The following is a 57671-nucleotide window of genomic DNA, read 5'->3' as shown; positions in this document are numbered from 1 at the left end:
CATTCTCCGGCCCGGCAGCTGATTCGGAGTTGTTGCAAAACCCCAACGGCAACATTGCACTGGGCACGGTTAACAACTGCGGTTCAGGCGCAACCCCCTGGGGCACCTACCTGACCTGCGAGGAAAACTTCAACGGTTACTTCGGTGCGAACAACGCCTTCAACCCGACCGAAGAACAGGATCGTTACGGTTTCAGCAGTTCTGGTTTTGGCTACGGCTGGCACCTGTTCGACAAGCGCTTCGACTTGACCGATGAAGACTACATCAACGAACAGAACCGTTTTGGCTGGATTGTCGAAATCGATCCGTTCGACGGCACACAACAACCCGTCAAACGCACTGCGCTGGGTCGTTTCAAACACGAAGCCATTGCCATAGCCGAGAGCCAAAATGGTCGAATTGCCGCCTATATGGGTGACGACCAGCGCTTCGACTACTGCTACAAATACGTCTCTGACAAAGCCTGGAAAAGCGCCATTGCCGATGGCGAAAGTCCGCTGGATGACGGCCGTTTATTCGTTGCCAAATTCAATGATGACGGCACTGGCGAATGGCTGGAATTGACCGTCAACAACCCTGTGCTTTCCGCACGCTTCCAATCGCAGGCTGAAGTCCTGATCTACGCCCGCATTGCTGCAGACTTGTTGGGTGCCACCCCCATGGATCGTCCGGAATGGACCACCATTGGCACCAACGGTGAAGTCTTCTGGACCTGTACCAACAACAGCAACCGCACCGAAGCCACTGCCGCCAATCCTGAAGCCCCCAACAACGATGGTCACATTATCCGCACCCTCGACAATGACGACCACATGGGCAACACCTTCGTTTGGGATATCTACCTGATTGCCTCAACCACCCGCGGCACAGAAGGTGTCTTCACCGATCCCGACGCCGCCTGGGCGGACCCATACGGTCGCCTGTTTATCGGCACCGACGGTGGACAACCCGACGGTCTGCAAGATCAACTGGTGGTCTTTGACACCACCAAAGACACTCCAGAACCCAAGCGTCTGCTGGTTGGTGTCAAAAGTGATGAAATCACCGGTTTTACCGTCACCCCGGATCAGCGTACCGCCTTCGTCAACATTCAACACCCCGGCGACGGCAATCCATCGGCAACCAACTTCCCGGCTCCGTACGATGGCACAACCATCCCACGGGACTGCACACTGGTCATCACCCGCAAGGATGGTGGCATTATCGGCTCCTAAAAGCCGGTATTGGGCTGGGCGGCCTGCGGGTCGCCTTGCCCACGATCAAAACGAATCAGCCAACTATTCACTTTGTTTCCGTCATTAATTTTCTATGGAATCCCTCGTCCTGAGCTTGTCAGTGGATTGGGAAGTAAAGGAATCGGAAATGGTCTAAATCCGAGTTTTGCAGGATGCCAGAATAAACTTTGATACAGTTCGCTTTCTGAAACAGTGTTCAGGGCTATATTGCTGTTGTAATAAAAATTACCGAGCCCATGATCTCACTTACCCCCGAGAGCCCTGAATGTTATGCCTGCAAGCCTAGCCACACCGGGGATTACCTCCCCTTCGACTGATAATACCCATGCCCCTTCACAGGTAATGGAATTGATGGCGGTTAAAAAAGGGCTCCAAAGAGTCGGTAACAGTCCACGGGCCTATCGCAGCAAAGCCTTTGCCGAATGGCACAGACAAGCCAAGGCCTTCTATCAAACCGCTGAAGTGTTTGGTGTGTCACAGGAAATCAATGAACAGTTTTTGCAACGCCGTTTCGGCCAGGCCAGAGCCATTCTAAATGATGTCCAGATTTTTGAGTTATTCAAACAGGACGTGCAAGCCACGTTAACCGAGCTTGATTATCTTATGAGTTGCTATCAGGAGATGGGGGAGCCGCCCCAGCCATCTGAGGATTCACGTAGCTGGTGGGGGCACATCTCCAATAAGGGAGTAAGGCTAAAGTGGTTGTTCTTGGGGTTGATACTGGTGTCCTCGGCCATTGTACTATGGGCCTTGTGACGAAAACATAAGGCTTAAAGGACTGCTGTAAGGGCAATGCCGAATATCAAAGAGACCTGACCAGTAGAACCTACAGCACAAAGCCGATTTATTAACCTATTCAGCGAAAACAGTCTCATCGACATCACCCAGCAATTACATCTCACATGGACTTAATGTGGACTTAACTGACAGACACAAAAAAAGCCCGCACATTGCTGTGCGGGCTTTTAAATTTGGTGGAGCCTAGCGGGATCGAACCGCTGACCTCAACACTGCCAGTGTTGCGCTCTCCCAGCTGAGCTAAGGCCCCATATCGGGTGCTTTCCTTCGAAAGCGGAGCGCATTCTATCACCCCGTTCTCGATAGTCAACTGTTTATTTATCAGTGGGTTAGATTGACCTACCCTGGCCCATTGGCAGCGTGCATCAAGATCAAGGGTTCAACCATGTGCCACTCGCCCGGCGGCTTCACCTCCAGATACCTTCACAACTCCTTGTGCCGGTGATTTTGCCGAATTTATCAAGCGCATACAGCCTTTTTCACAGGGGACGTCCTGCTTGTCCATATTTGGAAACTGTTCCAACCACAGTTTGACCATCTTTTTCTCATCGGGTCGCTGATAATCATCAATCAGCACCTCACCGTCAGAGGCCAGTTTGGGCAATAATTTGGGCCCTGCGGGGTATCTGGCCAGTGGATTCACCCCGGCAAAAGGCCCGTCAATAACCATTAAATCTACATTATTCAACTCATTAAGAGCAGAGGCGTCGTACCATTGATAACTAACCCCGTTAATTTCTGTGGGTATAAGCGGCGCATGAATCACGGTAGCCCAATCTGATACCTTGTGTTTATCCAGCAATGCCCGAGTTTGATCGCAATAGTATTGATCCGATTCAAGGCTGTATACATGACCTGCGCCGAGCTGCTGCAAGGTTTTGGCGGCGATCAGTGTGGAGAGGCCACTGCTGCATTCAACTACTGTTTTGGGTGACTGTTGTTTGATTGTTTCGTGTACTACTGCGAGGAAGTCGGGAGAAGCGGCAAAACCACGGGTATGAGGTAAGGCGAGCTCAAAGTCGAGATTTTTATATAACCCTAGCAGCGCTTCAGTCTGGCGGAATGAAGAGTCATTGATTTTGATAATGTGGTCTTTCAGCGTGTAGAGCATCGTGTGCATTCTATAGAGCTTGATCAAACACCAAGCAATCAGGGCAATCAACACCCCACCCAATATTGTACTCAGAATAAACCCAGCCAGGTACATACGTGTATTACCTTATGATGTGTGATCTTCCAGCCAGTGATTCTTTACTGGTGCAGGTTTAATGGATACGCAAAAGATAGGGTTTGCTTCGATGAACTTGTCAACAACGTCCCTTTTTATGCGGCAAAGCCTAACTGTATCAACGCAGGTAACTAAGTATAGAAAGCCAAGAACATTCAACAAGTTACAGAGCCGGCTTATATGTCATTCTGAGCCAAAGGGAGAGGCCAGGTGGATGCAGCAGCCGGGGCGATAAGAAGTGATAGTGGTAAAGAGGGAAATAGGATAAGGAGCCCACGGATACAGACTCCCCGATAAAACCATACCTTAGTGGCCGTTCAGACGAATGGGGTTGAACACACTTTAGCGGGCAGCCCCGGCATCCATGTGTTCAGCCCATCAGATCAGCGACCCAACGCCTCGTAGGCCTTTTCCAGTTTCTTCATCTGCTTTTTGCCCAGTTCGCCAATGCGGACGTTGAGGGCGTGGCGCAGGCGGGCGCGGCTCATGTCGGGACCGAGCAGTACCATGGAGTCCATCACGGAGAAGGACGAGGTGGTGCCTGCAATGGCGATAAACAGCGGCGCCAGGAAGTCTTTGAGCTTGATATCCAGCTCGCCGGCGAGGGTTTTCAGGGTGTTGAAGATCTCGTCACGATCCCAGTGACGCAGGGCTTCGAGGCGCCAGAGGGCGAATTGCAGCACTTGCTTGAGCTGTTCTTCGTCCAGTTTGGACTCGTCGAAGCTGGACGGGGTCAGAGGCAGTTGGCCAGAAGCGAGGAACGCCGCCAGCGGCGCGAAGTCGCTGAGGGTGTGCATGCGAGTCTGGGCGTGCGGCAGGATGGCCATGAGATTTTCACGGTTGAACATCCACTCGTGCAGGCGATCAGCCAGCTGCTCCTGAGTCAGATCTTCACGGATCCACAGGCTGTTGAGCCAGGACAGTTTTTCCACGTCGAAGATGGGGCCGCCCAGTGACACGCGCTGAACGTCGAAATTGTCCATCATCTGCTGAAGGGAGAATTTCTCGCTCTCGTCCGGCATGGACCAGCCCATGCGGCCCAGGTAGTTGAGCAGCGCTTCCGGCAGGTAGCCCATCTTCTTGTAATACAGGATGGAAGTGGGATTTTTACGCTTACTGAGCTTGGATTTGTCCGGGTTGCGCAGCAGTGGCAGGTGACACAACTGTGGCATGTCCCAGCCGAAGTATTCGTACAGCAGCTTGTGCTTGGGTGCGGAGTTGATCCACTCTTCGCCGCGCAGTACGTGGGTGATGCCCATCAGGTGGTCATCCACCACGTTGGCCAGATGATAGGTGGGCATGCCGTCGGATTTCAGCAGGATCTGGGCGTCAACCTGCCCCCAATCCAGCTCGATGGTGCCGCGCAGCATGTCGTCGACGGGGCACGGGCCCTCACCTTCCGGCACGTTCATGCGGATCACGTAAGGCATACCGGCGGCTTTGCGCTTGGCGACTTCGTCATCGGTGAGTTTCAGTTCGCTGGGCTTGAGGGCGGCAAAGCCACCGGCCTCGCGGCGGGCTGCACGCAGTTCGTCGAGCTCTACACCGGTGCGGTAGCAGTGGAACGCGTGACCGCTTTCGACCAGTTGCTCGGCGTATTTGACGTAAATGTCTTTGCGCTCGCTCTGGCGATAAGGGCCGCAATCCCCGCCCTTGTCCGGACCTTCGTCCCAGTCCAGTCCCAACCAGCGCAGGCTGTCGAGGATGGCCTGCTCGGACTCCGGCGTGGAGCGAGCCTGATCGGTATCTTCGATACGCAGGATGAATTGACCGCCATGTTGACGGGCAAAACAGAGGTTGAACAGGGCAATATAAGCGGTGCCTACGTGGGGATCACCGGTAGGCGAAGGAGCGATACGGGTACGAACGGTCATCGACGTTGAATTCTCACAGCTGTTTGAAGGGGATCAAAAGCGGTGATTATACGCACATCAGCCGGTGACAGATAGGTGGGCAGGGGTTGGATCCCCTGCCCGATTCAGTCTGCGTGGTGGTCAGGCACCGTAATAGGATGCGGGACCGGCGACAGCCGCAGCACTCAGCGGGTCGGTACGGTAGGACTGCCACTCTTCATCGCGATAATGGGGGTTCATCCAGCAACGCGGCAGGCTTTCGCCGGATAAAAACGCCAGATCGGATTTGCTGAAACTTTCGGGTTCCTGCATTTCTTCTCCCGCCAGACGGCAACCGCGGACGTGGGTGATGTAGGGATCCCAGAGCCCTTCGGGCGACATCAGTTCCAACATGGCTTCGGAGTCTTTCAGCATCATCAGCATGGGGCACCTCGCGTTTGGTTGGTGGTCTTTCAGTGGCTGTTATTTAAAGTATAGAAGCCAGATTAAGGTTTGCTTGAGGTATATCAAACCGGCATCAATAAGCACCCGCTATGAATAAGTTAATTTCCCATAGAATCTAACTATACACCGTATACAAAGTATCAATTTACGTTTTGTGCGGCGATTCCCTATTCTGATCACATTGAAAGCCGAGGCGTTTTCAATCGTTTCATCAACGACATTTCACAACGAAAAGGAGTGATGCATGAAAATCGATATTGGTATTAACGAACAGGACAGAATTGAGGTCGCCGACGGTTTGAAAAGCCTGCTGGCCGACTCGTATACGTTATACCTGCAAACGCACAACTTTCACTGGAATGTCACCGGTCCCCAGTTTCGCGAGCTGCACCTGATGTTCGAAGAACACTACACCGAGCTGGCAACCGCAGTGGATGACATTGCCGAGCGCATCCGGACCCTGGGTGTAGCCGCCCCCGGTACTTACAGAGCGTTTGCCGAGCTAAGCTCGATTGAGGAAGTGGAAGACATCCCCACGGCCACCGAGATGGTGAAGCTTCTGACCCAGGGCCACGAACAGGTAGTGAAAACCTGCCGCGATGTGCTGAAAAAAGCTCAGCAGGCTGATGATGAGTCTTCCGCAGCATTGGTCTCTGACCGCATGCGCATACACGAGAAAACCGCCTGGATGCTGCGGGCGATACTGTAATTTTCACGCCAAGTCTCATCCCCACGATTTCCAGAAGTTACAAGAGCCCTTTTTAGGGCTCTTTTGCTGACATTCCCATCGATCTTCAATCGCGTCATTGCGAACGCAGTGAAGCAATCCATTATTAGCACGCTGTAGGTCAATCCTGCCAAACATAGATTGCCGCGTCGCTTCGCTCCTCGCAATGACGAGGTTGGGGGACTGGTTGGCCGGGCTCTTTTGCTGACATTCCCACCGATCTTCAATCTCGTCATTGCGAACGCAGTGAAGCAATCCATTATTAGCACGCTGTATGTAACCCCTGCCAAACATGGATTGCTGCGTCGCTTCGCTCCTCGCAATGACGGAGTGACGGGCTCTTTTGCTACATCTTTACCACATCCAGCCCTCTCCCCCCTGCTGTTCCTGCTTCCAACTTAACGCGCGCCGCTGTAGGATTGACCATACTGTTATCTCAACCACAGGAAGTGAGTGATGTCAGTCTTACTCCATCAGCTGATCCATCAGCAACAGCGTTCCAACCCCGACAATATTGCCCTGCTACACGGTAACCATCAGTGGACTTACGCTGAACTGTGGAAGCTGGTTGAGCAGACGGCTGAGGGATTTGTCGCCGCCGGGCTGTGTCCCGGTCAACGCATAGCGATCTACCTGCCCAAGCAAATTGAAGCGGTGGTCAGTTTTTTTGCGGCTTCAGCCTGTGGTGCGGTGTTTGTGCCGATAAACCCTTTGCTGAAGCCCGCGCAAATCACTCACATCATTAACGATTGTCAGGCCCAGTTGCTGGTGACCAGCGCCGAGCGATGGCAGCAGGTTGAGGAAGCCGTCAGCGATTGTGAGAGCCTTAAAGCTGCCTACCTGACGACAGAGTCGAAAACTCCAGCTCATTCCATTGCGACCCATGCCTGGAAAACCCTGCAGCAATCCGGCAGCAACCCAGCGGCCCTGGTGCAACACGGGCTGGATTCAGCCCTGGCGTCGATTCTCTACACGTCTGGCAGTACCGGACAACCCAAGGGCGTGGTGCTGACGCACCGCAATATGATGGCCGGTGCCGAGAGTGTGTCCACCTATCTGAACAACACCTCGCAGGATCGCCTGCTGGCGGTACTGCCGTTCAGTTTTGATTACGGCCTGAGCCAAATGACCACGGCTTTTCGGGTGGGCGCCTCAGTGGCATTAATGGATTACCTGTTACCGCGGGATGTGATCAAGGCGTTGTCCCGCTTTGAGATTACCGGTCTGGCTGCAGTGCCTCCGCTGTGGAATCAACTGGCGGCACTGGAATGGCCGGACGATATCCGTCAGCGTCTGCGCTACATCACCAACAGCGGCGGTGCCATGCCGCAGTCCACCACAGAAAAGTTGCAGGCCGCGCTGCCGAACACGGATATTTTTCTGATGTACGGCCTGACCGAGGCTTTTCGGTCTACTTATTTACCCCCCGACCAAGTAGCTGTGCGCCCGACCTCTATGGGCAAAGCCATTCCCAACGCTGAAATTTTAGTGGTGCGTGACGACGGCAGCCTGTGCGACGCCAACGAGGTGGGCGAGCTGGTGCATCGCGGGCCACTGGTGTCGCAGGGGTACTGGAACGATCCCGCCAAAACCGCCGAGCGCTTTAAGCCGGCACCGGGACAGCTCGCCGAGCTGCCATTGACAGAAATCGCTGTCTGGTCTGGTGATCAGGTGTATCGAGACGAAGAAGGTTATCTGTATTTTGTCAGCCGTAAAGACGAGATGATCAAAACGTCCGGCTATCGGGTCAGTCCGACAGAAGTTGAAGAAGTGCTTTACCAGTCGCCGCTGATTCGTGAAACGGCAGCCATTGGCGTGCCACACCCAACTCTGGGGCAGGCAATTGTTTTGGTGGCCTGCAGCAAGGAAGGTGAAGAAGACAACAAAGATGCGGTACTGCAATATTGTCGCCAGCAGCTGCCGAACTTCATGATCCCTCAGGAAGTGATTTTCAAAACCACACTGCCGCGCAATCCCAATGGCAAGATCGATCGCAAGCTACTGTCCCAGGAGTTTAACGATCTGTTCAGCCCAAATTGATCAGCCAGATTATGGCTTTCACCGAACTATGACTGTCACCCAATTATGACGACCAACAACTCTGCTCCAAACATCAAGTCCTCACCGCAACACGCGGCCATGGATCAGTTTCTAATTGTAGATAACGAACTGCAGATCGGTGGACTGCCGTTAACAGAGGTTGCCGCCCGCGCCGGACAAACCCCGTTTTACGCGTACGATCGAGCGCTGATGAGTGAGCGGGTCAGCAGCTTGCGCCAGCAACTGCCTGACGCCATCCATTTGCACTACGCCATCAAAGCCAACCCCATGCCGGCGGTGGTGCAGCATCTGGCACAGCAGACGGACGGTCTTGACGTGGCTTCGCTGGGTGAACTGCGGGTTGCGCTGGACACTGGTATTGAACCACAGAACATCAGTTTTGCCGGACCGGGCAAATCCAACGACGATCTGACTGCCGCTATCGCTGCCGGCGTGATCATCAATATGGAATCCGCCGGAGAGCTGGATCGCATTACCCGTATCGCCAACGAGACCGGACACCGCCCTCGCGTCGCCATTCGTGTGAATCCGGATTTCGAGCTGAAAACCTCTGGCATGAAAATGGGGGGCGGCCCCAAACCCTTTGGCGTGGACGCCGAAAAAGTGCCAGCGATGATGCAAGACGTGTTTGCCAGAGATCTGGATTTTCAGGGTTTTCATATTTTCTGCGGTTCACAAAACCTCAAAGCCGAAGCCATTATTGAAGCGCAAACCAACACCTTTGAGTTGGCTCAGCGACTGGCAGAATCCGCTGCCGCCCCTATTCAGTGGCTGAATATCGGCGGCGGTCTGGGCGTGCCCTATTTCCCCGGAGAAGAACGTCTGGAACTGGCGCCCATTGCAGATAACCTCGACAAGCTACTGAGTGAATACCACAACAGCTTTGGTGACAGTGAAATCGTGATGGAGCTGGGTCGTCATCTCGTCGCCGAAGCCGGGCTGTACGTCTGCGAAGTGGTGGATCGCAAAGAATCCCGCGGTGAAGTGTTTATCGTCACCAACGGTGGCCTGCATCACCATTTGGCTGCGTCGGGGAATTTCGGGCAGGTGATTCGCAAAAACTACCCTGTGTGCGTCGGCAATAAAGTTCACCCGACATCCGAAGAGGATCAGGAGCTGGTATCGATTGTCGGACCACTGTGTACCCCGCTGGATATTCTGGCCAACAAAGTCACCCTGCCCAAAATGCAGGAAGGTGATCTGGTAGTGATTTATCAGTCCGGCGCCTACGGCATGACGGCCAGCCCGCAGGGCTTTTTGAGTCACCCTGCGGCGGTGGAAGTGTTTTGCTGAGATCCGCCGCGCGCCAAAAGATCCCGCCTCCCTCTCAATCCTGAGAAGATGACGATATCGATACGGAATGCCCGGGCTCTCCAATGCATTCCTGAAAGATTGCTGCCAGTATTTCTGAACCGTATTGCCGTGAGGATTTACGCACGGCTTCAGAAGTGGCAATGGCCGCGGAACCTTGTTGCAGCTGCTCAATAAACACCTGCAGCTGTTGCTCCAATGCCTCTTTATCGTCCAGCGGTGCAATGTTCTCAATACCCGCGGACAGCAGCGTTTGCCCCGTGTCACCCTCGCGATCCGTCAAGGCGAAAATCGGTTTCCCGGCTCGGAAGTACTCATACAATTTGGCTGGTATCTGATGATTGCAATTACTGGCCTGAAAGATGAGCAAGCCATCCGCATCCAGCATTTCCTGAAGTGCCTGACGATATTCCACACCGTCTTCAAGACAAATGATGTCGTCGATTTGGTGCTCTTGCAGCATCGACGCGTACAAGCCATCGTGTCCGGTTGCCCGCAGAACAATCTGCACAGATTCAGCCGATAGCTTGCCCTGCTGTTTCAGCGATGCCACGGCGGCAAAGAAGGCTCTGGGATCACGCTCGGAGGGATAAAGCACACCGCTGTGCACCAATGTTAAAGGCTGTTCCCCGGGCAGGTGGGTTTTGACTGCTGCAGGATCAGCCGATTGCTGAAGAGATTCTACCTCGGTAAAAATCGCTTCGTTATAGCCATTGGGGATCAGCGTCCAGCGATCTTCCGGCAACTCGGGGTAGCGTTCACGGTACATTTTTACTGCCCCCGGGGTGGTAAATATTGCCTTGCAACAGTTTTTAACCACTTGCCGCTCGAGCCAGAGAAAGAACTTCCTACGTCGCGCCTCTCTGGGATAAGTGTCTTCCGTCATGGAATCGCGGAAGTCCGCGACCCAGGGTATTCCGGTGAGCTTGTGAAGCGCCAGTGCAATCAAGTGCGCGGTGGCGATGGGATAGGTGGAGAATATGACCTGAGGCTTGTACTTGCGAACCATATTAAGTCCGGCAACGACGGCCGCGGGACACCAGCTAACCCAGCGATCAGGCAACGCCATGGCATCCAGATACCGGCCTTTCACCGCGAGATGTCTTGCGGTGTCCCAGGCCCAGGCTCGCTGTACCACGGTATCGCTTGGAATATCTTTCAGCTGTCCTTCACTGATTTTTTCATAGGCCCGCGGATGGGCACTCAGTACCAGCGGCTCCCAGCCGTGATCTGGCAGATCCCGGGAAAACGCCAGTGTACGCTGCACCCCGCTGCTGATTTGCACCGGCGGGTAGTGATAGGCAATAAGCAAAGCCCGCTTTACCATGACTGCATCCATTGTGTGGTCAGACTGGAAACACGGTCTTTCCAGACTTTTCGGGAGAATGTATGGTCAGAATCCGGCAGGTGCTCAATCTGATATTGAGGCTGAGCGACCACCCGTTTTAACAGCCGGGATGAACGCATGGCATCTTTAAATTCCGCCGCAGTCAAATCTGCACCACTGAGTATGATCAGTACTTTGCCACTGAAATGGTTTAAGCCCTGTGCTATTTGAGCCACCAGATCGGGCGTGTTCTGTGTGCCTTTCTCATCAGACAACTGCCCCCCTGCAGCAGAACGTCTTAACGCACCAAATAACGAACCCAGGGAATCTCTGAACTTAAAGCGCCCATGGCCGATCTTTTTCCACAAATCCGGCTGCATCAACCGCTGCCAATAATAGTGCCGCAAAAAGGCTTTGGCCTCGCCAGCTTCGCTTCGCACCCAGGGGTTCAGCAACACCAGACCGTTTATCCTGGAATCTTTCGCAGCATAACAGGCCGCTGCTGTAGCACCATCACACAAGCCCCACAACACGGTCTCTTGCAACTGAGGCAAACGCCGTTCAAACGCATCTACCGCCGCCGCAACGTCCGCCTCAATATCCGTAAAGCCTTCAAAGCCACCTTCACTGTCCCCCATGCCACGATAATCAAAGCGCAGCACCGCTATCCCGGCCTGTGCCAGGTTGCGAGCCAACTGCACAAACTGTCGATGGCTGCCAACACGATACTGAGGGCCGCCAACGATCAACACAACACCCTGTCTGGGGTCGCCATCGGGAAGATGTAGGACACCGTACAGATGACTGCCTTCGCAAAAGAACTGCAGGGCTTCTTCGCTGGTTCCAGACACAGCAGAGTCAGACGGTAACGCCTCCCTGTAGGTCGTCAGTCGCTTCTCGACATAGGGTTGCAACGCCTGATTGGCGGTATCTGCTGAGCGCTTTTCCCGATAGGGCATCATCGGCTGCTCTCTAAAGGGAGAAGCTGAAGGATCTTGAGTGATGGTGTGCGAATCGGTTAGCTGGGGGGTTGAAAGAGGTGTGCTACTGGGCGGTGTGAGTGACGCCAGCAACAAGTTACAGGTAACCTTAATCAACTCAGGGGCGTGAGCGAGCTCCTGTGTGGCCCAGAAGGGTTCACCCGCCACGGAGCGCGCTTCCACTTCAACATTCTGTTGTTGCCAGGTATCAATGGTTCGCTGGGAAACCATCGACAATGGACTGTCACTTTGGCTTTTTACTTCCAACCAGCAAACCGGAGCGTGAGGCAATAGCGTCTCGACCGACAGCTGATCCAACTGTGAAACCAAATTCGGGGACAAGGTATAACCCGCCACCTCGATGTATTCACCGCGGGCAAAACGTTCGCGGATGTCTTTAACCGTTTCTGTCTTGACCGTTTTTGCTGACACCACGCCTTGCAGTTCAGAACCCGCCGGTGAGGCTGAAACGCCCGAAGCGGCTGCCGTCTCCAGAGCAGCGTTAGATGCCACAAGACCGGAAGCTAACCGTAACCTCAAAAATTGTGTCAGTGCTTGTTGTGCATTCAATACCGGCTGCCAAAAGACCAGTTGTTTCAGTCTGGGCCAACCTGCATGCCAGTTCTGTTGAAGATCCAACGCCAGCAGACACCCCAAACGCAACCCCCACAAGGTGACGGAACGACACCCCTGTAGCTTGAGCCAAAAGAGAATGCATTCGAGGTTTTCGTGCCAGCCTTGCCAATTGGCTTCAGAGAAATCACCTGGACTGTCACCAGTCCCCCAAAGATCGGGAACCAGCACACCCACACCCTGCTGGGCGAAAGCACGCGCTTCATCCATCACCATCTTGCGGCTTTTATTCATTTCTTCTGCGAATGCCGGACAATGAAGCACCCAGCGAGAGGGCCATCCACCTTTCGTCGGCACGAGCATAACCACGAACAGCGGATGATCCGGAAGCGGTAAAAATCCGGTATTAACTTTAAAAGGCATCAGTCAGCTATTTTTTGCGCTCAGAAAAGTGTGAAGATCACCCAGCGTCAGAAAAATATCAGCACTTATTTCATCATCTTCCATGGCGATACCAAAGTCTTCTTCTATTGCAGTGATGACCGACACTACGGCCATGGAATCAAATTCGGGGACACTACCCAACAGCGGTGTATGCTGATCAAAAGAGTCGATTCGATCACCTAATTGTAATACGTTACCAACAATTTGTTTCACTTGGTCTAAACTAATTTCCATGTAAGTTCCTAAAGCCTGTGTGAAGTTGGCACTACAGTCCTACTCCGATTGTGAACTGGCGCAGTATTTTTCTCCTCCGCTAAGGTTAGCGTCAGACTAAAATCATGTATAGAGAAATCCTTATATCAATATATAAAGTCACCAGAGGTTTTTCAGAACATTTTTGAAGATAGTGATTTTTTAAAAGCACGTTTAGAAATAAAAGTAGGTTTTTGAAGAATAGCAACGCTATAGCATGAGACGGACACCCACCCTAATAATGACATGAGCTCAAGCGTGCAATGATTGACAGCCAAAGTAACTTGCTACTTTTGTTCGGGATGCCAAGATCTGGAACCACCTGGATAGGGAAGCTGTTCGACTCCCACAAAGATACCTTATATCTGCATGAACCGGACAGTGTGAAAAGATCCTTTGATCTCCCGTTACTGATGTCGAACGATAACGATCAAAGCCAGGTATTAAAGAGACAAATCGACCTCTGGCTCAATACCGATAATGAAAAAGTCATCGCTTCACTGCCTTTATTTAAAAAATCCTATATGAATGAGCCCCAGTGGCTGACATTTTATTGGTCCTGCTATGCTTCTAAAGCAATTTCCCGCTCTGGACTTCCCATTGACATAAAACCGATTCATCACCACAACCCGGCCAAACTGGTCGTCTGGAAGTCAATCGAATCCCTGGGACGTATGTGCGAGATAAAAAAGGTGACCGGCGCCCGTTCTATTCATATTCTCCGTCACCCTTGCGGCCATATCGCCTCTACGATCAACGGGGAAATGCAGCACAACTTTTTTGAGAGGTCACCAATTTGGGAAGACTGGGACCTGTTTGATAAATTAATTACCCAAAGCCGGGATTCACGTTTCCGCCTGAAAGACATACAGCGCATGGATCAGGTCGAATCACTGACCGTTCGATGGGGCCTTATTAACGATTTTGCCTTGGCCAACAATCCCGATGAAGACAACATGGTGGTGTTATACGAAGATATGTGTACGGCTCCAGAACAGACATTCAAGCAACTTCTGAGTTTCGCAGGTCTTGAATACACTCAGGAAAATCGTGACTATATTTCCTCATCCACCTCGACCAATAACAAAGCGTATTACGCCACGGATAAACACCCATTGGAAGCGGCTAATAAATGGCGCCACACATTATCCGATGATGATATCGCCATTATTGAATCCGTCTCCATGATGTTTAAATGTGGAGAGTATTATCAGGGTACTTTTCGTCTCGATGATTCGCCTGTGGAGTCATCGTCAGACTTGCAATCCGGTGCCGCCTAGACCGATCTTTTCATATCAGACAGAATTTTTCTTATAAAATACTTTCCGCGCCAAACAAAGAAGACTATAAGCAATTCTCCGTCTACACTCCTAATGTCACATTAAACAACGTAATATGTGCATCAGAAAATTCAAATGTACATCGGCCTTCGGCTATGGAATCATAGCTGCCTTCAGGACGAATGATGTTTCAATTAATCCATTTGTGTATTCAGGGATGTAAACCACAATGAACCAGAGCCTCAAGACAGCTTCAGGACTCTTGTCGGAGTGCTTATACGGAGTTGTGCTCAAGGAATCTCATTCTGGCAGCATCCGACATGCTTCACCCCGTGAGGGCATTCCTTCCTGCGCAGTCTTACAGGACAGTTTCAACATCCAAAAGCCCCTGTGTGGTGATAGCACTGAAAGCTGGGCAATGTATTCAACGGTCAAACCCAGATCGAATGAATCCTTTAGTGTGGCCATTATTGGTCAACCACGCTGGAAAAATAGCGAGCTAGCCACCAGGGCAGAAACAAATGGCCACGCGAGCGCCCTGCTTCACGCATACCAGACAATGGGTGAAAGGCTATCAGAAGCACTGTATGGTAATTTCAGCTTTCTGATCATAAACCACAAGGATAAATCTTTACTTGCGTCTGTAGATCGTTTGGGGAAGTATCCCCTGTACTATACAGAAACCGAACACGCTTTTATCGTTGCCAGCCAGGCAGGCATCATCGCCCGGCAGGAAAAAAATGAAAAGGTTATAAGCAGTCAAGGAATTTATAACTACATATACTTTCATATGATCCCAGCCCCACAGACCGCCTACCCGGATGTTAAAAAATTACAGGCCGCTCACAGGATCTGTCTGTCCCAACAAAAAAGCCAATTAACACGCTATTGGACACCCACCTTTTCTGAACAACCCACACATAAGATGTCGGGCTATGCCAGTGAACTGAAACGCAGTCTGGGCAATGCCGTCCAACGCGCGCTGCAACTCAACACCAAGACTGGAGCCTTTCTCAGTGGCGGTCTTGACAGCTCAACAGTTGCCGGAGTGCTGGCTGAACAAGGTGGTGGTCCGGTTTTTTCCATCGGATTTTCTGCCAAAGGCTACGACGAAATGGCCTTCGCCCGGATTACCGCGAAACACTTTGGACTAGAACTGAATGAATATTATGTCACCCCGGAAGATGTGGTAGATGCACTGCCTAGAATTGCTGGCAGTTATGATGAGCCCTTTGGTAACTCTTCTGCACTGCCTGCGTATTTTTGTGCAAAAATGGCCGCCGAATACGGTATAGAAACCCTGCTGGCGGGTGACGGGGGAGACGAGCTGTTTGCCGGTAACGAGCGTTATTCCAAGCAGTCTCTTTTTGAACCCTATCTGAAAATTCCCGGGGCTATCCGAAACTCTGCCATTGAGCCTGTCCTGTCTTGCTTCCCCGACTCGACTCCGGTTCTATCAAAAGTAAAAAGCTATATCCGGCAGGCCAACACGCCACTGCCTGGAAGGTTACATACCTACAATTTTTTGCATCAGTTTGATCCGGCGGATCTCTTTACCCCGGAGGTCTTGATCGACGTTGACACAGACCAGCCAGGCAAAAACCAGGAATCAGTCTATCATGCCGTCGATGAGGCCTCACACCTGAACCGGATGCTGTATCTCGACTGGCAGTTTACTTTAGCAGACAACGATTTGCGCAAAGTCAGCCATATGTGCGCCCTTGCCGGTGTCAATGTGCAATACCCTATGCTGGATGATGAGGTTGTGGCACTCTCTTGTCGTATTCCCAGCCATTGGAAGCTCAAGAATTCCATCCTCGATCGCAACAGCGGACTTCGTCATTTCTACAAACAGGCACTGAGCGGCTGGCTTCCGCAAGAGACCATCAACAAACGCAAGCAAGGATTTGGCTTGCCATTTGGCGTCTGGATGCGAACTCACAAGCCGCTACAAGATCTCGCCTATGACTCCCTGAACAACCTTAAACGTCATCATATTTTCCGCCCGTCGTTTATTGACAATGCCATCAAGCTCCACCGTGAAGGTCATGCTGCCTACTACGGCGAACTGGTTTGGGTATTGATGGTACTGGAGTTGTGGCTATCTCAACACCAGCAAGCATCCGCCATGGAGCAGGTTGCATGAACTTGCCATCAGAAGTTACTGAGGCATTCCCGGCTCCAGCAATCCCGCTGTCTCCGGTGCTCTCAAATCGCTCATTAAAAACGAAACCGAAGAATTCGACGCCCTCGTTGCTGGACCTTCCTAATCAGCTTTTTGTAACGAGTGGCCGAGCGGCCATTTCACTCGCACTTGAGCATGCTGGAGTCACCTCAGGCGATGAAGTTCTGGTACCGGCATTCCACTGCGAGTCCATGATTTCCCCGGTTCACTGGCGTAAGGCAGATCCCGTTTTTTATCAGATTCATTCGGATACCACGATTGACCTGGATGACATCAAAAAACGGTATACCCAGCGTTGTAAGGCCATTATTGCTACCCACTATTTCGGCTTTATGCAAAACTTTCAACCTCTGCGACAATGGTGCGATGAAAAGGGAATCATTTTTATTGAAGATTGCGCCCACGCATTTTTCGGTAAAAACGACGTGGCCAGTGTGGGTGGTTTTGGGGATTATGCTATTGCCAGTAGCATGAAATTCTTTCCCATTTACGACGGGGGCATTCTGGCCTCCAGGAGCCGCTCACTTGATACCATCCCCTTGAAGAAGACTTCCTGGGGGACCGAAGCTAAAGTCTCTCTGAATACTTTAGAACGCTCTATTTCCTACAAACGGCTGGGCATGCTCGGCTGGCTTCTGGGTAAAGGGATGGCTGCCAAAAACATACTTTGGCAATACCTGAAATCCACAACCAAAATAGAAACCAAAGGCCCCTCTTCATCCGAAGGCGCCTATGGACTGGACGAACAGTGGATTCATATCGCAACAACCCGAATATCACACAAATTATTAAGGCACAGCGACAACGAGCGGATCGCTCACTATCGTCGGCGCAATTATCAAATTCTCGATGCCGCACTGGGAAAGCTTCCGGGTGTTCGTCCATTATTTCCGTCGTTACCCGAACACTGTATCCCCCTGGTTTATCCGCTTTATATAGATCAACCGGAACGTCATTTTCGTACACTCAAAGAACTGGGGGTACCCATTTGGCGATTTGGAGAATTTCTTGATCCTCTGGTCACTGAAAGAGAGTTTCACCACAGTCAGGAACTGTCAAAACATGTATTTCAGTTTCCTTGCCATCAGGAACTTTCAAACCGCGAACTTGACTGGATGATTCAACACATACAAGCCTCGTTAACTTACGCACCTCAGGGAGAACCCCATGGACTGGAGCCTGTACCCCGTCAGCGAGTTTGCTGACTGGTCTGATCACTGGGCATTACTGAACCGTCAAGCGGGTAATAGTCAGTTACTCAGCATCCCTTTTGTCCAGCCCCTGATTACCTGCTTCGCCCCTGTTGACGCAAGGCTTGCCGTATGTAAAAACCATAAGACCATTGTCGCAATGGCAATTATCACACCGGAAAAATCCACAGGCTGGAGCTCATTCCAGCCATCTCAGGCCCCTATCGGGCTGTGGTTACAACAACCGGAACTTCCCTGCGAGCAACTGATCGAGACATTACTGCCCAAGCTGCCCGGTTTGAAATGGGTATTTAGCTTAACACAGCAGGATCCGGAGTTATTACCCCGTCCAACGGACTGTCAAAGCCTGACATCCATGGATTACATCGAGACAGCGCGTCTTGAAACGCAAGGTGGTTTTGACGAGTATTTCAGCCAACGCAGCAAGAATCATCGACAGAACCTTCGCCGACAAAGAAACCGTCTGGAACGCGAGGGAATCACTACCCGCCTGGAAACCATTATCGATCCAGATCACGTGGTCAGCTGTATTAAAGATTACGGGAAACTGGAAAGCTCCGGCTGGAAAAATCAGCTGGACACCGCGATTCATATCGACAACGCTCAGGGAAAGTTCTACACATCAATGATTAAGAACTTTATGAGTGAGGGAAAAGCAAAAATCTATCGCTACTGGTACAACGATGATCTGGTTGCCATGGATCTGGCGATTCACGACGGTAGCACCATGGTGATTTTAAAGACCACCTATGACGAAAACATCAAAACCTCTTCGCCCGGGGTACTTATGCATCAGGAAATCTTTAGGGCATTGTTTGAATCGGAGGACATAAGAAAGGTTGAGTTTTACGGAAAACTCATGGATTGGCATAAAAAGTGGACGACTGACATACGCACCATGTATCACTTGACGCATTATTCATGGCAAGCCAACTTGGCCAGAAAGACAATGAATATCGCCCGGCCTGTCCGTAAACTCATACGGCTGTAACCCCTTTATAATTAGGCAAACCCATTCCGTATGACCTTACCCAACCTGACAGATCTAAAAGTTGTTGTTTTTGAATGGACCGAGCGGCTGATTGAAAGGCTTCGTTCTCAAGATATAAAGCCGGCTCACATCCTTCACGATGGAAGTCCCTCAAAAAATCCGGATAAAAAAAACGGCAATCTATGGGTATATGTGTCCACTATTGGGGAGCTGAATGCCACTTCAAACTTAATCGATGAATTATTAAACGTTTATTCAGGTTCACAGCTTGTGCTGTTAACGGACCACCCTCACTATTTGGACGCTTACCTTAAAAAATACCCTGATGCCACAGTCATAAATCATGGCGAGTCCGGAAGGTTAATTCACGAACAAATACAGAAATATCCACCGTTTCTGTTTCTTATAGCTGAAATTCCCCTGGCTCTATTTGATGCCCCCTGTAGACTTTCCTTCAAAACTCTCTACTACGTAAAACAGACGGGAAGCAAGATCATTGCGGTTAATGGATGGCTTTACGGTGAAAAACCAGCCTGCACCATGGATACCCTTGAAAGTGCTCTGTTTGCAAAGCCATACACAGAGATAATAGATCAGTTTTTAATTCAGCAATCCAGCGACATTCAAAAACTCGTGGATCTTGGCGTTAGTAAAAACAAGATACATACGACTGGAAACTTGAAATTTGATAACCTTGTTTCAGGATCACCCGCCCCACTCAAAAAATCAGAAATTATTGAGTTTGAGCGTATGGTAATGGTTTCTGGATGCGTTACAAACATCAGCGAACAAGAGCTGATCCTAGAAACATTCAAACTGCTCAAGCGTGAAATACCTGACCTATTATTGATTATGGCTCCTCGCCATCCTGAAAATAAAGACCGCATGAAGATTCTTGGCTCCATGCTTAAAAACTCAGGGTGGAAATACTTGGTAAGGACAGAACAAATCAAGCCCGTAGAGCCTCAGATTGATATCCTTGTGTTAAATACAATTGGTGAGCTTCATGATTTTTACAGTATTGGTGACTTTTGTTACGTAGGACTCAACCACAATCTTCTTGAGCCCCTATCCTTTGCCAAACCCACATTCCTTACTCCAGGCTGGGAACCCCAATATCCCAGCTTTCCCGTTTACTCGATATTGAAAGAAAAAGGCGTTATTCAGGAGTGTTCTGAGAGTTCACCTAAGGAATTATCGAATATCATTATTGACAATTTACACAAGAAAAACGCTGCCAGAGAAGCCCAGATTGCTACAGCAATAAATACCTTATCTGGATCAGTTGAGCAATCAAAATACCTCATATCTAAAGTCATGTGAAAATATAATGATTTCTTACATTGAAAAATTGAATATCGTAGTCATAGGTTATTATGGAAAATTAAATTACGGAGATGATCTTCTCCAGCACTCAATAACCGAATTATTCAAAGAGCACAATCTGCTTTTCACCTCGTGGTTTCCTGGAATTGATCTTCTGAACCAGGCGGACCTAGTCGTCGTGGGTGGTGGAAGCATTTGGCCAGGAAACACCATATTCCAGCATGGAAAAGAAATTTCCAAGCGGTTAAGAACTCCTATTATTTTTCTTGGAATTTCAGCAAAAAATGAGGACACCAGAATTCAGGAAAACACCAAATATCTAGTGGATAAATCACTGTATTTTCATGTCAGGGATGAAGAATCTAAAGAAATTATTAATCAAGAAAAAATTGTAAAGGGTACAGATCTCTATTGGTGGTCAAACCATCAACTTCCAAAAATAGATCTAGACAACGCAAAAAACATCCTTATCAACTTTAGATCCTGGGATGCAGAGAGCTGGAATGCCAAGGTACTATTCAGTGAAATTGCAAACAATCATGATAACTTAACAGCATTTCCACTTTTCTTTGGATCCGCTAGACATGAATCTTCCGGCTCTATAGACGATGCAGAATTACTTTCATTACTAGGAATGAACAATGTACCAAAATCAATGGATCTATACAGCCTTACAGAAAGCAAGTTAGTTATCTCAATGAGATTTCATGGATTATTAATTGGCATGAGAGCCGGAATACCTACAATTGGATTTGATTATCATAAAAAGACAAAAAATTTATTTATCGACAATGGAATAGAAGAATTATGCTGCTCACTAAGCAATCCCCAATCCATAAAAAATGCTATTGCAAACACTGAAGAGAACTTGAGCATCTACAGGGAAAAGTTCAAGGTAATTAAAAACAACTATCTTACCGAAGGTAATAGTGACAAATTACGCTTTATGGATCACATGAAAAATGTTGAAATTTCACCAAAACAGAATACAAAATCACTACTTAAGAAAATAAAATCACAAGTTAAAAAGTTACTTTACTGAGTTCTTATTACTTATCAGATCCATATAAGACTGAAAACATTTTGACCAGGAAAAATCACTAACAGCCTTCCTTTTTAACTGTGACGCCATTCTTTTTGTGCCTATTTCAGATTGAATGATACCTATTAATACATCTCTCATCTCATGCGCTGATCCAATATCCACTAAAATCCCATCTTTCTGATCCTCAATGATTTCAAGAGCACCATCTGTTTTAGTCGCAATAACAGGAAGACCTGACATAGCCGCCTCCAAAATCACCAAACCAAACGGTTCAATTCGGGAAGGCAATACGAAAATGTCCGACTGGGAATAGATCGAAGGCATATCTTCAGGCAGGATATCAGTATAAAAATGAACAACCTCCTGAAGTCCAAGACATCGGACTAACTCTTTATACTTGTCCAGGTATGCTGTTTGTCTACCCACTAAAACCAAATTCCAGCCAGGAAACTTTTTGTGTACATCCGAAAATGCCGAGATCAGGATATCTTGTCCTTTCTTTTCCTCAAATGTTCCAACTGATAGGATAACCTTTGAGGGCAGCCGAATTGATGAATTAACGGAGCTTGAGATCTCTTTATTAAAATCTTTCCCAACACCGTTATACACTGTGACACTTTTACGCACAAAATCCGGGTACACATTCAGTAATTTATGCTTTAGCCCATTAGAGCAAGTTATGAGTGCATCAGATCTGGATAAAACATACTTCCAGACACAACGATTAATAATCGATTTATTTTTCAGATTTGTGACGTCAACACCATGAAATGAAAACAAAACTCTCAACTTTTTATTATTCCTATGGAGTAAAAAAACAAAAGATGATGAGGTAGGATAATGAGGATTGAAAACACTGACGTTATAATCGTCACATATTTTATTGAAGAGTCTCTTCAATAAAGATAATTTAAAAAGTAATGCAAAAACACCTTTTATAGACTCCAAATCCATTGGGTAGAGCCGCCAGCGTATCTCTGTGTAAACTTCGCACTCAGACACAACCGGAGTTACACATGACCAATCGGATACTAGAACGATAGGTCGGAATGTCCCGTCCGCATTGACTTCGGAAATAAGAGATTTGACTACTGCACTTACACCACCTATTGAATTCAATTCCCAAGGCAAAATAAAAAGCCACCCAGGCTTTTGGGTACTACTAGCCATTCCATTCAAACCCTGTCAATTCGAGATACTCGTCAATCTCCACTCGCCCCCCATGCTGAAAATAAAAGAATGGTCTCTTCATGTCCAAGGGTCTAACTCGGCCATAATCTACAGGCAATACCTGCCACCCACGGAAAAATTTAAAAAACTGCCAATCAACCCATTTCAGAAAACTGTTATTGGAGGAATGCATATATACCCATGATTGAATTATGCTTGGAACCAGGCTGCAAGCAATATGAAATTTTTCTTCTGGGTTAATTTGACTATCTGTATAAGGGATCGAATTCAAACTCTTGAGAAACCCCCAAATGGCATCCTTTCTTACAATAAAAAAACTTTGTTGTGTCCTGCATGGAGTATTAGAACCTGACCCAAACATGATAGGCTTTTTCATTTTAGAGACACAGTGTTCTATTATCCCGCTACCATACAATAAAGCATCTTGTTCGACATATACATAATAATCAGCCTCACACATTAACGTATACAAAAGTCCAATTTCCATGGCCCGAACACATCCACAATACTTACCTTTATGATTAGTATTGTGACCTGCATTTATATTTAATCTAACGAGCTCAACTCGATCATCATCCATATTAATAGGTGGCTTAATTGGTGAGCAACTATCGACAATCAGTATCTTTTCTGGATCTGTATATTCACAAACAGATTTATACCATAACTTGTGAAAATCACTCCCCCTGATCACATCATCCCCAATCAAAAGCTCCCTCTCATCCTCTTCCGGAGGAGCACACCACCAGCCCGAACCAATAACATATTTCACTTAAATGACCTTCATATAGAACCAATGACTTTATGGCTTAACTTCTTAATTCGCCATTCTAGAGCCTCAAAACTTTCCCTAGCCATCAAGCGAAATGGTTTTTTGTATGCATTCATACTGAACTGATAACCAAAGTCTTCCATTAAACCTTTACACAGGTATTCGATAATTCTTATATCTGACTTGGATAATTCATCTTTCCACCCAGAAATTTTCCCACTCCTAAAAAAATCTTCAGGCTCTACAGTATCATCAAATGATGTTTTTCTTGTCTTTTTAAGATTTTCAATATCATTAAGCTCAACAATACGGTCTACTTCACAATCTTCGACTTTTAAACCTAGCCAGTTATATATTTTTTTAAGCTCCTGCCGCGTATCTATACGTAAATCCTCATAGAAAACACGATAAATATTGCTAGAATTAGAATTCATTACTGCAGAATTTGACTTTTCCCACAAACGAGAAGCCGGGATAGAACTCGAAGGAGCCCATGCTTTACCCCACCCCTTATTTGCAGCTTTTAAAGAGGCACAAACCGACCTAGGGTCTCTAACCAAATGAATAACATGAGCTTTTGGATATATCTCTAAAATAAAATCCAAAACGAAGGCATTGTGAGGTGTCTTTTCCAAAATATAATCTGGAATTCTTTCACAACCATCTGAAATCTTCATTAGAACAGAATCAGAAAACTGTCTACATAGACCTATAAATTCATTACGATCAAATAAATGAGTTAACCCCACCCCCCTTTCTTCATACTTACTGATCTCAAAACTCCACTGTCGATCCAAAAAAAATAAATAATTCGAAAAGCAACCAGTTTCTTGAGCGGTAACTATCCCAGAATAGCTCGACATTAAGCTTTGCAACCAAGTACTTCCACTCCTTTGGGTTCCCACTATGAACACCAATGGTGTATTCATCACCTAATTCCTTTTAAGATATTCCCGGGATGGAAGATATTTGAAAAAATCAAGCTCTCAACACCACTAGGCCTGCCGCCTAGAATCCATAAAAAATACAGACTGATACAAAAAGCAAAAAACCCCGAAAAAACCATTGAAAGCAAAATAACAAGATCAGAAAATCCATTATTTAATGTTATTTGATTGACCACATAAACAACAACTGCCATCGCCAAAGATGAAACAATAGGCCGATTAATTAAAAACAGCCAATTAATAAAATTTAGATTGATACTTTTCGCCAAGATCCATTGATTAGCTGGAAATAGGATTATCGTTGCCAAAGCCATGCTCCAGGCAACACCAAGCGCCTTATGTTCAGGGACCAGGTACATCAGCAAAGACACAAAAACAATAGTTCTGGAAATCATAAGCATAGTTGTAATTCTTTGTTTACCTAATGCTAAATATACATAACCAGAATTGGTATTCATCACTACCAGAACACTTGTCAACGAAATAATCTGAATAAGTAAAACTGAAGAAGTCCACTTATCACCAAGAAGCAATGGAATAAGGTAAGGTGCTGTCATTGCTATACCCACAGAACTAGGAATAGCTACCAATAAAATTGTGGAAAATACCGAGCTATAGCTTTTTCTAAGTTCAGATATGTTACTTGATACTCTGGAATACCCTGGATATGCAGCTCTATTTATAGGAGCCACTAGTTCAACACTTGGAAGAGTAGCCACTTCATCAGCAACCGTGTAAAACCCTACTTCTTCCGCCTCAGAAAACTTACCTAATATTAAATTTTGAGATTTATTGTTAATAAAAAACAGTACATTATTAATCTGTAGCCAAATTGAAAAACCCAGCAATTCTCTCCAGGAGCGGATACTGATTGACGGCCTGTATGGGTGCATTCTGTAACTTAAAAACACATTAATAAAACTGTTAGAAAGCATCCCAATTAATAGAGCCCAGTAATTTTTTAAAGAGAATGCCGCGATCATTGTAATTGAGAAATTAATCACTTTGGCCAGTACATTATATTGAAAGTCTTTTTTAAAGTTCATTTCCTTTCTAAAATTAACAATACCTATGTTGCCAAAAGATGCGATAAAAGATACTAACGCCAGCACTTGAAGAATAGGAGTTAATCTACTGTCTTCAAAATAATCGTCTGCGAAAAATGAAACGACAATTAAGATAACTGAAGCAGTAGTACCGAGGATGACATTCAAAGTCCAGGCAGTATTATATAAATCTGCGCTTGCGTTTTGTTTTTGAATAAGAGCAGTGCCAAAACCGGTATCACACATAAGCTTTATAAAAGCAAATATGGACATTGAAATTGCAACAACACCAAAATCTTCAGGTAGAAGCAATCTAGCCAAAATAACCGTACTAACCAAACCAATCCCCTTAATAGAAAATCTCATGAAGATCATCCATAGAGAACCTTTGGCAATTTCTTTATTAACATCCATATATAAAATTCAACTCTACAGCACTGTATTTATTCATATATTATTTTTCTTATTCATCCGTAGAGTAACTGAGAAAATGACAGGCTTAAATTGATTAATACATATTAAAGGCATAGAAGTCTTCCCCTGAGTTCCTGTATCCTATAATCACCGATAACAAATTAATTTCACAGCTTCACCACGACTGGATGGATTCTTCATATGCCCCTGAATAACCGTCACTTAAAATTGAGCTTCTTAGCTTCACTGATCACGATGTTATCACTTACATCACAGCATACACTTGCCAGTAATGAGGCCCCCTGGGTTGGAGATACATTAACCGGGGCTCCATGCATTGGCCGCCCATCGGGGTATGGCCCATATGACTATTTACAACGGAACCGTTTAGCGAAAAACCTGAGATTGGTTGAAGGTGCCCACTTCGACCGAAATGTTGAAGCACTGACAGGTGGCGCCAAAGGCAAAGGGAAGGACCCAATCCCGGATCTTGATTACACTCTCAGAGCCTTTCCCAATCATCATAGAGCATTAAACACTATTATTCGTCACGATTTAACCAAACCTAAGGAATCCTATAACAAAGGGGCAACTCCTGCTGAATGTTATTTACAACGAGCAATTAACTTCAGCCCCAAAGATGCAATCTCTTACATGTTATATGGCATATTGCTCCACAGAACAAACAACTATGTTGATGCCCTGATGCAATATGATACTGCCAAAACACTGGCCCCCGAAAACGGTCAGATTTTATACAACCTCAGCCTTCTTTTAGTAGATCTGGAGCGCTATGAGGAAGCGCGTTCCTATGCAAAAAAAATCTATGCCAGAGGATTCCCTCTACAAGGCCTGAAAAAGCAACTACAATCTGCAGGCTACTGGGACAAACCTCAAAAATAGAGCACGGTACTAAAGGCAGATTAAGTAATAGGTTTTCCTTTGAGTTATCAGGTTATCGAAGCGATCTCATGTTCATAATAATCCGCATCGCAAATCTTTGTGGCGATTTATCCCAGGGGGTAAAACGGGGCAAAGCCCAGCGATCTGTTGATCTGCTAGAGACACCCCATTCTGTGGTAACAGCTCCTTCAAAACCCAGATCCTTCACAATATTTTTATGCTCTTCATTAAAATCCTTGTTTGGTATCCCATTGGGATAAGCAAAATACTTCACCGGCTTTTGTGTAACGTCCTGCAGATCCCGGGTATTATCCTTCAGCTCACGGAGAACGGACTGATTGTCTATAGCTGTCAAAACAGGATGTGTAACTGTATGATTTCCAATTTCAATGCCAGCTTTAGATAACAGTCGTAGCTCATCACGAGTCAGCATCAGATTATCGGGCAATTTTGGACTTCCCAGCGCCTTACAAATTTCGGACACTTTTTCCAACCTCTGCTCAGGCTGGATGTATTTAATACGCTTAATAACTTCGTAGCACGTTTGCATTCGAGTTTCAGGCTTCGTAATATCAACCTTCTCAAAACCAAGCTCTGGCAACTCAAAGATAGTCTTATCTGATGCTGTGAACGCCTCTATCACACTGTCATTCCACATACGACCACCATCCAAAAAACCGGATGATACGAAAACTGTGGCAGGAACATTCCAACGCTGTAAAACCGGTAATGCGTGTATAAGATTATCCGCATAACCATCGTCGAAAGTGACACATACTGACCTCGGAGGCAAAGTTCCTTCATCCAGCCTGGCCAAGGCATCCATCATTGACAGAGGTTGAAAATAACGGGTAATCACTTCCATTTGCCAGTCAAATCCCATTACATCGGGGATTCCAGGTCTCATGGGATCAACACGATCCAGTACTCTGTGATAAACGAGTATGGAAAGACGCTTACCGGCTTCGACTGAAAGTACTTTGGGAAGAAGGCGTGTCGCCAGTAAATTGAAGGTGCTCTGAACCATGTCTCTAAACACCTTTCCTAAAGCCAGACTCATATGTGTCAGGTTTTTCAGACTCCACTCCCCTCCTGCCAGGCAAGTCAAACATGTTTCTTCTCCGCCGGGCTGCACGTACAGGTGTGCATTGATGTCTCATTAACAAAGCAATCGCAAAGAGATGCCAAGGAAGATCAAAGTAACTTAAACTCAGGAAAGCGCCACCGGAACAGTAGGCCACGATGCTAAGCTTAATCATCTTGGCCAGTTTAGCCTGATGGCTATCTTGGTCTGTATTTTTTATCACCCAGTTCAAGTTTCCCCAAGTCATCAATAATACAGTTATAAATAAAAACAGCCCGATCCAGCCACTGTCACCCAAAACACCAAAAAAGATGCTGTGCGCGGCATGAACTGCCAATGGATCAGGGGCATACATCATGAAACTTTCCGGTTTCCAGGATTGCAGACCCGCCCCAAACAAACGGTCATTCGCCACATTGATACTATATTGCCATGCGTTAATTCTTCCCATCGCGGAGGCATCTTCTTCATAGTTTTGTATGGTTTCCATTCGGGCATGCCATGTCTCTGGCATAAAATTGAAAGCTACAATGGCCAAGACAATTAACAATGGGCCAGTCAATATCTTGTAGGAAGACGACAACCAAAAGTATCCGCCCAAGGCCATAATAGCCAACAATGCCCCTCGGGATTGAGACCCTAAAGCCGAAGCCAAACTCAGAAAAATAGCTAATAGCATCAATGGCTTAAGCCATTTATAGGTTGCAATCTGATATATGTAAATCATCAATGGCACAACCATCAGTGTCGCCAGGGCAAGACTGTTATTCTCTTCGACAAAGCTGCCAGGAGGCCCCCATACCCGATAAGCACCTCCCGTCAATATGGTAAAAATACCGCCTTTGATGCTGTAAAAACCCAGGGAAAAAACAATAACATAAACCAACCAATCGATCTTTTTCTGATCGGTCATTAGCATCATCGTTAGCACGGTCACCAGTTGAATCTTAAAGATCCGATCGTACATAGACCACGCACTCGAAGGGTACATGGCGAAGATCGTGGAAAGTGATAGCCAAATAAAAAATATCCCCCAGGTTATCGTCGTTTTGTCGACCGGGATACTTTTTTTGGATTTATCCATAAAAATGGCCATAATCAGAGTCAAAGCCACAATTTGTGCAAACGGCATACTGTAAGCAAACCCCCAGGTTAATCTATGGGGATTCATGTAACTCAACCAGGACCAGACTAAGATACCAATATATGGCCGTTTGATGATGAAAGGCAGTGATCCGAAAACAAGTGCTGTTACCAGTAAGTCTCTCACTTTTTCGAAGCCTCCCATTTCTTAGCATGCACGTTCGCACCGTGGGCTTCGGTAGAATTTTCAGGAGAAAATGCTGACTGGTATATCTTTAACAAAGACTCATTGATCGTGTCATACCAGAAACGTTTCGACAAAGTTCGAATACGCTGTCGATCAAAGTGACGTAGCTTTATGACTTCAAGAGATTGGCGAAAAGCTTCGGCCGTTCTTGTGGGAACTAATTGACCAATTTCCTCTGAATTGACCGTTTCGGGATTGCCCCCCACATCCGTCGCCATAACCGGAGTGCCACAGGCAATGGCTTCCAGCAATACATTCGCACAGCCTTCCCTGCTGGATGCCAGGCATACAAGATCAACCGCATTATAAATCTCGACCAGACGACTTTGCTGCAGATTACCTAAAAAACGGACTCTGTCTTTCAGGTTTAACGAGATAACCTGTTTCTCCAGCTGTTGACGATCTTCACCTTCACCAACAACCAGTAACGTGATATCCGGAATGGATCGAATGGCCTCAATCAAAAGGTAATGCCCCTTTAATTCAATCAAATTCCCCACAGAGGCTACAGAATACTGAGATAAACCGAGTTCTTTACGTAAAGCGACTCGTTCGGCCTCACTTTGTGCGCTAAATACGGTTTCATCTATGCCATTGGTAACAGTCCTTACTTTATGGGGATTCATTCCCAAGGAAATCATTTTTTTATTCAAATCACCAGAGACGCATAAATTTATGGCAGCTTTACCAGCGGCCCACACGATCATTTTCCTGGCCAGCCAATAGTCCGGGATAAAATTGATATCACTGCCTCTGGCCGTTATGCAAAACGGCGTTTTAAGCCAGCGAGATATCAGTGCTACTGCGACCCCATCCGGGTAAAAATAGTGACTATCGACCAAATCCCAATTCACTCCTGAACGTCTTAAACGGACTATCGTCATCAATACGCTCAGGGCGAGAAACCAGGGCGTCAGATACATGCCGATTTTAGGAATGACCAAATACTTTGGGTGTATAACCCGGATTCCTGAACGATACTCTTCACGGGGAATACTCTGGTATTGTTGATATTGTTCCAAAGACAACCAGCGGGTTAATCCCAGCCTATTCCAAAGCCAGAGCAAGATCCCGGGAAACCACGGCACCGGAGCCACCACCACAGCATTAACCCGCCCTGATCCCACCAGGCTTTTTATGCGGTTTTCTACAAAAATACCATGCCGAAACTGGTTTTGATTCGGATAGAGCGTTGTTATCACCAGAAGATCAATCACAACCCACCCGATAAAATTGGTGCATAGACTGCATTGTAACGTTCGGTACTGGCCTTCCAGTTACGCTCACCTTCTACATACTGTCGTCCATTACTTTGCAAGAAACCCCAGACATCGCGTTCTTTAATGGCTGTCAAAATGGTTTCAGCCGCTGCATTCAGGTCACCGGCCTTGAAGAGATAACCTGTCTCTTTATCAGCAATCAACTCTTGATGCCCTCCGACATCAGAGGCGACAACCAGCTTCCCCTGTGCCATTGCTTCCAGAGGCTTCAGTGGAGTCACCAGATCCGTTAAACGCATGGGTAATCTTGGATACACCATGATGTCCACAGCGTTATAAAAATCCTGGATGGTGTCATGGGGCACACGTCCCAAAACCAGAACATGTTTCTCCAATTTCAACATTTTTACTTTTCGTTGAATGATAGCTTCTTGAGGGCCACCCCCCACTAATAACAGTTTCACTGATGGATTCTGACGAACAATCATGGGCATCGCGTCCAGAAGAAACGACAAACCCTCGTATTCATAAAATGAACCAAAAAAACCCAGCACAATCTTGTTATCTAATCCGTGCAGTTTGATCAGCGCTTGCGGTTTATCCTGACAAACCTGGAATCGCTCAATATCCACAGCATTAGGTATCACGGTAATTCGATGAGGGTCGACGCCCCTCGCAATAATGTCTTTTCTCAAGCCTTCACAGATGGTCGTCACCGCATCCGCGCGATGAAACACATGGCTTTCAAGCCTGCGTGTTAAAAAATAGCGTAGGCTTCTGGCATCGCAAGTCCCATGATTCACAGCAGCATCTTCCCAGAAAGCCCTGCATTCATAGACAACCGGAATGTTACGGGCTTTACCCACTTTCAGAGCAGCAATACCATTGAGTGCAGGTGAGTGGGCGTGAAGTACATCCGGCCTGACCTCATCCACCACCTCATGAAGTCGTTGTGTTAACCCTCGTATGACACTGAGAGGCTCTGCCAGTGAATAATTATGCCAGCCACCTGTTTTCCTTTGGGTCCGGAAAAAATGCAGACCATCGACCTCTTCCCGTTCGATGTATTTTTCTGCGCCGATCTCCACATCATGTTTTGCTGATGTCAGGTGCTCTGTCTGCCAGCCCATCGCTCGCTGATGCCGAAGGATAGAGAGCGTGCGAAACGTGTAACCACTGTGTAGCGGGATGGAATGGTCGAGAATATGTAAAATCTTCATGCCGGAACTGCCCTGATTTCTGATTGGTGTACAGGCGTTCCCAGTTGCGCTTCACTACGCATGAAGGCCTCAAACATAAACAGGGTCCATATCAAGGTACTGTGATCCCTGACTCGCATCTGGTGTTGATTGATCAATGTCTCGATAAAAGTCAGATTAAAGTAGCCACAATCGGCCATTAAACCACCCAATAGACGCTGTTTAAGCAGTGGTTTGAGTGGTCCTCGGAACCAATCCGCCAAAGGAACTGCAAATCCCATTTTGGGGCGGTAAAGGACGTCATTGGGCAGATAAGGCTCCATGGCTTTTTTCAGCAGGTATTTCCCGCATTGTCCATTGAGCTTCAACGCAGGGGATACCCCCGAGATCCAGTCCACCAGCTTGTGGTCGAGCAAAGGCACACGAACCTCCAGGGCGTGAGCCATACTGGCCCGGTCGACCTTGGTGAGAATATCGCCGACCAAATAGGTTTTGGTGTCGATATATTGGATCATTGTCAGAGGATCATCTGTCGGTGCCTTTTGAGCATACAGTTCAAACAGATCCTGCGTTCTGTAGCCCTGAAGATCACGTTTAAAATTATCGGAAAACAACTCTTCCCGTTGCTGAGCTGTGGTCAGGCCGACTGTATGGAAATAGGCTTCGACCGAGCTTCGGGCTAATGCCTCAAACGTCGTCTTGGCCCTGAATACCCGAGGAGCCCAATCGGCCTTCGGATACAATCGACCCAGCGGACCAAACACCCCCCGTCGTATACCCAGCGGTAACTTGGAGCGCAAACGCTCTTCATTCATATGCCAGCGATAACGCCGATAACCCGCTAAATGTTCATCACCACCGTCACCAGACAGGGCAACGGTCACTTTTTTACGGGCTAATTCACAGACCCGATAAGTGGGTATAGCGGAACTGTCAGCGTAGGGCTCGTCGTATAACTCGGCCAACTGGTCCACCAAAGCGAAATCATCACTGGCAACGTTGCCCTCGAAATGATGGGTTTCATAACGTTTGGCCACCATTTGAGCGTATTCGGTCTCATCAAAACGGTTAACGTCAAACCCGATGGAGCAGGTGTTCACCGGAGAATCGCTCAATTCGGCCATCATGGCAACGACCGTTCCCGAATCCACGCCGCCAGAAAGGAAAGCCCCCAAAGGAACCTCGGCAATCATCCGGATTTTAACTGCTTCACGGATGCGCTCGACCAGCTCTTCCTGTAAGTCTGCCTCAGATTTATGCTCTGAGGGCTGGCAATGCAAATCCCAGTATTGTTTAGGTTCAGGCATAAAAGCCGGCAATGAGTTATCGACTTTCCTGTCAACCAATAGACTGTGTCCCGGGTTGAGTTTTTTCACTTGCTGATAAATGGTTTTAGGCTCAGGTACGTAACCCAGGGAGAAATAATCCTCAATAGCTGTAGGATCCAGAGTACGGTCGATATTGGGCAGGCATTTCAGCGCCTTAAGCTCTGAGGAAAAAGCCACACAGCCATCATCAAGCAAGGTATAAAATAACGGTTTAATACCCAGGCGATCGCGGGCCAGAAATAATTGCTGGCGATTGCGGTCCCATATGGCAAAGGCAAACATGCCCCTGAAGTGATCGACACAGCGTTCGCCCCACTCTTCCCAGGCATGAACGATGACTTCGGTATCACACCGTGTTTTAAACGTGTGGCCACAGTTCTTGAGCTCTTCCATCAACTCAATGAAATTGTATATTTCTCCGTTATAGGTCACCACAACGGAGTTGTCCTCGTTAAACAGCGGTTGGTGGCCACTGGCAATATCAATAATTGAAAGCCGTCTGTGCCCCAGGCCGACACCCGGTTCAATATGAACACCAGCGCCATCCGGCCCGCGATGATACTGAGTCGAATTCATCTGCTCCAGCAAACTCTCGGAGATGGGTTTATGACCACGAGTATCAAATAATCCGACTATACCGCACATGAGGAGTTATCCCTGTTCCCGCATTGATGTAACTTCATTAACCCTGACACCCCTGTACTGTTTCCTGAGCCGCATTTCCTGATCAAGCGATAGATGTGACTGAGAAATATCATGAATGTCTCTCCATGGCGCGCTGTGTCTGACCCGATAACACACCAAGGTATACATCTGCATAATTTGAGACTGTCGATTCCCAGTTGAAAGAACGCTCTACTTTTTTTCTGCCTGAGGATCCATATTGCTTACGCAAGGCCTCATCGGTCAGAAGCTGCAGTAAGGCCCTGACCAATGCATCCGGATTCTGAGGTTCTACCAGCAGTCCCTGTTCGCCATCGGTAATGATTTCCGGTGTTCCACCAACACGGGTAGCAACGACAGGGAGTGAGCACGCCATAGCCTCTAACAAGGTATTGGAAATACCTTCCGCCAGAGAGGGCAGCACAAAAATATCCATGCACTGCAAAAGCTGAGGTACATCCTCTCTATCGCCGACGAACCAAACCTGCTCCGACAGCCCCAATTTTTTGGCATGTAATTCAAGAGCATTACGCAGCGCCCCGTCACCAACAATCAGCACCTGTAACCTGTCCACGAGAGAAGGATTCAGCTTCAACAGTAGAGCCACAGCGTCCAGAAGCCCCTGTTGATCCTTCACGGGGGTCAAACGACCCACAGTACCTATGACAAGATTGTGCTCATCAGACAATGAGGGTGGGATATGATTTGATCGGACATTTGTCTGATTGGTAAATTTGGTCAGATCCACACCATTATAAATCTGCCGGATCTTTAGAGGGTTGACGCCAACCCTATCAAGCAACCAGCTTTTTAAATCTTCACTTACGGCGATATAGTGATCAATCAGCGGTCGGGTTAAACTGCGAAAAAGAGTATATTTCCAATTGCTGCCATCCAGATCACTCATATCACGACCATGCTCGCCGTGAATACGCTTTGTACCCGGTAATCCCAGTGTTACCAGCTGTGCTTCAAGTGCCGCCAGGTTGCGGCTGTGGACGATATCAGGCCGATACTGACGCAGCACCTGCCACAATCTTTTATAACTCCCCAGATCATGTCCTGGAGATTTGTTTAACTCGATGACCGGGACGTCAGGTTTTTGAATACGCTCGGAAAATTTTCCACTGGTGGTCAAACAAATCACCATATGCCTGAATTGATCGCTTGGCATACGGTTGATGATATTCACCAACCCATTTTCCAAACCGCCAGTATCCAGAGCATAAACAATATGAGCAATCAGTGGTGGCATTTAATGAATCTCCCCCTGTGCATTTAATACAACTTCTAACTTGGGTGAGAGCTGACTCATAAAAGACTGCGCTTGCAGGACTGACTGATCTACAGACTCGGTCACTGAAGTCACGACATAAATTCGGGAAGAGCTTGTCTGTTGAAAAGTCAGTTTTGATAAGGCCTCCATGAGCTTAGCGACATAAGGACTTGAGGTGTCGTAGTCATCTATACGGTACCAGCGCCAGATCAACAGCTCATGTTGTGAATTCTTGATACGCGCCTGCTCGACAGAGGCGGGATGATCAAAAATGTATACCTCTGTTCTTTTTTGTTCCAACAAATGCCACTGCTGGCCTTTAATCTCCGGAATAATCCATTGATCCAGACCATTAACCAATTCACTGCCTTGATCCTGATTTATATACTGATTAATAAACAAGCCGATCACACTATCACCATTACGGTAGAAACTTGCGTGGGTAAGGTCTGCGCCATCAGTGAATGGCCGCCAATGCCATTCGGGATTGGCCTGATAGTGCCAACCATCCGGTACTACCGGAAGAATCAGAGAAAAATTATCCAGTGCCGTCTTATTTTCCGGCAGTAATGAAGGTATTAATGGCCAAATTGAGGAGGAAGCGAGAATTATCAGAGAAGCCAGAAATATTGGACGTTGAGACTTTTCTGCTGAAGACTTAGAGCTTGTTTTCCCAGAAGCAGGTTGAACAGCATCAAACTGATATGCTTTGCCATGAGCGTTTATACTGTCATCCGCTGCACTTGGCAGATCGCGGAAAAAGCTGCCAACCAAAAACATCAGAAAGATGATGATACCAAAGAAAAGCCAACCATAGACCAGGTGATCGACTCCGACTGCCAGGGTCATATCACTAAAATGACCAATCATTACAATTAAATAAGCCCGGGCACTGTTCGCCAGAATTGGCACTAAGACAGAAAATGCCACAAAGATCAAACGCTTGGTTGTGGAGTTATAGGTCAGGTATGCGTACAAACAGCCAAGAGTGACCGAAGCGATCAGGTAACGTATCCCACTGCAAGCCTCAACCACAGACCAGTTCCCAGAAGGCAGGGAAAAGTATAATCCCTCCTGATACACAGGGACGCCACTTTGTCTGATCAGCCATACCGTAGAAGACGCGGTAAAATCCATCATTGGCGGTATGAGATTTTCACCCATAGGCACCATAAACAGCAGAAATGCCAGGGGAAAGAGCAACCGATGGGCCACTTCCGTCCCCAACAGGGCACATACACCCAAAATCAATAACAAAACAAATGAAAGCTGCTGAATGACCATGACATCAACCAGGGAGCTCATCAGCCACAACAGCCCAATACCAAGAATAGGAAGAATAAACAGAGGCTGTACTTTTGGTGTTATTTTTGACAGTTCAAATCTGAGTTGCCAAATCAACCAAAGCGATACAGGGGCAATAATAAATCCGTGAGCAAATGTCCCCGAACGATACCAGATGGATATCATTGACATCAGCGTGGGCCAATAGATCACCAGCAGAACAAAAGTGTAGATCCCGACTGCCATTAACGCCCGGCGCCACTGAGGATTTAGCGGCTGAGCCAGTGCAACACTACTCATGCTCCAACTCCCTGACTACTGGCTGCTCAAGGAACTCCCCGACTCTGGGTAATGTCTGGCTCCAATTGAAGTCTCTGAGAACCTTGGCACGAGCCGCCTGGCCGATGGAAAAAGCATTGCTTTTGAGAACAGTTGGTACAAACTCCTGGTAGTCCTCCAACGAATTGGTCAGTAAAATCTCCGCCCCCAATTCGGCATCAATGCCTTCCAGACCCGCACTGCTGGTCATCACCACCTTTTCCATGGCCATGGCTTCCAGCACCTTGTTTTGTACCCCTCTGGCGAGACGCAGAGGAGCCACAACTGCGGTTGCGTACTTTAAATAGGGCCTAACATCATCAACTTTTCCGGTTACGACGACACCGTCCACCTCCGAAAGGCAGCGCACTTTACGGGTTGGATTGCGCCCGACAATATAAAACATCAAACTCGGAACCATCCGTCGTAACTCTGGAAAAACGTCGCGGACAAACCAGATAACGGCATCCACATTCGGCCAATAGTCCATAGCGCCAGTAAAAACCAGAATCGGAGCTGGATTTCTGTACGGGTCTTTATAATCCAGTACCGGATCAAAAAAATCAGTATCGACACCATTGTTATAGAAACCGATTTTATGCTCCGAACCTGGCACAAGACGTTTAAACAACTGGGATTCGGCGCTCGAAACCAAAAAGCTGTAATCGGCCAAGGCTGAAGCCTCGCGTTCAAACTCAAGCAACTTCTCTGCTTCCCGTCGATAGAGCCAGCTCATGGGAAAAGATTTTGTCTCTGAATACTGAAGCCATTTATCCGAGTCCACATCCACGAAGTCGACCACGATCCGTCGATCCTTTTTACAGACGCCCGTCAGATACTGTGCCATGGCTGATGAAAAAACCACACAACGTTTAATATTGCGTTCAACTAATTGCGCCCTTACCCACCTATCCATACCAGCATCGGCATAGTAAGGCAGAGTAATTGCCTCTCCCCGAAGCAGACCTTTCAGACTTTTGAGTCGGCTGATCAGAGGGTCGAGTGGGAGACATAAAACCTCACTACAGAGGGCTTCGAGGCAGGATATATACTGACGATCTTCAGGATCATCACAAAAGCAACCCAGTGATACGCTATAATGCTCAGCCAGATAGCGGAGCAAATGATATGAGCGAATCTTATCGCCTTTATCGGGCGGGTAAGGGATTCTGTGGCACAGATACAAGAGCGCAGGCTTTTCCGCAGTCATGTCAACCCAAGCTCCGGGATAACAATGGGCCAAACATATTGGCAACCGGCAAGGGCATTTTTTTCCAGGCGTTGATAAACATCTGGTACTTGGGGTTGGACGGGTTCACCTCAGGAATAGATGACGCTTTAACAAGGAAGTTCTCGTAATACAAAGGTTCTGGCTCAAATCCCCAGTTTTTCTTGAAGTTATAAGGGCCGGTACCCACTTTGCTGCGTCCATAATCGAATATTCTGATCCCCTGATCACAGGCATTTTTCATCAACTCCCAGTACATGTAACCGTGCGCATAAAGATCCCTGGCCGCCGCGGTGCTGCCCGCGTAATAAGGCAAGACCTGATCTTTAAAGTAAAAACTCAGCACTCCGGCCACATCCCGTCCCTCATGCGTGATCATCAATGAACGACAGTCATCGCCAAACACTTCACGCAGCACCCGGAAGTACTTTGCCGGAAAGACCGGAGTACCCAGGTTTCTTACACTTTCGGCATAAACGTTATAGATACGGTTTCCATGCCACCCTTCATCACCAACCAGCCCTTTTTGGATCCCCTTTCTAACGACTGCTCTCTGCTTGTTGGGGATTGATTTCAGAATTTTTTCGTGATCTGATTCAATTTCCTTTCGAAAGGTGGCGTACAAGGACTTGGTTGGCCAGCCTGCATTTGATGGTGCTTGATTTCTCAACTCAAGGGTATCTACCGATAATTCTTTGGCCAGTCCGCAGGCAGCTTCCGTCAGTAAATTTTTCACCAACTCATCTCTTGCGACAATTCCACCATACACACAAAAAGGCAGCGAGATCAGGGATTGTCCAAAAAGAAAGCTTTTAACATGGCCGAGAGGCAGGATACCCACAATGTCATCGTTGTCCGTGACATACAGAAAGTAGGTCTTGTGGCCAAAGGCTTTTTCCAGAACCCGTTTCCAGCCAGATCTGTGAAAAAAAGTAGCTTCATTTGACAGCTCTACAAAAGAGTCCCACTGTTCAGAGAGGGTCTTGCCTCCCGGAGTTGACGCAACGTCTGTTTCAGGCAAGTAGTGCAAACTCAAAGACACGGAACTACCTCCCGAGTCGACCGCTCATTCACATCAGAATTTAAGAATATGCTATCCATCCGAGACCATTGGAAATCATTCAGTAAACGTTCCAGTCGATCGTATGTTTTCCGTAAATTTAAATAATGTCGAAAACGTGTCTTTTTAGTAATGCCGTTTACCCTTGGTTGATCATGGTCAATTTCCCAGGGATGAAAATAAAAAATACACGCTTTTGATTCTTTTTCATTAATGGAGCTAATTGCCCAACGACTGAACGCATAGGGAAACAACCGAAACCAGCCACCACCACCACAATTGACATTGTGGCCAGCGATGGGGATCGTTGAAATGGGAATTTCAAGAAACCCCTTTTCTGCGGTCCGGAAAGGAAAACGAGAAGCGCCAGGCATGCCATACAGGTCATGCTTGACAGGTACAATGCTGGAGCTGTACTGATACCCGGCATCAGCCAATTCATCCAACGCCCATAAATTGGTCTGATTGATCGAATAACTTGCCGCCCGATATCCCTTCACGCAAGCCCCAGATATATCCTCTAAAAGATGCTTGGTCTTACGGACATCTTCTCTGAACTGAGCACGATCTTGATGAAAAACACGGGTATGATCCCAACCATGACTTGCCAGCTCATGGCCTTGCTCGACGATTTTATGAATCAAAGCCGGGTAACGTTCTGCAATCCAGCCCAACGTAAAAAAAGTGCCTTTTACATCATAGCGGGAAAACAAATCCAGAATACGATCAACATTATTTTCGACCCGGCACGGAACATCATCCCATTGTTGACGGGAGATCGTATCTTCAAATGCGGACACCTGAAAATAATCTTCAACATCCACTGTCATTGCATTCGTCATTGATGACGAAGTCATAACCCGGGGGACACTTTTCGCTCCGTCACGAGCTACCCCTGCACTATCCATGCCTGTATGATCTCCACAATCCGTTCAGCCGCTTGTCCATCCCAGAACTCCGGCACCTTTCCTTGTTTGCCACCGTTGTGCATCACTGAATTAAAGGCCGAGCGTATTTTTACAGGGTCTGCCCCTACCAATATATTCGTGCCCTGAGTTATAGTGATCGGACGCTCGGTACTCTCTCTCAGAGTGATACAAGGTACTCCCAGAGCCGTTGTCTCTTCCTGAATGCCGCCGGAGTCAGTCATAACCACTTTGGCATCTTTCATAAGACCCAACATCTGTAAATAACCCTGGGGTTCAAGCAGGGCAATTCTGGAAGTTTCCAGTTTTTTCAGCAAACCATGTTGCACAAGCTGGTTTCGAGTACGTGGATGAACAGGAAACACCAACTCCAGAGTTTCACTGGCCTCCAATAGTGAGTCGATAATAGACGTCAGAACTTCAGGATCATCCACATTGGAAGGCCGATGCAAGGTAACCAACCCATAGCCAGACTCAAGTTTCAAATGGGTCTCATCAAGAATTTCTTGACTGGGAATCGCATACTCAGCGTTGTACAACAACGTATCGATCATGACATTGCCAACAAAATGAATCTGTGACGAATCAATGCCTTCATTTATCAAGTTTTCTTCAGCACTGCGTTCAGTGGTGAACAAAAGATCTGATATCTGGTCAGTGAGAATACGATTAATTTCTTCAGGCATGGAACGATCAAAGCTACGCAGCCCTGCTTCGACGTGCACGACTGGAATATGCTTTTTAACGGCCACCAATGCACAGGCAATAGTAGAGTTAACATCTCCCACAACCAGTACGACGGAAGGCTTAACTTCATCTACTACAGGCTCAAACCGTTTCATTACTTCGGCGGTTTGTACCGCATGAGACCCAGACCCTACCTCCAAATCCATATCCGGCTCCGGAATGTGAAGCTGTTCGAAGAATGAACGCTTCATTGCAGTATCATAGTGTTGCCCGGTATGAATTAAAGTTGCCGATAACGGGCACTCCTTACGATTCAACGCACGCATAATGGGCGCTATCTTCATAAAGTTCGGTCGTGCACCGACGACGCATAACACCGATGGATTCTCATTTACATTCATGTAATTAGTCCTTTATTACCGCATACCCTGTACTTGCAGCGTTTTACTTTTCCTTAAGCTTTGGAACATTACCACCTCATGCCAATACCAACGGTAATTCTGTTTTCTGTGTATTCGCTATTTTGTGAATCCGCATCACGATCACTAAATGCGTATGTCACACTCAAAGAAGTTTTCTCACTGATCTTTTTTGTCAAACCTAAATAGACACGCATCACATTGGAGTCCGAGCCTAATACTTCTGAACCACTGGCAACGGATGTATCGGTATATGAGATCCGTGCATTCGCATTCATATGCGGAGTCAGGTCCCTACGCACACCAACGCCCACAGTAGTGAATGTTGAGCTGTAACCGTCTTCTTCTCGAGTTTGCTCTGAACTGGTACCGTCGACAGTAATCGCAGTTCTCCCCCGAGACCAGCGATATCCCAGTTTTAAGCGTTCATCAACAACAGGACTACGAGTTAAGGTTGTCTGGTTTAAACCAATCAAGATCAACTCACCATTTTGATCCAGGATAGGATCGCCATTTTGATCAACAATAGGGAAAAATTCAGGCTCAGTACGTAAGTTTCGGGTAAAGGTTAAAGTCTTTTCATATTCCAGAGAAAATTGACTGTGCTTTAGCCGATGAGAGATGGATACTTTAGGTGTATTGTCAAAAAATTTCTCACCGGCGCTCATTAAAACCCGGGTCCTGGGATTTGGCGTCCACTCAAATCCTGCACTCCAGATATTACCTTCAGTTTCATCATTGACCGTTTCAAAATCATTAAACTCATCACCAACAGAACCGAAAATTTTCCATTTACGGTTTATCTGGTAGCCGAGATTAAACGATACCGATGACAGCTCATCTTGCTGATCAGGTGTTGAGGAATCCTCATCGTAAGAAACCTTTTGATAATTTCCCTGAAGACCCCAGCTTAATTTTGACCATCCTGGCAAACTGGTCAGTGAAGCGAACACAGATTGCTGATCACTATTTCCCACGACACTTTCCGAGTTTTCCTGATCATCGTAGGTGTATCGAATATTAAGCTTTGCGACATCACTGAAGCGATGTATCAGATAAGGACTTACCGAGTAATCGTAAGTGGTATTGCGGTTGTCATTTCGATTCAGGTTACTATCACCGGATGACTCAAATGGATTTATACTGTTTTGTTGTATGTTTGCGGTTCCATCTATGTATAACAGATTAGACACGAGCTCGACCGTACCGTTCCCACTGAGTCTGGGATTCAGGTTGTCATCATTTCCTCCGTTCGAAGAACACTTGTTACTGTCCGTGAGGTTATTCACCTCCATAGCACCATAGACGTTTAATTTAGCTCTTCCGCTTGATCCCTTGATAGAAAAATTTGGCGTAACCGTGGTAATAAACTCACTCTTTTTATTGTCCTCGGACAAACACACATTATCAGTGAACACCTCCCGGACATTCACTCCATAACCGCTCTTCCAGTCTCCCGCCAAAGCTCCCTGGGAAACACTGCAGACACAAGCGGCAGCGATGGAATATCGACGAAATGCTGACATACAATCGCCTTTAATACTCGTCTTTAGATGCGTGATAATGTCGTGATCGTCTAGCTCCCTCACCATAACCGTATCCATAGCCGTAACCATATCCGTGTTTCGATAGCGGATTTTTTCTCGTTTTATTCAAAACAAGCCCAATAACCTTGTCATCAGCGATATGCTCTATTGCCTCTTCTACAGCGCTTTGTGCCGATTGTTCTGCGGCAACAACGAAGACAACCTGCCCCACAAGGCTCGCAAGGACACTAGCCTCTGTAGTAATCAATAATGGCGGCGAATCAAAAATAATGACCCGATCCTGATAGCGGACAGATAATTCACCCATCAGCCTCTTCATGTTATCGCTGGCGAGTAACTCGGTAGCATGTTCATGGAGACTACCAGCAGGCAGTACTCTCAACTTGGGTATATCAGTGTGGATCAAAACATCACTGAATTTCATGCTTCCATCTTCAAGCAAGTCGATCAGGCCCGGACTGTCATCAGGTATCCCTAAGGTGGTTGCTGCAGAGGCTTTGGTAACATCAGCATCCACCAGCAAAACCGTTTTATCCTGCTCACTGGCAATGCTCATAGCCAGATTAATCGCCGAAAAAGTCTTCCCCTCCCCTGGTAACGCACTGGTGACCATAATCAAATTGGCATTATCAACAATCGTTGCGCCCTTTTTATCAATGTTTTGCAACAGGGGACGCTTGATGGTTCGATACTCATCCGCTATCTGACTTCTAGGACGCAGTGGAACAATCATTCCCTTTGCCAGCATTTCGTCGACCGGCAGATGATGAATGACCCTGTGAGTGCTTTCAGCCAGATCCGATTTATGAAGGCTTGGGTCTTCTTCTACTGTTTTGACTGTTTTCTCTGGACGTTCAGGCTGACTTGCGCTGGGTTCCGTAGAGTTAATACCAGGCTCACCAGAAACTCTATCCTCAGGGCTGAAGCTCTCTGCTTTCTTCTCAGACTGCGAACCAGAACCAGGTGGTGGAGCATTCAAAAGGGCATCACGTCCTTTCTCACTTTCCAGTTTACTGATTGCCTTTTCAATAATGCTCATAAGAATTAACCTGACTCCATCCGTTGAGTATGCTTGCATTCACTAAAATATTAGACCTTGTCCGACTGTGACTCCCGCGAAAGTCACCAGTAAACAGACTGCCACAGAGGTAAACACCAGGGTCGCTTTAAGCTCCTGACGCGCCTGATGAGGAGCCAAAATCATGGATACAGACCCTAGCACCGGCAAACCTAGTTTTTCACTCAAGGTTAACTTATCAACGAATACTGGCTTCAATAATGTCAATAACAGAGCAAGGCCAATCCCGGCCCCCAAGCTCAAGATTAATACCCCGGCATTCAACAATAATTTATTGGGCTCTGTAGGCTTGAGAGGAACATAGGGCGGGTCAATTACCCGGAAACGGATATCGTCTGCATTTTTTTCCACATTTTCAGATAACAACGCCGATTCACGTCGTTTTAACAAGGCCTTGTGTTGCTGAGAGATGACCTGATAATCACGATCCAGCTGCTGTAGTTCCACCTCGATTTCGGGAATATTGTTTACGGTACCCTCCAACTCATCGACCCGGGTCTGATACTCACTGACACGCACGCTCAATTCAGCCACCTTGGCCTCAGTTTCAGCCAGCATGGTCCTCATGCTTTGATACACCGGACTGGACCCGAGACCACTGAGTGAAGAAGGCTGGAGCTCCATCGCACGATCAAACTCACGACGTTTCTCGGCCTCTAAAGCAGAGATTTTTGTTTTGATCTGAATCATCTCCGGATGAAGATCTGTATAACTCAGAGATAGATAATCGAGTTTTTCCTGTAGTGCCTGAATACGCTGATCTATCGGTGAGTAACGCCCACTGTCGTTGATCGAAGAAGAAAAGAAGACAGGCTCTTCGCCTTCAATCTGATTAGTCAACTCTTTCTGACGGTTCTCCATTTCCCGAAGCTCGAGCTTTGCCGAATTTAATTGGGCTTTGGCCATTTCCAGACGCTGGTAATAAGAACCCGCCTCACCAGGCAGCATACCAACATTGCGCTTTTTAAAATCCGCCAACCTGGCTTCAGCTTCAGACAGTCTCACTTCGTAATCGGCAATTTGCTGATCCAAAAACGCCTGCGCACCTGAGCTGTCTTTTCTTTTCTCTCCAAGTGTCGTTTCGATGAAAATTGTAATTAAAGACTGGACAATACGCTTGGCGGTTTCTCGATCCTCGTGTTTGAAGGAAACAGAGTACAAAGACGTATTTTGCCTGTCGCCCTGGAGAGAAATGTTATCTTTCAAATCTGCCAGAAGCTGCTCTTCTTGAAGCTCTGTTTTCACGTTAAGATCCAGATCCGCCATCCGCATCAGTTTTTCCAGATTGGGCCGGCTTAGAAGCGTCCGACTCATCAGAGCAACCCGCTGATTGACATCTGGCTGAATGGCCAACCCCCTCAGCAGTGGACGTAGCAAGCTGCTGCTATCGACATCCAGTCTTGCGGTTGCCATATAAGAAACCGGTAGCGACCAAACCCATACCCAGCCGCCGATTGCCAGCACCCAGGCCAATGCCAGCCCGTACCATTTAAATCGCCAAATTCCGATCAGGTATCCATAAACCTGCGCAAATATCTGTTGCATCCCTCAATCCCCTGCGCGCACGACTTAGAACCAGGCTTCCGGAATAATAATGATATCCCCGGGCATCAGAGGTGTATTGGCAGAGATATCACCATCGCGGATCAAATCTTCAACTCTCAGGTTATAAATGGATTGTTTGCCACCAAAACTTCTGACCAGAACCGTCTTGTTTCCGTCAGCAAAATCACTCAAACCACCAACACTGATCATTAGGTCAAGAAGTGTCATGTTCTTGTTATAGGGAACATTGAGCGGTTTTGAAGCTTCACCGACCACACGTACTTGTTGAGTTGGGATCCCGACAAAGCCATTCACAATCACACTAACCACCGGGCTTTTGACGTATTTCCCATAGGCCTCCTCTATCTCTCGAGCCAACTGGGTAGAAGTGCGTCCACTGGCTGGAATATCTTCTACCAGGCGGGTAGTGATTTTTCCATCCGGCCTGACGGTAACCGTTGTTGATAACTCCTGATTACCCCAGACAAAAATCTCCAGGGAATCACCCGCACCAATCACATAGTCATAATCGGACGTTTCATCCACCACCTGCGGATACTCCTGGGAGCTACAGGCTGCCAGAGCAAAAATTATGGAAAAACAGGCAACAACCCGGAAAGGTAGATACAAGTTACTCTTAAAATATTCGGACACAGACTGCCTCCTTGAGCTGTCATCGAATTGTCTTGGAGATTAAAGTATAGACGCGTATTTCATCAATACTTCATTAAACACATGAATTAAATGCCGATACCAAACAAATATGTCTAATACTTTTTCACGGCACCAAGTAACAACAACCAAGAATAACAATAGACAGAATTGGATTACCGCGCCAATCCCGGACACTATTCTATTCTTATAATCACTCAGTTTTAATACGAAAAATGATTAAATTGGACTGCCCCAAGTTTTTACATCTTAAAGAAATTAAAAAAATAAAAAGGTATAACCATTTTGCTGGTCAAATAAATCAGACCATTTTTTGATGCTACCTAATCATATTCTCTCATCGATGAAAATGATTTTTGCTTGTTTGGACGAACTTGAATGTCTAACCTAACGATAGCGAACGCAAAATAATCAAATCTTTGATGGCTTGTTATAAAGAATGAATCTCTTTAAATCATTTCGCTCTATATAAGGGTTTAAAGACTGCCTAAGGATTCTCAGGATTCATAATCTCTCACAACCAGAAGTTCGCGACTTTATTTTAGTCAGACCTATGAAAACCATCGGTTTGACTTCATACAAAGGTTTGAAAGAATGACTCATAACCTCACAGGGAAAAGCGTCCATGGTTAAGAAATTATTCATTACTCTGGCAAACTTATCAGGTATATGCGGTATAGTATTCTGCGGAGTTTCCGGCGTGGCACGGGCAGCAGGAAGCTACTATTTATTTGGCTATGAAAACATGACCGTATTCAACGCCGGTATCGGCATGATGGTTTTATGCATTCTGATCAAACAAGAAATACTTTTATGGGCTTCACATTAATTGCTTCCCCGGAGAGAAAACTTTGACTCTCCAGAAGTAAACAGAATTGGATTTCTCATGTACGAAACATTTTATGGACTGAAAGAAGAACCCTTTAGGCTGACACCTGACTCACGTCTCTGTTTTCACCACCCGAGCTATAAGAACGCCAAAGCCTATATGCAGTACGCCCTGTACCGCCGGGAAGGGTTTGTTGTCGTTACCGGCCAGCCAGGCACAGGCAAATCCACATTAATCAGTGATCTGACCTCGGAATTCGATGGAGGACAGGTTAAATTCACCAGCCTCAACTGTACTCAGGTTCAGGCAGATGATCTCATTCGCCTTATTGCCTTGAACTTCGACCTCGACGGCACCACAGAATACAAATCTCTGCTCCTGCATGGATTAAAACAGCTGTTTCTCAAGCTGCATCAAGAAGGAAAGCGCTCACTGCTCATCATTGACGAGGCCCAGGACCTTCCCGAAGGAGCCTTAGAAGAGCTTCGCCTGTTAACCAATTTACAGCAAAACAACCAGCCCCTACTTCAAATCTTCCTTGTCGGACAAAGTGAGCTTAGGGAAACCATACGCTCTCCACAACTCGAACAACTGCATCAACGTATTGTAGCAACCTGTCATCTGGAGCCTCTGAACCCTGAAGATACGGAAAATTACATCATGTATCGTCTGGAGCAGGTAGGCTGGAATGATAACCCCACCTTTGACCCGAGAGTTTTTGAACCCATTCAGAAAGTCAGCCAGGGTATTCCACGATTGATCAATCTGGTGTGCAGTCGCCTGATGCTCCATGGCATGGTTGAGGAAAAGCGCCATATCGACATGAAAGACCTGAAAGTAGTACTCGACAGTCTGGCACAGGAAGAACTGATTCCAAAATTCGATTTCCCCGATAAGGATCAGGCAGTTTTGCACAGCATCTAGACTATGAATGTGTCTTACACAGATTAAGGAAATCAAGGTACGCTCATAAACAGGGGCGTCACTGGATACAGGGAAGTCATCACCATTGATAGTAAATACTATGCGAATATCTGCACAAAAATGCCTGCTGATTACCGTCAGTCTTTTAGTAGTAGTTGCTGCACCTCTCACAGCCTATTCTCAAAGTCGTTTGCAGGAGTTCCATGAAGATGCATCTCGCCTGTATCACGAACAGGATTATCAAAGCTCACTGATTCAACTGAAAAATGCTTTGCAGATCAATCCAGAGCATGTCCCTTCTTTGGTACTTTCCGCTGAGGTCTGGATCGCCCTTAACAATCCCGAAGCCGCAGAAGATGCCCTGATAAAAGCAAGAGTCCTGGGCGCTGATCGACGTTATACGGATCTGAAACTGGCAGAAATTTACCGAGAACAAAAAAAATACCAAAGCATTCTGGATGAACTGTCTATTCGTGGGCTCAAACCACAACAGACCGTCGACATGCTGGGGTATATCGCCGAGGCTCAGCTAAGACTGGATCAGGAAGCAAAGGCCGAACTGACAATTCAGCAGGCAGAAACACTGATACCCGGTGCCCTGAGACCCAACCTGGCGCAAATACGTCTGGACATCAGCCGGCAGCAATTCCTGAATGCCATTCAGCTCGGACAACAGCTAGTGGAAAGGTATCCCCAAAGCAGTGAAGCCTGGAATCTATACGCTTCTGCGATGCATGCTGAAGGAAGGCTACAGGAGGCTCTGAAGAACTATGCACAAGCCTTGCAGGCTGACCCGGAAAACCTCGAAGCCCGCATGGCCCGCATTGGCCTGCTGCTGGATATGCAGCGTACCGAAGACACCCTCCCCGATCTTGAGTACTTCAATCAACACTACCCCTACGAGCCCAAGGCCGCCTACTTCCGCGGACTGGTTTACTCTCGCTTGCAACAGCCGGACAACGATTACGCAGAGCAATCCACCCTTCAACTCAAAAACTGCACTGAGATTATCAGTCAATTGCCATCTGAGAAGGTTCGAGCCGACCAACAGCTCAGCATGATTGCAGCTCTGGCTCATTATGGATTATCTGAATTTGAAGCCAGCAAGGAATACCTCAGCCAGTACCTGAGAAAGCACACCAAGGATCCAGGTGCCAATCGTCTGATGGGCGATACATTAATCAGACTCAATGATCCGCTTTCAGCTATTCGGTACCTGAAAGTTGCTTACAACACCCACCCAGAAGATAAACAAACCCTCGAACTACTTGCCTCAGCTTACTCTCAGGCGGGCCACCACGATCAAGCGACCGCCTTTTTAAAAGAACTTCAAAAAAACAATATTGACACCAACTCAAGAGATACCCATGTCGACACTCATTTGGCTCTGAGCATGTTGCAGACACGTCATTTCGATGCCGGTATCGAACAGCTCAAAGCCGTGTATCAGCGGGATCCGACCAACCAGCAAGCGGGCTTTTCTCTGGTTCTGGCTCTGTTGAAAGACAAGCAATACCCGCTGGCGCTCCACTACGCTCAACAACTGGCTAAACACACTCCAAAGAGCATCAGCACACTGAACCTTCTGGGGGTCGCACAGCAGGCAACGGGGGACTTAGCGGCGGCTCAAGCAACTTTCAGGGCCATCTTGATGTCCGCTCCTGACAGCATCCCCACACAGATTAATCTGGCGAAAACTGAATATGCTTTGGGCGATGCTCGAGCGTCCAGGCAGCGTCTTGAACTGGCTCTTACACAGCATCCAGATAATCTACAGGTTATGCTGGCGCTGGCCCGTATTAACCTTGAGGAAAGTCATTCAGACAGTGGTAACGCCAAGACGGAAGAAGCGTTGCGACTGACTGAAAACGCGTACCGGCTGAATAAGGACAGTATGGATGCGCGACGCCTGCTGATTGAGGTTTATCTTCAGAAGCACAACCATGACGCTGCTGAAGCACTGGCCCTGGACACTGTAAGCTATTATGACGGTCCAACAGGCAATCGATTCGACGCAAGCATGCTGCTGGGTCAGGTGTACCAACAGATCGGTAAACCCCGCAAAGCGGTTTCGCTTTACAAAACCATGACCAAAAACGCCGGGTTTAACACCGATACTCTGTATCAAATCTCTCAACGCCTAATACAGTTGCAATCCTGGGAGGCCGCCAGACACGCACTCTACAAAGCACTCGAAGGCAACCCTGAACACATGATGTCACAACTCGACTACATTCGGGTACAGCTGGCACTGAAGGAATATCAGGGCGCCCATGAGCGGGCCATCGCTTTTATCAACAAGTACCCTGCCAACCTGAATGGCTATCTCTTGGCCGGCGAAAGCCTGATACAACTTAAGCAACCGCTACAAGCACTGAAATTTTATCAAGCAGGATTGAATCAGGGTTTTGATTCCCGCCTGGTTCTCAACCAGGCCTCCCTTCTTGATGCACAGCGCACCGCCGACAAGGCTGCTGCCCTGCTCAAACATTACTGGCAACAAAATACTCACCCCAGTGTCGGAGCGGCTTACAGTCACTACCTCATCAAAGAAAAACAATGGGAGGAGGCGCAAAAAACTCTCGAGAGGCTGATTGCGGTTGAACAGGACAATCCAGGCTTTCTCAACAATATGGCTTATGTGCTGGATCAACGCGGGGAAAGACAGGCTCTCGACTTCGCTCAGAAAGCGTATCAACACGCTCCCGATAACCCTTTTATCAATGACACACTCGGTTGGCTTCTGGTGAAATCGGGCAAACCCGAAGATGGTCTTCGCTATCTCAGACAAGCCGTGGTACGCCTTTCAGGCAAGCCTGAACTGCGTTATCACCTGGGTAGAGCACTGTTTGACCTCGGGCGTACCCTTGAGGCCAGGCAGGAACTGGAGCAAGCCATTTCAATCGGGAGCGACTTTGAGGGCAGGAATGACGCTCTGGAGCTTTTGAAGAATCTGAAACAAACACAGCCGATAACGACTCTGTGAATTTGGATTTGCTAAAGCCTATCGTGGAATAGGCTGTCAGCTTTTTTTACAAGATGTTGAGTTTGACGAAACCATCATTACAGTTACCCGCATAACTCACTGAAAACTATAAGCTTTATATCACTGGCAAGTAATTTGCTTTTGCATAGAAATATCGCCCAACAAGCGTGGGATAAACGCACAGCTTTGTGCACTGTTATTAGATTACCGCAGGGAGAATCACGGATGTTGCTTACAAACATGGAACGTACCGGCCTGTTTTCAACTTCGACCACCAAAAAACTATCCGGAGTCCTGGCGATATTCTGCCTCTCTCTGGCCTCGCTTGATTCTCAAGCAGCGGTAGACCCCACCTGGGATTTTACCGGCAGCTATTCTAACACCTCCGCCGGCCTATTATTCCAAAGTACCAACAGCAGCATGACCGCGACGGTGTCAGGATGGGCAGACACTGGGGCTTATGGCGGCATTAATAACTTTAGCAACGAACTGGTTCAATTCGGCAGCAGCGGTCTCGGTCTGGATCGCCAAACTGTTGACGACGGTGATCATGAAATCGACAACTATGGACACCAGGAATTTCTGGTATTTCACTTTAGCGCACCGGTTTCTATCTCGGGGTATAACTTTGGCTACATAGATACTGACTCAGATTCCACCTTACTTGCCTATCAAGGGGCGAATGACGACCTGGGGCTCAGTTCATCTGATGGCACTGACCAGCTTGTCGATCACGGCTGGACAGCAATCGGACACTATCTGGGTAATAGTGGAACCTATTCCGTCGACAGCTCAGGACAAACCGGTGGCATTTATTCCAGTTATTGGATTATTGGCTCCTACCTTAGCGATGTATCGGCCAACCTGTTCAGTAGTAGCTGGTATAGCTATACAGATGGTAAAAAGGACGCCTTTAAACTCAGCTCTCTGACATCTTCAACACCTACAACGCCACCTGGCTCCCCGCCCACCTCCGAAGCCCCGGCACCGGCCTCACTGGGATTGTTTCTGGGCGGATTATACCTACTTCGAAGACGGGTCAAAAAACAACAGAAACTTGCTACTCACCTGCACGCCTGAATAAACAAATGACAGCCTTCGATCGACAATAATCCATTGCAAAAAAGGCTCAGTGATGGAGCCTTTTTCAGTTTTTGGATTCACCAAACCAACCTGTCAACCCACTGACTGAAAATTTGAAAAAACAAGTCACCAAATACCGGTCACAGCCTCTTCAACCAGGCACTAGCTTCTTTAGCGGGATTTAGCATCTACCTGCTGCTCAAGCAATTTATCCAGGGTGGTCGGTTTTCTTTCCCGCTTTCGCTCTTCCAGCCGCTTCTTGAATGGAGCCCAAATCGATTTATACATCAAATGCGGGATCAGTAAATGCACTGGCATTTTCAGATAGTGTGAGCGAACATACAGTACCCATCGCGCAAGACCCGTCCACCTGTCATAACAGCTTGAATGATCCGGCAACAAACCGCGATCAAACATCCACAGCATAAGAGCTCTTCGAGGGAAAGATGCGTTTGTAGCAGACTCTGCCTGTTTCAAAATATCAACGGGCACTGCAACCTTGAACCATTTATGACAATAGTGAAGCGCGTAAAATAGAGGGTAAGATAACTCCAGAGCTTTCCCTCTGCACAGCAATGCCTGCCAATCAGTTTCCGTAGTGCAAAAGCGCTCCAAAAGGCTCGCAATATCTTCAAGATCTCGTAGGCCATGCTGCATCTCACCATCAAAAAACAAATGTGTGGCACTGTGCAAGATGATGTCTGTATCACTCAAACGATAGAGATTCGTTTCCTCCGAGAACCGAGTAATATCTTCCAAAAGCAACTCACTGGAAGGATGCACCCTGGCCGTCTTCGGCAAAATTGCATGATGCACGTCCAGCTCGGTTTCACGTTTGCCATGTCTCAGGGGCGGTAATTCATGCATCCAGCGACGATAATACTTCTGGTCATATTCATCGAGATGTACAGACAACCAGCCATAGCGTTCAAGCAGTTGTTCGGCTTCAGGAAGAACCTTTTCAGGTAGCAGAATATCAATATCAGTAAACAGCCGACCCTCCGCCGGAGGGAGTTCTCCATAACTGTAAGCCGCTCCTTTCAACAGCACAACAGGAACACCCAGAGGTTCCAGCGACTCAGCCAGTCCCTCAACCTCCTTACGTATAGCGTGGCCATGCCGTCGGGTCACCTTGTAAGACCAGGCCAAATGTTTTACAGGTTTATTCGGCAATGCCACCCGACCATTTTGGGTATTTTTTAGCTTGACGTACAACCGTGCCAACATATCGATACTGCGAGCCTGCCGAATCAATAGATCCCATTCCTCCAGAGTAAGCCGTGAAGCAGACTCAGGGTTGACCAGGATTTGTAATAGAAGACACTTCATTTCAGCAGTTTCCCGCAGGGAAATAATTACCCTTTACCTTCAGCCATCCGATCGAATAAGGCAATAGCCTCGTCAAGATCTGAATATTGGAAGTCATAACAGGCACTCTGGGTAATCACATGATTTAACGCTTCGAACCCTTCATCACCCAGCACATTAAAGTTAAAAGACTGACGAGCAAGATTAAGGAAAGACTGAGCCTTGGTACGCTGTGTCAAGCTGGTTACAGCACCTTGGATAAAACGAGGAAAGATGACCCAATTGATCTTAGCTTCTTCATGACTTCTATTGACACTGTCTTCAGGCGCCAGCATGTGAGCAACATCCCCTTTGGCGGTATCGGGACACACTGGACCAATCTTTGCCTCTGGTGAGAATTCACGAATCACCTCAATGGCACGATTTTTCAGGCAAACTGGACGCGCCAGAGGTACGACATTCGCGCTACCATCAAGACAGACAAAAGCCAACTCATCACTCAACAAACGCCAACCACGACAAACCAATCCTGCACACAAGGTGCTTTTTCCCGCGCCCGGCGGGGCAGACAACAGCAGCACCTTGCCTTGTTTTTCTACAACAGCAGCATGAATCACCAGATACTCATGACAATAGCTGGTCATACACCAATTCAATCCCCACTCAAACATAGGCAGAGCCTGTGTTCTGGGTAAGGGTTTAAAAGGCAGAATCCCATCAAGTTTAAAATTTGCCTGAGGACGCCACCAGCGACGCACCCCGGAAGCACCGTCGACAGTGACATGAAAATCATGAAATGCGTTATCATTAACCGGATAATGGCCGTAAAGGTGTTGAACGCCGCTAATCACTTCTGGCAGGCCCGATGTAACCTGTATGGAAAAAGGCCCTACTTTCAAAGACAGTGTTTGCGGATTCATAGAAAAGACAACTGCAGAATCATTGGGGAACTGTGGTGAGTTCGTTCATAAAGGTATTTGATGAATTAAGCCCAGACTGTGCAGGTAAGGGATATAGTGTCCGGACACATCCCCCTGATCACACCGAACAGAACCGGAAATCGCTTGATGGATTTCCACAACAGAAAGGGTTTTACCTTCAAGTACTTCGACCACAAACCTGGCAGGCCCGGAAAGCCAATGCACATCGCCAGAGCAACTTAGATACACTATCGCCTCCTGCTCACCTGGCCACGTGGTTAACTTCAGCTCCGGAAGAGTCGTCCAAGCCAAGCCACTTCCCTCTGTCAACGCTCGATTAATCTTCAACGCCTCGGCAGGTCTCGTCCCAATCATCGAGCAATACACATGACATTGAATTCATATCGAAACGCTCACCCCTTTTACAACATGGAATACAAACGCCTTCATGCTCGACAAACCCGGGAGCACATTCTCCTTTAGCATTCAGAAAACACTCTCCAGACTCATTCATATTCACCAAAACCGCCATAAATTCACTCTGCGTGATATAGCGTCCTTGATATTCAGTGCCGTAATGGACTGCCTTAGCCACCTCAATAATTTGGATCACCGTTGATCCGTAAAGACTGGATGCTGCTGCATTCAATACGGCAGCAACCAGATGATTCTCGTAGGTGCCTAATGAACCTTCAAGTTCATGCTCCAACATGACGTCCAGCATGGTTGTAAAATCGTCGCCAATGGCAGGAGCAAAACCAAACACAGCAGAAAACGGTGTCGCACCATCAGTTGTCCACTCTTTGGTCGCCTTACCATCTCTAAAAACCTGAGTACCTGGAGAAAAACCGGTTCCCTGCCAGGCAAGCAGATTGTTTTTCCAGAAACCAGGAGTGCATCCGTAGCCGGTACAATCATCGTCATCATGACGGCCTGAAGCGTTGCCTGAAGCAAGTGCAGAAACTGAACAGATACCACCTCCCCAAGCCGGACGACTGAACAGCGACATCAGGAGAGGTGCTGAAACACCTGCCTTGGCCACATCTCGACGAGAAACACCTCTTTTTCCATTCTCAATCAATCCATCCATAGGCTGATGAGAAGACATATCATCTTCTACTGAACGATTGGCGTTATCACCCGGATTCTGCTTGTCGGAATTGCCCTTTAAGTCCTGTCCCATAGAATTGGACTCCAATTTAAATACTGTCCTTTGTCAGCCAGCTCTGTCGAGTTTTCCAAGGGATACTGCTTCAGCATACCGATATTCAACTAGACTGAACCGCCTCCGAGAGTTGCTCGATGCGTTTTGATTATTAATGCTTGCTCAGGATGGTATATCCATGCACCACATACCTAATATAGAGCTACCCAAGCAAGTTTTATTCCTTTAATTTATCCTGTTGATTTACATAGTCTTTTTCCCGTCGGTAGCGAACACCTTTTAAGCCACCGGGCAAAGTGTAAAACAAACTGACACTGGAACCAGCAGGCAAAGCTTACAAAATCAGCTCAGACTATTTCGAATTCAAATAAAAAACCTACAAGCGCCAAACATCAATACCTGCCGTGGATAACTCCTCACGATCAACACAGGATTTAACATCAACAAGTATAGCGTCTGGCGTCATAAATGCCTGAAAATCAGTCGCCCTGAGGGTTTTGTATTTTCTGTGAGGCACAGCCAGAATCACAGCATCTGCTTTGGGCAAAGCCTCCCAAGACAACAAACCTACACCATATTCATGCATGGCTTCATCAGGACACGCCAGGGCGTCGTGTACATGAACATTGCAGCGATATTCCTGTAACTCACGAATAATGTCGATCACATGGGAGTTTCTCAGATCCGGACAGTCTTCTTTAAAAGTCAGCCCCAGTACAATGATATTGGCACCATTGACCGGCTTACTGTTACGCACAAGACACTTCACGGTTTGCTCAGCAATGAATTTTCCCATGCTGTCGTTTATCTGCCGCCCTGCCAAAATGACTTGTGGGTGATGCCCGGCAGCTTCAGCCTTGTAGGTCAGATAATACGGATCAACCCCAATACAGTGTCCGCCGACCAGGCCAGGACGGAACGGCAAGAAGTTCCATTTGGTACCTGCTGCCTCAAGTACATCCATCGTATCGATATCCAAACGATGAAATATCAACGACAACTCATTCATTAAAGCAATATTCAAGTCCCGCTGAGTGTTTTCAATGACTTTGGCTGCTTCGGCGACTTTGACACTGCTCGCACGATAAGTACCAGCATGAACCACTTTCTCGTAGAGAGCTGCCACCCGCTCCAGCGTTTCAGGTGTATCACCGGAAACGACTTTAGTAATGGTTTCCAAACGGTGTTCTTTGTCGCCAGGATTAATCCGCTCCGGAGAGTAGCCCACATAAAACCCATCCACTTCTGACTGACCGGCCGTATCGGGATGGCCCAGCCACTTCAAACCGGATTGTTGTTCAAGAATCGGCACGCAGAACTCTTCCGTACATCCTGGATAGACCGTAGATTCAAATACCACCGTGGTTCCTGGACGCAAATATTGGCCCACCGTACTGCACGCTCCACCGAGCGGGCTTAAATCCGGCTTTCGGGCATCATCAATAGGTGTGGGAACAACGACGATGATGACGTCCGCCTCAGACAACATCACAGGATCGTTGGTGTAAATTAATTTGGTCGCTTGGGCAAGGCGCTCGGACTCAACTTCACCACTGGGGTCATTACCTGCTCGATATTGATCCAGCTTTGCCTGGTTCAGGTCAAAACCAATGGTCCTGACTACATGGCCAAACGCGACGGCGAGTGGCAATCCCACGTAGCCCAACCCCACAATTGCTACAGTTTCCATATTTTCCCAATCCTAAATAAATACAACCACACCATTGCAGTATTGTTTGTTTTTATAGTGCATTCTACCTATAAGAAAACACTAATCCTGAGGTGTTGGCACCCTAGACACATTGAACGTGTCACGCTTATGAAGAATAAACCAGTCGCAGGTCTCTTTTAAGCCCTCGAGAGGGCCATGTGTCGGCTCATAACCCAGCAGATTCTTTGCTTTTGAAATGTCGGCCTGAGAATGCATCACGTCACCCTGCCTGAATTCACGGTAATTCACATCTTGCAGGAGGATCTCAGGGCACGCTTTACCAAGCAGCTCTTTGATATGACTGTAGAGCTCATTCAGCGAAGTCCGTCCACCAAAAGCAATATTATAAACCTGATTAATGGCGTCCGGGTTACAGGTAGTTGCGGCAAGAATATTGGCCTGCACGGTATTCTGAATAAAACAAAAATCCCTTGATGTCTCACCGGTGCCATTGATATAGCACGATTTTGACTCCAACAACCGTCCTATCCAAAGAGGAATTACCGCGGCATAGGCCCCTTTCGGATCCTGTCGTGGACCGAAGACATTAAAGTAGCGCAACCCAATGGACTGCAGACCATAGACTTTTGCGAAAACATCGGCGTACAACTCATTAACATACTTTGTCACGGCATAAGGCGAGAGCGGATTTCCTATGGTTTCTTCCACTTTGGGCAAGGCCGGATGATCCCCATAAGTCGAAGATGACGCCGCGTAGACAAAACGCTTGACCCCGGCATCCTTGGCGGCGGTCAGCACATTCAGAAAACCATCGATATTAGCAGCATTGGTAGCCCGTGGATTATCAATAGAACGGGGGACACTGCCCAGCGCCGCCTGATGCAACACATAGTCCACGCCTTCAACAGCCTGAATGCATGCATCAGAGTCAAGAATATCTGCTTCCAGAAAATGAAAATTATTCCACTGCTCTTCAGAAACACAACCACGAACATCATCCAGATTCTCTCGATGCCCAGTGGCGAAGTTATCCAAACCAATGACAGTTTGATCCAACCTTAATAAGGCTTCGAGCAGATTGGAGCCGATGAACCCAGCAACGCCTGTTATCAACCACTTCCCTGGCTCTGAACGTAAAGACTGGCTAATTTGTGAAAACAACATTACACACGTTCCATTTGTGGTCTTTAGCGGAATCGATTTCTGACATACATTTCATCCGTCTATGATAGCAACATCTGCCACAGTAACATTCAGCTGGACAGAACCTCCCTATAGAATAGTTGAGAGTCACTAACAATACTTTCTAATAGATGAAAATGGTATATAAATTAAAGTCGATTCAAAAGCGAAATCCATATCATGCTGACATAAAA

At 47.3% G+C, this 57671-nt stretch carries 47 protein-coding genes and 1 tRNA gene (1 of these 48 running past the window's edge); 16 read left to right on the top strand and 32 right to left on the bottom strand.

The features are described from left to right. Both KOI40_RS13860 and KOI40_RS13855 read left to right on the top strand, forming a co-directional pair. A protein-coding gene (locus KOI40_RS13860) for a PhoX family protein (RefSeq protein ID WP_216098123.1) crosses the window boundary here: on the top strand, positions 1 to 1214 show its 3' portion. The gene continues 697 nt to the left of window position 1, outside the view; the window shows 1214 of its 1911 coding nt (coding positions 698-1911); its start codon lies beyond the left edge, outside the window; its stop codon occupies positions 1212 to 1214. A gap of 291 nt (positions 1215 to 1505) precedes the next feature. Beyond that, positions 1506 to 1991 carry a hypothetical protein gene (locus tag KOI40_RS13855; protein ID WP_216098122.1) on the top strand — a complete coding sequence of 162 codons (486 nt, stop codon included), beginning with the start codon at positions 1506 to 1508 and terminating at the stop codon, positions 1989 to 1991. 216 nt (positions 1992 to 2207) lie between these two features. Here the strand turns inward: KOI40_RS13855 and KOI40_RS13850 are convergent. The 4 genes from KOI40_RS13850 to KOI40_RS18465 form a co-directional block, all read right to left on the bottom strand. Next, positions 2208 to 2283 (bottom strand) — tRNA-Ala (locus KOI40_RS13850). A gap of 129 nt (positions 2284 to 2412) precedes the next feature. Beyond that, positions 2413 to 3195 carry a class I SAM-dependent methyltransferase gene (locus tag KOI40_RS13845; RefSeq protein ID WP_216098121.1) on the bottom strand — a complete coding sequence of 261 codons (783 nt, stop codon included), beginning with the start codon at positions 3193 to 3195 and terminating at the stop codon, positions 2413 to 2415. Positions 3196 to 3644: 449 nt separating this feature from the next. Continuing rightward, entirely contained in the window at positions 3645 to 5135 is a 1491-nt protein-coding gene (gene gltX / locus KOI40_RS13840; RefSeq protein ID WP_216098120.1) for a glutamate--tRNA ligase, read from the bottom strand. 120 nt (positions 5136 to 5255) lie between these two features. Continuing rightward, positions 5256 to 5537, bottom strand: coding sequence for an acetyltransferase (locus KOI40_RS18465; RefSeq protein WP_233710271.1), 282 nt, complete (start codon positions 5535 to 5537; stop codon positions 5256 to 5258). Positions 5538 to 5802: 265 nt separating this feature from the next. Between KOI40_RS18465 and KOI40_RS13830 the strand changes: the two genes are divergently transcribed. The 3 genes from KOI40_RS13830 (at position 5803) to KOI40_RS13820 (ending at position 9639) form a co-directional block, all read left to right on the top strand. Beyond that, complete coding sequence (locus KOI40_RS13830; protein WP_216098119.1) at positions 5803 to 6267, top strand: Dps family protein; 465 nt, start codon at positions 5803 to 5805, stop codon at positions 6265 to 6267. Positions 6268 to 6741: 474 nt separating this feature from the next. Next, positions 6742 to 8325, top strand: a complete 1584-nt coding sequence (locus KOI40_RS13825) for an acyl-CoA ligase (AMP-forming), exosortase A system-associated (RefSeq protein WP_216098118.1) — start codon at positions 6742 to 6744, stop codon at positions 8323 to 8325. 45 nt (positions 8326 to 8370) lie between these two features. Then, positions 8371 to 9639, top strand: a complete 1269-nt coding sequence (locus KOI40_RS13820; protein WP_233710270.1) for a pyridoxal-dependent decarboxylase, exosortase A system-associated — start codon at positions 8371 to 8373, stop codon at positions 9637 to 9639. Positions 9640 to 9673: 34 nt separating this feature from the next. Here KOI40_RS13820 and KOI40_RS13815 read toward each other — a convergent pair whose 3' ends face one another. From KOI40_RS13815 to KOI40_RS13805, 3 genes are read right to left on the bottom strand one after another with little or no spacing between them, the layout of a single operon-like run. Beyond that, a complete protein-coding gene (locus KOI40_RS13815) occupies positions 9674 to 10984 on the bottom strand; it encodes a glycosyltransferase (protein ID WP_216098117.1) in 1311 nt (436 codons plus the stop codon). Further along, positions 10978 to 12960 (bottom strand): hydrolase 1, exosortase A system-associated, encoded by a 1983-nt coding sequence (locus tag KOI40_RS13810; protein ID WP_216098116.1) that lies wholly within the window; start codon positions 12958 to 12960, stop codon positions 10978 to 10980. The genes KOI40_RS13815 and KOI40_RS13810 overlap by 7 nt, the downstream gene beginning before the upstream one ends. Positions 12961 to 12963: 3 nt before the next feature. After that, a complete protein-coding gene (locus KOI40_RS13805) occupies positions 12964 to 13215 on the bottom strand; it encodes an acyl carrier protein (RefSeq protein ID WP_216098115.1) in 252 nt (83 codons plus the stop codon). 281 nt (positions 13216 to 13496) lie between these two features. On the opposite strand from KOI40_RS13805, the gene KOI40_RS13800 reads away from it, so the two are divergent. The 6 genes from KOI40_RS13800 (at position 13497) to KOI40_RS13775 (ending at position 21268) form a co-directional block, all read left to right on the top strand. Continuing rightward, the gene (locus KOI40_RS13800) at positions 13497 to 14513 is read left to right on the top strand and encodes a sulfotransferase (protein ID WP_216098114.1); all 1017 of its coding nucleotides are present in this window, start codon (positions 13497 to 13499) and stop codon (positions 14511 to 14513) included. A gap of 229 nt (positions 14514 to 14742) precedes the next feature. Beyond that, positions 14743 to 16659 (top strand): asparagine synthase-related protein, encoded by a 1917-nt coding sequence (locus KOI40_RS13795; protein WP_216098113.1) that lies wholly within the window; start codon positions 14743 to 14745, stop codon positions 16657 to 16659. Beyond that, entirely contained in the window at positions 16656 to 17903 is a 1248-nt protein-coding gene (locus KOI40_RS13790; RefSeq protein ID WP_216098112.1) for an aminotransferase class I/II-fold pyridoxal phosphate-dependent enzyme, read from the top strand. Before KOI40_RS13795 ends, KOI40_RS13790 begins: the two co-directional genes overlap by 4 nt. Next, complete coding sequence (locus KOI40_RS13785) at positions 17866 to 18900, top strand: GNAT family N-acetyltransferase (protein ID WP_216098111.1); 1035 nt, start codon at positions 17866 to 17868, stop codon at positions 18898 to 18900. The genes KOI40_RS13790 and KOI40_RS13785 overlap by 38 nt, the downstream gene beginning before the upstream one ends. Positions 18901 to 18930: 30 nt before the next feature. Then, positions 18931 to 20223 (top strand): 3-deoxy-D-manno-octulosonic acid transferase, encoded by a 1293-nt coding sequence (locus tag KOI40_RS13780; RefSeq protein WP_216098110.1) that lies wholly within the window; start codon positions 18931 to 18933, stop codon positions 20221 to 20223. A gap of 7 nt (positions 20224 to 20230) precedes the next feature. Continuing rightward, positions 20231 to 21268: a polysaccharide pyruvyl transferase family protein gene (locus KOI40_RS13775; RefSeq protein WP_216098109.1), complete on the top strand. Its 1038-nt coding sequence runs from the start codon at positions 20231 to 20233 to the stop codon at positions 21266 to 21268. On the opposite strand, the gene KOI40_RS13770 is transcribed toward KOI40_RS13775, so the two are convergent. The 4 genes from KOI40_RS13770 to KOI40_RS13755 are packed head-to-tail and all read right to left on the bottom strand — an operon-like array spanning position 21257 to position 25641. Then, a complete protein-coding gene (locus KOI40_RS13770) occupies positions 21257 to 22441 on the bottom strand; it encodes a glycosyltransferase family 4 protein (RefSeq protein ID WP_216098108.1) in 1185 nt (394 codons plus the stop codon). The genes KOI40_RS13775 and KOI40_RS13770 overlap by 12 nt on opposite strands. Next, positions 22434 to 23234 carry a hypothetical protein gene (locus tag KOI40_RS13765; RefSeq protein ID WP_216098107.1) on the bottom strand — a complete coding sequence of 267 codons (801 nt, stop codon included), beginning with the start codon at positions 23232 to 23234 and terminating at the stop codon, positions 22434 to 22436. The genes KOI40_RS13770 and KOI40_RS13765 overlap by 8 nt, the downstream gene beginning before the upstream one ends. Before the next feature lie 11 nt (positions 23235 to 23245). Next, the gene (locus KOI40_RS13760; protein ID WP_216098106.1) at positions 23246 to 24163 is read right to left on the bottom strand and encodes a sulfotransferase family protein; all 918 of its coding nucleotides are present in this window, start codon (positions 24161 to 24163) and stop codon (positions 23246 to 23248) included. Continuing rightward, a complete protein-coding gene (locus KOI40_RS13755; RefSeq protein WP_216098105.1) occupies positions 24163 to 25641 on the bottom strand; it encodes a lipopolysaccharide biosynthesis protein in 1479 nt (492 codons plus the stop codon). The genes KOI40_RS13760 and KOI40_RS13755 overlap by 1 nt, the downstream gene beginning before the upstream one ends. Before the next feature lie 201 nt (positions 25642 to 25842). Between KOI40_RS13755 and KOI40_RS13750 the strand changes: the two genes are divergently transcribed. Beyond that, a complete protein-coding gene (locus KOI40_RS13750; RefSeq protein ID WP_216098104.1) occupies positions 25843 to 26544 on the top strand; it encodes a hypothetical protein in 702 nt (233 codons plus the stop codon). Between the two features lie 52 nt (positions 26545 to 26596). On the opposite strand, the gene KOI40_RS13745 is transcribed toward KOI40_RS13750, so the two are convergent. The 15 genes from KOI40_RS13745 to KOI40_RS13675 all read right to left on the bottom strand — a co-directional run bounded on the left by KOI40_RS13745 (position 26597) and on the right by KOI40_RS13675 (position 45390). Further along, on the bottom strand, positions 26597 to 27571 hold the full coding sequence (locus tag KOI40_RS13745; protein WP_216098103.1) for a polysaccharide deacetylase family protein: 975 nt from the start codon (positions 27569 to 27571) through the stop codon (positions 26597 to 26599). A gap of 4 nt (positions 27572 to 27575) precedes the next feature. Then, positions 27576 to 28916, bottom strand: a complete 1341-nt coding sequence (locus KOI40_RS13740; protein WP_233710268.1) for a putative O-glycosylation ligase, exosortase A system-associated — start codon at positions 28914 to 28916, stop codon at positions 27576 to 27578. Further along, the gene (locus KOI40_RS13735) at positions 28895 to 30175 is read right to left on the bottom strand and encodes a glycosyltransferase (RefSeq protein WP_216098101.1); all 1281 of its coding nucleotides are present in this window, start codon (positions 30173 to 30175) and stop codon (positions 28895 to 28897) included. Before KOI40_RS13735 ends, KOI40_RS13740 begins: the two co-directional genes overlap by 22 nt. Beyond that, positions 30172 to 31398, bottom strand: a complete 1227-nt coding sequence (locus KOI40_RS13730) for a TIGR04063 family PEP-CTERM/XrtA system glycosyltransferase (protein WP_216098100.1) — start codon at positions 31396 to 31398, stop codon at positions 30172 to 30174. Before KOI40_RS13730 ends, KOI40_RS13735 begins: the two co-directional genes overlap by 4 nt. Continuing rightward, positions 31395 to 33350: an XrtA/PEP-CTERM system amidotransferase gene (locus KOI40_RS13725; protein WP_216098099.1), complete on the bottom strand. Its 1956-nt coding sequence runs from the start codon at positions 33348 to 33350 to the stop codon at positions 31395 to 31397. Before KOI40_RS13725 ends, KOI40_RS13730 begins: the two co-directional genes overlap by 4 nt. Before the next feature lie 109 nt (positions 33351 to 33459). Beyond that, positions 33460 to 34623: a TIGR03088 family PEP-CTERM/XrtA system glycosyltransferase gene (locus KOI40_RS13720; protein ID WP_216098098.1), complete on the bottom strand. Its 1164-nt coding sequence runs from the start codon at positions 34621 to 34623 to the stop codon at positions 33460 to 33462. Further along, positions 34624 to 36228 (bottom strand): exosortase A, encoded by a 1605-nt coding sequence (xrtA, locus tag KOI40_RS13715; protein WP_216098097.1) that lies wholly within the window; start codon positions 36226 to 36228, stop codon positions 34624 to 34626. Then, positions 36221 to 37456, bottom strand: a complete 1236-nt coding sequence (locus KOI40_RS13710; RefSeq protein ID WP_216098096.1) for a TIGR03087 family PEP-CTERM/XrtA system glycosyltransferase — start codon at positions 37454 to 37456, stop codon at positions 36221 to 36223. The genes xrtA and KOI40_RS13710 overlap by 8 nt, the downstream gene beginning before the upstream one ends. A gap of 1 nt (position 37457) precedes the next feature. After that, entirely contained in the window at positions 37458 to 38516 is a 1059-nt protein-coding gene (locus KOI40_RS13705) for a FemAB family XrtA/PEP-CTERM system-associated protein (RefSeq protein WP_216098095.1), read from the bottom strand. Further along, positions 38507 to 39442, bottom strand: a complete 936-nt coding sequence (locus KOI40_RS13700; protein WP_233710267.1) for an XrtA system polysaccharide deacetylase — start codon at positions 39440 to 39442, stop codon at positions 38507 to 38509. Before KOI40_RS13700 ends, KOI40_RS13705 begins: the two co-directional genes overlap by 10 nt. Beyond that, positions 39424 to 40548, bottom strand: a complete 1125-nt coding sequence (gene wecB / locus KOI40_RS13695; RefSeq protein WP_216098094.1) for a non-hydrolyzing UDP-N-acetylglucosamine 2-epimerase — start codon at positions 40546 to 40548, stop codon at positions 39424 to 39426. Before wecB ends, KOI40_RS13700 begins: the two co-directional genes overlap by 19 nt. Positions 40549 to 40616: 68 nt before the next feature. After that, positions 40617 to 42092 (bottom strand): TIGR03016 family PEP-CTERM system-associated outer membrane protein, encoded by a 1476-nt coding sequence (locus KOI40_RS13690; protein ID WP_216098093.1) that lies wholly within the window; start codon positions 42090 to 42092, stop codon positions 40617 to 40619. A gap of 10 nt (positions 42093 to 42102) precedes the next feature. Further along, the gene (locus KOI40_RS13685; protein ID WP_216098092.1) at positions 42103 to 43152 is read right to left on the bottom strand and encodes an XrtA-associated tyrosine autokinase; all 1050 of its coding nucleotides are present in this window, start codon (positions 43150 to 43152) and stop codon (positions 42103 to 42105) included. A 42-nt stretch (positions 43153 to 43194) separates the two neighbouring features. Further along, positions 43195 to 44736, bottom strand: coding sequence for an XrtA system polysaccharide chain length determinant (locus KOI40_RS13680; protein ID WP_216098091.1), 1542 nt, complete (start codon positions 44734 to 44736; stop codon positions 43195 to 43197). 24 nt (positions 44737 to 44760) lie between these two features. Further along, positions 44761 to 45390 (bottom strand): XrtA/PEP-CTERM system exopolysaccharide export protein, encoded by a 630-nt coding sequence (locus KOI40_RS13675; RefSeq protein ID WP_216098090.1) that lies wholly within the window; start codon positions 45388 to 45390, stop codon positions 44761 to 44763. 643 nt (positions 45391 to 46033) lie between these two features. Here KOI40_RS13675 and KOI40_RS13670 point away from each other — a divergent pair. The 4 genes from KOI40_RS13670 (at position 46034) to xdp1 (ending at position 51227) form a co-directional block, all read left to right on the top strand. Continuing rightward, positions 46034 to 46237: a hypothetical protein gene (locus KOI40_RS13670; protein ID WP_216098089.1), complete on the top strand. Its 204-nt coding sequence runs from the start codon at positions 46034 to 46036 to the stop codon at positions 46235 to 46237. A gap of 57 nt (positions 46238 to 46294) precedes the next feature. After that, positions 46295 to 47161: an ExeA family protein gene (locus KOI40_RS13665; RefSeq protein ID WP_216098088.1), complete on the top strand. Its 867-nt coding sequence runs from the start codon at positions 46295 to 46297 to the stop codon at positions 47159 to 47161. 100 nt (positions 47162 to 47261) lie between these two features. Continuing rightward, complete coding sequence (prsT, locus tag KOI40_RS13660) at positions 47262 to 50147, top strand: XrtA/PEP-CTERM system TPR-repeat protein PrsT (protein ID WP_216098087.1); 2886 nt, start codon at positions 47262 to 47264, stop codon at positions 50145 to 50147. A 225-nt stretch (positions 50148 to 50372) separates the two neighbouring features. Beyond that, a complete protein-coding gene (xdp1, locus tag KOI40_RS13655) occupies positions 50373 to 51227 on the top strand; it encodes an exosortase-dependent surface protein XDP1 (protein WP_216098086.1) in 855 nt (284 codons plus the stop codon). Between the two features lie 174 nt (positions 51228 to 51401). Here xdp1 and KOI40_RS13650 read toward each other — a convergent pair whose 3' ends face one another. The 6 genes from KOI40_RS13650 to KOI40_RS13625 form a co-directional block, all read right to left on the bottom strand. Continuing rightward, positions 51402 to 52559 (bottom strand): nucleotidyltransferase domain-containing protein, encoded by a 1158-nt coding sequence (locus KOI40_RS13650; RefSeq protein WP_216098085.1) that lies wholly within the window; start codon positions 52557 to 52559, stop codon positions 51402 to 51404. A gap of 26 nt (positions 52560 to 52585) precedes the next feature. Beyond that, positions 52586 to 53458, bottom strand: a complete 873-nt coding sequence (locus KOI40_RS13645; protein ID WP_216098084.1) for an HprK-related kinase A — start codon at positions 53456 to 53458, stop codon at positions 52586 to 52588. A gap of 45 nt (positions 53459 to 53503) precedes the next feature. Beyond that, positions 53504 to 53707, bottom strand: a complete 204-nt coding sequence (locus tag KOI40_RS13640; protein ID WP_216098083.1) for a hypothetical protein — start codon at positions 53705 to 53707, stop codon at positions 53504 to 53506. Positions 53708 to 53795: 88 nt separating this feature from the next. Next, on the bottom strand, positions 53796 to 54641 hold the full coding sequence (locus KOI40_RS13635) for a hypothetical protein (protein WP_216098082.1): 846 nt from the start codon (positions 54639 to 54641) through the stop codon (positions 53796 to 53798). 358 nt (positions 54642 to 54999) lie between these two features. After that, a complete protein-coding gene (locus KOI40_RS13630) occupies positions 55000 to 56313 on the bottom strand; it encodes a nucleotide sugar dehydrogenase (RefSeq protein WP_216098081.1) in 1314 nt (437 codons plus the stop codon). 81 nt (positions 56314 to 56394) lie between these two features. After that, on the bottom strand, positions 56395 to 57459 hold the full coding sequence (locus KOI40_RS13625; RefSeq protein ID WP_216098080.1) for an SDR family oxidoreductase: 1065 nt from the start codon (positions 57457 to 57459) through the stop codon (positions 56395 to 56397). Positions 57460 to 57671: the final 212 nt, after the last annotated feature.

The organism is Pseudomaricurvus albidus, from assembly GCF_018863235.1.
Taxonomy (GTDB): domain Bacteria; phylum Pseudomonadota; class Gammaproteobacteria; order Pseudomonadales; family Cellvibrionaceae; genus Pseudomaricurvus; species Pseudomaricurvus albidus.
The sequence above is the reverse complement of the archived record's forward strand: the minus strand, read 5'-3'. Positions and strand labels throughout refer to the sequence as shown.

Excerpts from the sequence above, each read along its gene's own strand:
- KOI40_RS13855 (WP_216098122.1), top strand. The coding sequence starts at position 1,506 with ATGCCTGCAAGCCTAGCCACACCGGGGATTACCTCCCCTTCGACTGAT.
- gltX (WP_216098120.1), bottom strand. The coding sequence starts at position 5,135 with ATGACCGTTCGTACCCGTATCGCTCCTTCGCCTACCGGTGATCCCCAC.
- KOI40_RS18465 (WP_233710271.1), bottom strand. The coding sequence starts at position 5,537 with ATGCTGATGATGCTGAAAGACTCCGAAGCCATGTTGGAACTGATGTCG.
- KOI40_RS13830 (WP_216098119.1), top strand. The coding sequence starts at position 5,803 with ATGAAAATCGATATTGGTATTAACGAACAGGACAGAATTGAGGTCGCC.
- KOI40_RS13825 (WP_216098118.1), top strand. The coding sequence starts at position 6,742 with ATGTCAGTCTTACTCCATCAGCTGATCCATCAGCAACAGCGTTCCAAC.
- KOI40_RS13820 (WP_233710270.1), top strand. The coding sequence starts at position 8,371 with ATGACGACCAACAACTCTGCTCCAAACATCAAGTCCTCACCGCAACAC.
- KOI40_RS13815 (WP_216098117.1), bottom strand. The coding sequence starts at position 10,984 with ATGGTAAAGCGGGCTTTGCTTATTGCCTATCACTACCCGCCGGTGCAA.
- KOI40_RS13810 (WP_216098116.1), bottom strand. The coding sequence starts at position 12,960 with ATGCCTTTTAAAGTTAATACCGGATTTTTACCGCTTCCGGATCATCCG.
- KOI40_RS13805 (WP_216098115.1), bottom strand. The coding sequence starts at position 13,215 with ATGGAAATTAGTTTAGACCAAGTGAAACAAATTGTTGGTAACGTATTA.
- KOI40_RS13800 (WP_216098114.1), top strand. The coding sequence starts at position 13,497 with ATGATTGACAGCCAAAGTAACTTGCTACTTTTGTTCGGGATGCCAAGA.
- KOI40_RS13795 (WP_216098113.1), top strand. The coding sequence starts at position 14,743 with ATGAACCAGAGCCTCAAGACAGCTTCAGGACTCTTGTCGGAGTGCTTA.
- KOI40_RS13790 (WP_216098112.1), top strand. The coding sequence starts at position 16,656 with ATGAACTTGCCATCAGAAGTTACTGAGGCATTCCCGGCTCCAGCAATC.
- KOI40_RS13785 (WP_216098111.1), top strand. The coding sequence starts at position 17,866 with ATGGACTGGAGCCTGTACCCCGTCAGCGAGTTTGCTGACTGGTCTGAT.
- KOI40_RS13780 (WP_216098110.1), top strand. The coding sequence starts at position 18,931 with ATGACCTTACCCAACCTGACAGATCTAAAAGTTGTTGTTTTTGAATGG.
- KOI40_RS13775 (WP_216098109.1), top strand. The coding sequence starts at position 20,231 with ATGATTTCTTACATTGAAAAATTGAATATCGTAGTCATAGGTTATTAT.
- KOI40_RS13770 (WP_216098108.1), bottom strand. The coding sequence starts at position 22,441 with ATGGCTAGTAGTACCCAAAAGCCTGGGTGGCTTTTTATTTTGCCTTGG.
- KOI40_RS13760 (WP_216098106.1), bottom strand. The coding sequence starts at position 24,163 with ATGAATACACCATTGGTGTTCATAGTGGGAACCCAAAGGAGTGGAAGT.
- KOI40_RS13755 (WP_216098105.1), bottom strand. The coding sequence starts at position 25,641 with ATGGATGTTAATAAAGAAATTGCCAAAGGTTCTCTATGGATGATCTTC.
- KOI40_RS13750 (WP_216098104.1), top strand. The coding sequence starts at position 25,843 with ATGCCCCTGAATAACCGTCACTTAAAATTGAGCTTCTTAGCTTCACTG.
- KOI40_RS13745 (WP_216098103.1), bottom strand. The coding sequence starts at position 27,571 with ATGGTTCAGAGCACCTTCAATTTACTGGCGACACGCCTTCTTCCCAAA.
- KOI40_RS13740 (WP_233710268.1), bottom strand. The coding sequence starts at position 28,916 with ATGGGAGGCTTCGAAAAAGTGAGAGACTTACTGGTAACAGCACTTGTT.
- KOI40_RS13730 (WP_216098100.1), bottom strand. The coding sequence starts at position 31,398 with ATGAAGATTTTACATATTCTCGACCATTCCATCCCGCTACACAGTGGT.
- KOI40_RS13725 (WP_216098099.1), bottom strand. The coding sequence starts at position 33,350 with ATGTGCGGTATAGTCGGATTATTTGATACTCGTGGTCATAAACCCATC.
- KOI40_RS13720 (WP_216098098.1), bottom strand. The coding sequence starts at position 34,623 with ATGCCACCACTGATTGCTCATATTGTTTATGCTCTGGATACTGGCGGT.
- xrtA (WP_216098097.1), bottom strand. The coding sequence starts at position 36,228 with ATGAGTAGTGTTGCACTGGCTCAGCCGCTAAATCCTCAGTGGCGCCGG.
- KOI40_RS13710 (WP_216098096.1), bottom strand. The coding sequence starts at position 37,456 with ATGACTGCGGAAAAGCCTGCGCTCTTGTATCTGTGCCACAGAATCCCT.
- KOI40_RS13700 (WP_233710267.1), bottom strand. The coding sequence starts at position 39,442 with ATGGATAGTGCAGGGGTAGCTCGTGACGGAGCGAAAAGTGTCCCCCGG.
- wecB (WP_216098094.1), bottom strand. The coding sequence starts at position 40,548 with ATGAATGTAAATGAGAATCCATCGGTGTTATGCGTCGTCGGTGCACGA.
- KOI40_RS13690 (WP_216098093.1), bottom strand. The coding sequence starts at position 42,092 with ATGTCAGCATTTCGTCGATATTCCATCGCTGCCGCTTGTGTCTGCAGT.
- KOI40_RS13685 (WP_216098092.1), bottom strand. The coding sequence starts at position 43,152 with ATGAGCATTATTGAAAAGGCAATCAGTAAACTGGAAAGTGAGAAAGGA.
- KOI40_RS13680 (WP_216098091.1), bottom strand. The coding sequence starts at position 44,736 with ATGCAACAGATATTTGCGCAGGTTTATGGATACCTGATCGGAATTTGG.
- KOI40_RS13670 (WP_216098089.1), top strand. The coding sequence starts at position 46,034 with ATGGTTAAGAAATTATTCATTACTCTGGCAAACTTATCAGGTATATGC.
- KOI40_RS13665 (WP_216098088.1), top strand. The coding sequence starts at position 46,295 with ATGTACGAAACATTTTATGGACTGAAAGAAGAACCCTTTAGGCTGACA.
- prsT (WP_216098087.1), top strand. The coding sequence starts at position 47,262 with ATGCGAATATCTGCACAAAAATGCCTGCTGATTACCGTCAGTCTTTTA.
- xdp1 (WP_216098086.1), top strand. The coding sequence starts at position 50,373 with ATGTTGCTTACAAACATGGAACGTACCGGCCTGTTTTCAACTTCGACC.
- KOI40_RS13650 (WP_216098085.1), bottom strand. The coding sequence starts at position 52,559 with ATGAAGTGTCTTCTATTACAAATCCTGGTCAACCCTGAGTCTGCTTCA.
- KOI40_RS13645 (WP_216098084.1), bottom strand. The coding sequence starts at position 53,458 with ATGAATCCGCAAACACTGTCTTTGAAAGTAGGGCCTTTTTCCATACAG.
- KOI40_RS13635 (WP_216098082.1), bottom strand. The coding sequence starts at position 54,641 with ATGGGACAGGACTTAAAGGGCAATTCCGACAAGCAGAATCCGGGTGAT.
- KOI40_RS13630 (WP_216098081.1), bottom strand. The coding sequence starts at position 56,313 with ATGGAAACTGTAGCAATTGTGGGGTTGGGCTACGTGGGATTGCCACTC.
- KOI40_RS13625 (WP_216098080.1), bottom strand. The coding sequence starts at position 57,459 with ATGTTGTTTTCACAAATTAGCCAGTCTTTACGTTCAGAGCCAGGGAAG.